At 38.2% G+C, this 57,671-nt stretch carries 45 protein-coding genes, 2 tRNA genes, 3 rRNA genes and 4 pseudogenes (1 of these 54 cut by a window edge); 18 read left to right on the top strand and 36 right to left on the bottom strand.

The window, feature by feature from the left end; all coding sequences use genetic code 11:
- Positions 1-102: 102 nt before the first annotated feature.
- The 14 genes and pseudogenes from ABLB98_RS02755 to ABLB98_RS02690 all read right to left on the bottom strand — a co-directional run bounded on the left by ABLB98_RS02755 (position 103) and on the right by ABLB98_RS02690 (position 14,544).
- Positions 103-734, bottom strand: a pseudogene (locus ABLB98_RS02755) (DUF4272 domain-containing protein).
- A gap of 172 nt (positions 735-906) precedes the next feature.
- On the bottom strand, positions 907-1,596 hold the full coding sequence (gene hisG, locus ABLB98_RS02750; protein ID WP_348883635.1) for an ATP phosphoribosyltransferase: 690 nt from the start codon (positions 1,594-1,596) through the stop codon (positions 907-909).
- A complete protein-coding gene (murA, locus tag ABLB98_RS02745; protein ID WP_348883636.1) occupies positions 1,593-2,852 on the bottom strand; it encodes a UDP-N-acetylglucosamine 1-carboxyvinyltransferase in 1,260 nt (419 codons plus the stop codon). Before murA ends, hisG begins: the two co-directional genes overlap by 4 nt.
- Positions 2,853-2,858: 6 nt before the next feature.
- Entirely contained in the window at positions 2,859-3,110 is a 252-nt protein-coding gene (ibaG, locus tag ABLB98_RS02740) for a BolA family iron metabolism protein IbaG (protein ID WP_004663844.1), read from the bottom strand.
- Between the two features lie 135 nt (positions 3,111-3,245).
- Positions 3,246-3,587 (bottom strand): ribosome-associated translation inhibitor RaiA, encoded by a 342-nt coding sequence (gene raiA, locus ABLB98_RS02735; protein WP_005158799.1) that lies wholly within the window; start codon positions 3,585-3,587, stop codon positions 3,246-3,248.
- Positions 3,588-3,753: 166 nt separating this feature from the next.
- Positions 3,754-5,202 (bottom strand): RNA polymerase factor sigma-54, encoded by a 1,449-nt coding sequence (locus ABLB98_RS02730; protein ID WP_348883637.1) that lies wholly within the window; start codon positions 5,200-5,202, stop codon positions 3,754-3,756.
- 694 nt (positions 5,203-5,896) lie between these two features.
- Positions 5,897-6,011: ribosomal RNA gene (rrf, locus tag ABLB98_RS02725) — 5S ribosomal RNA — on the bottom strand.
- Positions 6,012-6,206: 195 nt separating this feature from the next.
- Positions 6,207-9,098 (bottom strand): 23S ribosomal RNA (locus ABLB98_RS02720).
- Between the two features lie 413 nt (positions 9,099-9,511).
- A tRNA-Ala gene (locus ABLB98_RS02715) sits at positions 9,512-9,587 on the bottom strand.
- A 51-nt stretch (positions 9,588-9,638) separates the two neighbouring features.
- Positions 9,639-9,715: transfer RNA gene (locus ABLB98_RS02710), tRNA-Ile, on the bottom strand.
- 59 nt (positions 9,716-9,774) lie between these two features.
- Positions 9,775-11,311, bottom strand: a 16S ribosomal RNA gene (locus ABLB98_RS02705).
- The 16S, 23S and 5S rRNA genes sit together here with 2 tRNA genes alongside, the layout of an rRNA operon.
- A gap of 414 nt (positions 11,312-11,725) precedes the next feature.
- On the bottom strand, positions 11,726-12,787 hold the full coding sequence (locus ABLB98_RS02700; RefSeq protein ID WP_348883448.1) for a DUF6670 family protein: 1,062 nt from the start codon (positions 12,785-12,787) through the stop codon (positions 11,726-11,728).
- Positions 12,788-12,803: 16 nt separating this feature from the next.
- A complete protein-coding gene (gene pssA / locus ABLB98_RS02695) occupies positions 12,804-13,637 on the bottom strand; it encodes a CDP-diacylglycerol--serine O-phosphatidyltransferase (RefSeq protein WP_005162376.1) in 834 nt (277 codons plus the stop codon).
- 49 nt (positions 13,638-13,686) lie between these two features.
- Positions 13,687-14,544, bottom strand: a complete 858-nt coding sequence (locus ABLB98_RS02690; RefSeq protein ID WP_004658904.1) for a 23S rRNA (adenine(2030)-N(6))-methyltransferase RlmJ — start codon at positions 14,542-14,544, stop codon at positions 13,687-13,689.
- Between the two features lie 119 nt (positions 14,545-14,663).
- Here ABLB98_RS02690 and ABLB98_RS02685 point away from each other — a divergent pair, with 119 nt between their 5' ends.
- Positions 14,664-15,275, top strand: a complete 612-nt coding sequence (locus ABLB98_RS02685) for a 2OG-Fe(II) oxygenase (RefSeq protein ID WP_087548316.1) — start codon at positions 14,664-14,666, stop codon at positions 15,273-15,275.
- 64 nt (positions 15,276-15,339) lie between these two features.
- Entirely contained in the window at positions 15,340-15,867 is a 528-nt protein-coding gene (locus ABLB98_RS02680) for a hypothetical protein (RefSeq protein ID WP_087542767.1), read from the top strand.
- A gap of 25 nt (positions 15,868-15,892) precedes the next feature.
- On the opposite strand, the gene ABLB98_RS02675 is transcribed toward ABLB98_RS02680, so the two are convergent.
- The 4 genes from ABLB98_RS02675 to ABLB98_RS02660 all read right to left on the bottom strand — a co-directional run bounded on the left by ABLB98_RS02675 (position 15,893) and on the right by ABLB98_RS02660 (position 20,117).
- Positions 15,893-16,135 carry a DUF2789 family protein gene (locus tag ABLB98_RS02675; protein ID WP_348883449.1) on the bottom strand — a complete coding sequence of 81 codons (243 nt, stop codon included), beginning with the start codon at positions 16,133-16,135 and terminating at the stop codon, positions 15,893-15,895.
- A 158-nt stretch (positions 16,136-16,293) separates the two neighbouring features.
- A complete protein-coding gene (locus ABLB98_RS02670) occupies positions 16,294-17,280 on the bottom strand; it encodes a malate dehydrogenase (RefSeq protein ID WP_087548315.1) in 987 nt (328 codons plus the stop codon).
- A 167-nt stretch (positions 17,281-17,447) separates the two neighbouring features.
- Positions 17,448-18,116 (bottom strand): ribonuclease I, encoded by a 669-nt coding sequence (locus ABLB98_RS02665; RefSeq protein ID WP_348883450.1) that lies wholly within the window; start codon positions 18,114-18,116, stop codon positions 17,448-17,450.
- 45 nt (positions 18,117-18,161) lie between these two features.
- A complete protein-coding gene (locus tag ABLB98_RS02660; protein WP_348883460.1) occupies positions 18,162-20,117 on the bottom strand; it encodes a transglycosylase SLT domain-containing protein in 1,956 nt (651 codons plus the stop codon).
- Between the two features lie 251 nt (positions 20,118-20,368).
- On the opposite strand from ABLB98_RS02660, the gene miaB reads away from it, so the two are divergent.
- The 4 genes from miaB (at position 20,369) to ABLB98_RS02640 (ending at position 23,805) form a co-directional block, all read left to right on the top strand.
- Positions 20,369-21,820 (top strand): tRNA (N6-isopentenyl adenosine(37)-C2)-methylthiotransferase MiaB, encoded by a 1,452-nt coding sequence (gene miaB / locus ABLB98_RS02655; RefSeq protein WP_348883451.1) that lies wholly within the window; start codon positions 20,369-20,371, stop codon positions 21,818-21,820.
- Positions 21,821-21,859: 39 nt separating this feature from the next.
- Complete coding sequence (locus ABLB98_RS02650) at positions 21,860-22,936, top strand: PhoH family protein (protein ID WP_348883452.1); 1,077 nt, start codon at positions 21,860-21,862, stop codon at positions 22,934-22,936.
- Between the two features lie 73 nt (positions 22,937-23,009).
- On the top strand, positions 23,010-23,495 hold the full coding sequence (ybeY, locus tag ABLB98_RS02645; protein ID WP_348883453.1) for an rRNA maturation RNase YbeY: 486 nt from the start codon (positions 23,010-23,012) through the stop codon (positions 23,493-23,495).
- A 67-nt stretch (positions 23,496-23,562) separates the two neighbouring features.
- Entirely contained in the window at positions 23,563-23,805 is a 243-nt protein-coding gene (locus ABLB98_RS02640; RefSeq protein WP_348883454.1) for an antibiotic biosynthesis monooxygenase, read from the top strand.
- A 135-nt stretch (positions 23,806-23,940) separates the two neighbouring features.
- Here ABLB98_RS02640 and ABLB98_RS02635 read toward each other — a convergent pair whose 3' ends face one another.
- Positions 23,941-24,828, bottom strand: a complete 888-nt coding sequence (locus ABLB98_RS02635) for a TonB family protein (RefSeq protein WP_348883455.1) — start codon at positions 24,826-24,828, stop codon at positions 23,941-23,943.
- A gap of 243 nt (positions 24,829-25,071) precedes the next feature.
- Between ABLB98_RS02635 and ABLB98_RS02630 the strand changes: the two genes are divergently transcribed.
- The 3 genes from ABLB98_RS02630 (at position 25,072) to ABLB98_RS02620 (ending at position 27,316) form a co-directional block, all read left to right on the top strand.
- Positions 25,072-25,752: a hypothetical protein gene (locus ABLB98_RS02630; RefSeq protein WP_348883456.1), complete on the top strand. Its 681-nt coding sequence runs from the start codon at positions 25,072-25,074 to the stop codon at positions 25,750-25,752.
- 255 nt (positions 25,753-26,007) lie between these two features.
- Positions 26,008-26,652, top strand: coding sequence for a DUF3108 domain-containing protein (locus ABLB98_RS02625; protein WP_348883461.1), 645 nt, complete (start codon positions 26,008-26,010; stop codon positions 26,650-26,652).
- A gap of 88 nt (positions 26,653-26,740) precedes the next feature.
- A complete protein-coding gene (locus tag ABLB98_RS02620) occupies positions 26,741-27,316 on the top strand; it encodes a xanthine phosphoribosyltransferase (protein ID WP_004658926.1) in 576 nt (191 codons plus the stop codon).
- Positions 27,317-27,361: 45 nt separating this feature from the next.
- Here ABLB98_RS02620 and ABLB98_RS02615 read toward each other — a convergent pair whose 3' ends face one another.
- On the bottom strand, positions 27,362-28,186 hold the full coding sequence (locus ABLB98_RS02615; protein ID WP_348883457.1) for a YwqG family protein: 825 nt from the start codon (positions 28,184-28,186) through the stop codon (positions 27,362-27,364).
- Between the two features lie 172 nt (positions 28,187-28,358).
- Here ABLB98_RS02615 and thyA point away from each other — a divergent pair.
- The 5 genes and pseudogenes from thyA to ABLB98_RS02590 form a co-directional block, all read left to right on the top strand.
- Positions 28,359-28,919, top strand: a pseudogene (gene thyA / locus ABLB98_RS02610) (thymidylate synthase); the annotation flags it as partial.
- 140 nt (positions 28,920-29,059) lie between these two features.
- Positions 29,060-30,295: a tyrosine-type recombinase/integrase gene (locus ABLB98_RS02605; protein WP_004668611.1), complete on the top strand. Its 1,236-nt coding sequence runs from the start codon at positions 29,060-29,062 to the stop codon at positions 30,293-30,295.
- Positions 30,292-33,159 (top strand): site-specific integrase, encoded by a 2,868-nt coding sequence (locus ABLB98_RS02600; protein ID WP_178883237.1) that lies wholly within the window; start codon positions 30,292-30,294, stop codon positions 33,157-33,159. Before ABLB98_RS02605 ends, ABLB98_RS02600 begins: the two co-directional genes overlap by 4 nt.
- Positions 33,159-35,261, top strand: coding sequence for a site-specific integrase (locus tag ABLB98_RS02595; protein WP_178883238.1), 2,103 nt, complete (start codon positions 33,159-33,161; stop codon positions 35,259-35,261). Before ABLB98_RS02600 ends, ABLB98_RS02595 begins: the two co-directional genes overlap by 1 nt.
- Positions 35,258-35,758: a hypothetical protein gene (locus ABLB98_RS02590; RefSeq protein WP_069120387.1), complete on the top strand. Its 501-nt coding sequence runs from the start codon at positions 35,258-35,260 to the stop codon at positions 35,756-35,758. Before ABLB98_RS02595 ends, ABLB98_RS02590 begins: the two co-directional genes overlap by 4 nt.
- A 77-nt stretch (positions 35,759-35,835) precedes the next feature.
- Here the strand turns inward: ABLB98_RS02590 and ABLB98_RS02585 are convergent, their stop codons facing one another.
- From ABLB98_RS02585 to ABLB98_RS02570, 4 genes are all read right to left on the bottom strand, one after another.
- Positions 35,836-36,687 (bottom strand): thymidylate synthase, encoded by an 852-nt coding sequence (locus tag ABLB98_RS02585; protein WP_069120389.1) that lies wholly within the window; start codon positions 36,685-36,687, stop codon positions 35,836-35,838.
- A gap of 118 nt (positions 36,688-36,805) precedes the next feature.
- Positions 36,806-37,684 (bottom strand): 3'-5' exonuclease, encoded by an 879-nt coding sequence (locus tag ABLB98_RS02580; RefSeq protein ID WP_256413857.1) that lies wholly within the window; start codon positions 37,682-37,684, stop codon positions 36,806-36,808.
- Entirely contained in the window at positions 37,671-38,708 is a 1,038-nt protein-coding gene (locus tag ABLB98_RS02575; RefSeq protein ID WP_256731750.1) for an ATP-dependent helicase, read from the bottom strand. Before ABLB98_RS02575 ends, ABLB98_RS02580 begins: the two co-directional genes overlap by 14 nt.
- A complete protein-coding gene (locus tag ABLB98_RS02570; RefSeq protein WP_369028934.1) occupies positions 38,674-39,348 on the bottom strand; it encodes a TOPRIM nucleotidyl transferase/hydrolase domain-containing protein in 675 nt (224 codons plus the stop codon). The genes ABLB98_RS02575 and ABLB98_RS02570 overlap by 35 nt, the downstream gene beginning before the upstream one ends.
- Positions 39,349-39,601: 253 nt before the next feature.
- Between ABLB98_RS02570 and ABLB98_RS02565 the strand changes: the two genes are divergently transcribed.
- Positions 39,602-40,204: a sce7726 family protein gene (locus ABLB98_RS02565; protein WP_005088780.1), complete on the top strand. Its 603-nt coding sequence runs from the start codon at positions 39,602-39,604 to the stop codon at positions 40,202-40,204.
- Here ABLB98_RS02565 and ABLB98_RS02560 read toward each other — a convergent pair.
- From ABLB98_RS02560 to ABLB98_RS02540, 5 genes are all read right to left on the bottom strand, one after another.
- Positions 40,143-41,222 carry a beta family protein gene (locus ABLB98_RS02560; protein WP_005088778.1) on the bottom strand — a complete coding sequence of 360 codons (1,080 nt, stop codon included), beginning with the start codon at positions 41,220-41,222 and terminating at the stop codon, positions 40,143-40,145. The two genes, ABLB98_RS02565 and ABLB98_RS02560, sit on opposite strands and share 62 nt — an antisense overlap.
- A complete protein-coding gene (locus ABLB98_RS02555; RefSeq protein WP_005088776.1) occupies positions 41,209-42,453 on the bottom strand; it encodes an ImmA/IrrE family metallo-endopeptidase in 1,245 nt (414 codons plus the stop codon). Before ABLB98_RS02555 ends, ABLB98_RS02560 begins: the two co-directional genes overlap by 14 nt.
- A 2-nt stretch (positions 42,454-42,455) precedes the next feature.
- Positions 42,456-42,929, bottom strand: a complete 474-nt coding sequence (locus ABLB98_RS02550; RefSeq protein ID WP_005088774.1) for a hypothetical protein — start codon at positions 42,927-42,929, stop codon at positions 42,456-42,458.
- A gap of 96 nt (positions 42,930-43,025) precedes the next feature.
- Positions 43,026-44,621, bottom strand: coding sequence for a Tn7-like element transposition protein TnsE (locus ABLB98_RS02545; protein ID WP_178883239.1), 1,596 nt, complete (start codon positions 44,619-44,621; stop codon positions 43,026-43,028).
- On the bottom strand, positions 44,605-46,074 hold the full coding sequence (locus ABLB98_RS02540) for a TnsD family Tn7-like transposition protein (protein ID WP_151711499.1): 1,470 nt from the start codon (positions 46,072-46,074) through the stop codon (positions 44,605-44,607). Before ABLB98_RS02540 ends, ABLB98_RS02545 begins: the two co-directional genes overlap by 17 nt.
- Positions 46,075-46,151: 77 nt before the next feature.
- On the opposite strand from ABLB98_RS02540, the pseudogene ABLB98_RS02535 reads away from it, so the two are divergent.
- Positions 46,152-47,119: pseudogene (locus ABLB98_RS02535) on the top strand (IS30 family transposase).
- A gap of 218 nt (positions 47,120-47,337) precedes the next feature.
- Positions 47,338-48,084, top strand: coding sequence for an IS5-like element ISAba31 family transposase (locus ABLB98_RS02530; protein ID WP_087662167.1), 747 nt, complete (start codon positions 47,338-47,340; stop codon positions 48,082-48,084).
- 318 nt (positions 48,085-48,402) lie between these two features.
- Here ABLB98_RS02530 and ABLB98_RS02525 read toward each other — a convergent pair whose 3' ends face one another.
- Positions 48,403-50,121 (bottom strand): GMC oxidoreductase, encoded by a 1,719-nt coding sequence (locus ABLB98_RS02525; RefSeq protein ID WP_061403634.1) that lies wholly within the window; start codon positions 50,119-50,121, stop codon positions 48,403-48,405.
- A gap of 114 nt (positions 50,122-50,235) precedes the next feature.
- Complete coding sequence (locus ABLB98_RS02520; RefSeq protein WP_061403633.1) at positions 50,236-51,681, bottom strand: coniferyl aldehyde dehydrogenase; 1,446 nt, start codon at positions 51,679-51,681, stop codon at positions 50,236-50,238.
- A gap of 153 nt (positions 51,682-51,834) precedes the next feature.
- Between ABLB98_RS02520 and ABLB98_RS02515 the strand changes: the two genes are divergently transcribed.
- Positions 51,835-52,854 carry an AraC family transcriptional regulator gene (locus ABLB98_RS02515; RefSeq protein ID WP_045796736.1) on the top strand — a complete coding sequence of 340 codons (1,020 nt, stop codon included), beginning with the start codon at positions 51,835-51,837 and terminating at the stop codon, positions 52,852-52,854.
- A gap of 101 nt (positions 52,855-52,955) precedes the next feature.
- On the opposite strand, the gene ABLB98_RS02510 is transcribed toward ABLB98_RS02515, so the two are convergent.
- The 5 genes and pseudogenes from ABLB98_RS02510 to ABLB98_RS02490 all read right to left on the bottom strand — a co-directional run.
- Entirely contained in the window at positions 52,956-53,201 is a 246-nt protein-coding gene (locus tag ABLB98_RS02510; RefSeq protein ID WP_052690212.1) for a hypothetical protein, read from the bottom strand.
- Between the two features lie 19 nt (positions 53,202-53,220).
- Positions 53,221-53,967: an IS5-like element ISAba31 family transposase gene (locus ABLB98_RS02505; RefSeq protein WP_004645384.1), complete on the bottom strand. Its 747-nt coding sequence runs from the start codon at positions 53,965-53,967 to the stop codon at positions 53,221-53,223.
- A gap of 297 nt (positions 53,968-54,264) precedes the next feature.
- Positions 54,265-56,220 carry an alkyl/aryl-sulfatase gene (locus ABLB98_RS02500; RefSeq protein WP_000693745.1) on the bottom strand — a complete coding sequence of 652 codons (1,956 nt, stop codon included), beginning with the start codon at positions 56,218-56,220 and terminating at the stop codon, positions 54,265-54,267.
- 54 nt (positions 56,221-56,274) lie between these two features.
- Positions 56,275-57,440 (bottom strand): IS3-like element ISAba21 family transposase gene (locus ABLB98_RS02495; protein ID WP_085940850.1). Its coding sequence is split into 2 segments (ribosomal slippage): positions 56,275-57,182 and positions 57,182-57,440, totalling 1,167 coding nucleotides; the frame shifts between segments, so codons are not numbered across the junction.
- 68 nt (positions 57,441-57,508) lie between these two features.
- Positions 57,509-57,671, bottom strand: a pseudogene (locus ABLB98_RS02490) (type I restriction-modification system subunit M N-terminal domain-containing protein); its annotated part runs 254 nt beyond the window's last position; the annotation flags it as partial.

Raw genomic sequence — 57,671 nt, 5'->3', positions numbered from 1 at the left:
GCTAAGTTTACTCTTTTTCAACATGCTTGTGGGCAAGATAACATCAGCATTTCCACCTGCTTTAATAGAAAAAATCATTTTTAGGTTTAAATATTTTAGATTTTATGTATTTAAGTCTGGATTATCCCAATCTCCATCATGCTGTATTAGCCAATTCAAAGCACCATGACGTTCCACAACAACTGAAGCATTTAAATTTTCAGGCGCATCTTGTTGTTTTAAAAGAGCATCTACGCATGCCTAATCATAACGATAGGTCAAATCTGCCTGATCTAAAATTTCATCCAGATTTCTTAACTCAACTTGCTGCATAAATTCATCAAATGAGCGACAAGCAGAAACTACCTGAACTGCAAAATCACAATCTGCTATTTCATTTGGAGCATTGAGCTCTTTTACAATTCCGAGTGCCCAAAGTAAAACCTAGTAAGCCTTATATTTCCAAATCATATTCACGACATCTTGTTGAGAAACCTCTTAATTTAAAATATTTTGTTCTTTAAGGGTTAGCTCATCAAATACTTCAAATTTATTTAGCAAATCAACGATAAAGTCTTTAGTTTCTTGATCAAATTGCTGATTTTTTTTAAATCACATGCTACTTGGATAATCATCAAACACGCAATTGCTCGTTTGGCAATACTTTCAACTGAGCGGGCTATAACTTCATCAGCCGATTCAATATGCGGCAATCACTCGATGTAAGGAATAGATTGTGTTTGTAATTTTTAAATAGACTCTTGTTTACGTTACAAGGGCGTTTTCATTCTTATCTCTAATCAAAAAACGATAAACCCTTTTAGCTCACAGCCAAACCTGAAACTAAGACATTCTTTCCCTTAATTAGAAAATTAAGCGATAAAAAAACCGTTCAAAAGAACGGTTTTTGTGAATCATCATACAAAATCATACTGAACGTAATTTCACAGCTTCTTCAAGTTGCGTCAAAATTGGATTTAACACGGCTTGTTTACGTTTAAAGCTCGCTTTATTGACAATTAAACGAGAAGAAACTTTGCAAATTTCTTCTAATGGCTCTAAACCATTGGCACGTAAAGTATTACCTGTATCGACCACATCGACGATGTAATCACCCAACCCAACCAAAGGTGCAAGCTCCATCGATCCATAAAGTTTGATCACATCAACTTGTTCACCTAAACTTGCATAGTATTGACGAGTAAGATTCACGTATTTAGTTGCAATTTTTAAACGACCTTTCGGACGTTCCATGCCAACTTTACCAGCAGTCATCAATTTACAATTTGCAATTTTTAAATCAAGTAACTCATAAACATGTTGGGCGCCATGTTCCATCAGCACATCTTTACCCGCTACACCAAAATCTGCTGCACCGTTCTCAACATACGTCGGTACATCAGAAGCACGAAGAATCAAAATACGTACTTTTTTATGTGTGGTTGGGAAAATTAATTTACGTGATTTATCAGGATCTTCTAATAAATTAATACCCGCATTCTCAAGTAAAGGTAATGTCTCTTTTAGGATACGTCCTTTACTGAGTGCTAAGGTTAAACCATGATCAAAATTATCCATTACATCAAAATTTGGATCATCGTTTCTTAAGTCATTCATCCTTTTACTCGCTTAATCTGAGCACCTAAACTTTGTAACTTTTCTTCAACTTGTTCATAGCCACGATCGATATGATAGATACGATCAACCAAGGTTTCCCCTTCTGCGACTAATGCAGCGAGAACAAGAGAAAATGATGCACGTAAATCAGTCGCCATTACAGGAGCAGCTTGCAATTTCTCTACGCCAGTTACGACTGCATCATGCCCTTCCACTTGAATATTTGCGCCCATACGTGACAATTCAGGAACATGCATAAAACGATTTTCAAAAATTGTTTCTGAAATCGTTGCAAAACCACGACCAATCACATTGACCGCCATAAGCTGCGCTTGCATATCAGTTGGAAATTCGGGATGAGGTAAAGTTCTAAAGCTCACAGCTTTAGGACGTTTACCTTGCATATCTAGTTCAATCCAATTATCACCACGGGTCACTTCTGCACCCATTTCTTCAAACTTATCCAATACTGCTTCTAACAATGCTGGGTCCGTATGCGTGGTTTTAACTCGACCACCTGTAATTGCAGCAGCAGCTAAATATGAACCAGTTTCAATTCGATCAGCAACAACCGCATATTCACAGCCATGTAAACTTTCAACGCCAGTTACAACTAATGTATCTGTGTCCAGACCTTCAATCTTGGCACCCATTTTAATGAGCATTTGTGCAAGGTCAGTAATTTCAGGTTCACGAGCAGCATTACGAATTGTCGTCACACCATCAGCCAATACAGCAGCCATCAAGATATTTTCAGTGCCACCAACAGTGACCATATCAAAAATAACTTCGCCACCTTTTAAGCGACCATCAACAGAAGCATGAACATAACCATTTTCAACTTCAATCTGCGCACCTAAAGCTTCCAATGCTTTTAAATGCTGATCAACAGGACGTGAACCAATCGCACAACCACCAGGTAATGAAACTTTAGCATTTCCATAGCGAGCCAATAGTGGGCCGAGTACCAAAATTGATGCACGCATAGTTTTCACAAGTTCATAAGGTGCAAACTGATTATCTAATGTTGACGCATCCGCACGAACCGTATCCCCTTCATAGCTCATTGTAACGCCTAAGCCAGCAATCAGCTTCACTAAGGTGTTCACATCTTTTAAATGAGGTACATTCGTTAAAGTAATCGGAGAATCTGCAAGAATCATTGCAGCAAGTAAAGGCAGAGCCGCATTTTTAGCACCAGAAATACGTACTTCGCCCTCGAGCTTAACACCGCCCGTAATTAAAAATTTATCCATTAATATTTAAGCTCCGAAAAGGCTTGCTTTACGCCATTCGTCTTTTGTCATTGCGCGAATCGTAACTGCGTGCACTTCACCACTTGCGATATAAGAGTTTAATGGTGCATATACGGCTTGTTGACGAGTAATCGTACGTTTGCCATCAAACTGATCATCAACAATTCGAAGGTCGAATTTCCCAGCTTGGCCACTCACTGCTACTTCTGCTTCAGGGAAAGCTTCTTTTAAAATTTGCGTGAGCTGCTCACTATTCATTACTAGACCTCTTATACAACCATGGCGTCAAACCATACATTTTACTATAACTTTTTCAGATAATTCATTAAGCCTTTTCTTTTTTTATCGATAAAAAAAAGAGGCTAGTTGCAATAGCCTCTTTTGATAAAAAACTTAAGTTAAAATTGCCAGCTCATGTTGATAAGAACACTGTATTTTTCTATGTTTTGCAAGCTGTCTTTTTAGTTTTTCTGTTAATTTATTAATCGAAGTATACATATCATCTGCTGTCGCCTGTGCAAACAGTTCAATCCCCGGTAAGCGAATAATCGCCTCAGCAATATGATTAGAGCTCCCTTTATGAGAACGTCTATCAATTTGATGATCTTTAGCCAATTTGATTTGCATACTATTCACTTGATCTAGATGCTTAGTCATTTGACTAAATTTCATTTTTATATTTTCTTCAATAGCAGGCGTAATAGTTAAATGGTGTCCACGAATCGTTATTTGCATAATTCTATCCCTCACCTTTTCTAAGGATACAAAGAATCGCCTAAGCAAATTTAATGCATATTAAGATTCAACATTCATTAAATCATTTTAGCGATTCCTTTAGTGATTATTAAAAAGATTCATTATTCCGTAATAATGAATCCCTAGAATAGTCACACCTTGAAATTTAGATCAAGACTTTTCTTTCTGAAGATGATGGAATATGTAACGATTCACGATATTTTGCAACTGTACGTCGAGCTACTTCAATCCCCTCATCTTTCAACATTTCCGCAATTGCATTATCAGACAAAGGCTTACGCGGATTTTCATTCGAAACTAATTTTTTAATCATTGCCCGAATCGCAGTTGAAGATGCTTCACCACCTGTCGTTGTTCCAACATGGCTTGAAAAAAAGTATTTCAATTCAAATAAACCACGTGGTGTAAGCATATATTTATTAGTTGTTACACGTGAAACAGTGGATTCATGTAATTCAACTTCCTCTGCAACATCACGGAGAACTAAAGGCTTCATCGCCTCAGGTCCTTGTTCAAGAAAAGCTCGCTGATGTTCCACAATACAAGTTGAAACTTTGAGTAATGTTTTATGCCGTTCATCTATACTTTTAATAAAATTTTTCGCTTCAAGCATTTGATTACGTAAATAAACATTATCATCACTCTGATCAGCACGACGAATCATATTTGAATAAAAAGAATTAATCCTTAATTTAGGCATAACATCGGGATTAAGCTGCACTTGCCAATGCTGATCTTTCTTAGAAACCACAACATCAGGAACTTGATATTCAGATTCTTGTTGGCTAAATTCTAAACCTGGATATGGTTTTAATGTTTTTAATAAATCAACAGCACCTTTCAACTGCTCTTTAGACAAACCTGTTTGTTTCAATAATTTATTTAAATCATTTGCTATTAATAATTCATAATACTTCAGTAAACACTTTGCTTCAGCTAAGTATGATTTTTTTTGATCTATGCCTTCTAATTGGATCTTCAAACATTCTGCTAAATTTCGAGAACCCACTCCAATTGGATCTAAACGTTGAATATGTTTTAAAACAACAATAATTTCATCCTCTTCAACCTCATCAGCACTCTCCATTTCCTGTAATAAACGAGTAACTGTAAGCAAAATATCATCTAATTCAGCATCTAAAAACCCTTTATCATCTAAAGAATCAACGATGCAATAAGCAATTAATTTATCTACTGTAGAAAAATGTAATAAATTTACTTGCTCTAAGATATGTTCTTTTAAACTCAATTGAACTTGACGATTATCCTCTCGTTCCTCATATTCTGGCGACGCTAATGCAGTTGATTGATGTGTATAAATATCATCCCATTCGGTATCAACAGGCAAGTCATTTGGTAAATGATCTGCATTAAGTTCAGTTGTTAAATCTCCTGACTCACTAATCTCTGAAGTAGATAAACTTTCTGTTGTATTATTTTCTTCAATTTTTTCCAGTAACGGATTACTATCTAATTGAATTTGTATTTCTTGCTCCAATTCCAAGCTAGAAAGTTGTAGTAAACGAATTGCCTGTTGTAATTGAGGGGTTAACGATAAACTATTCGCAACTTTCAACCCTACAGATAATTTCATACTAAGACTTCCCTTTTTAAATAAGCAAAAAACATGCCCATAAAAATATTTATAACATAAAGCAATGTTTACGCCTATAAGCAAAGCTCTTTTCTACTGATTAATCTGCTCAAAAATAGCAAAGGTGCAAATATTTATTGTGATAGAGGGTTGTATCCCTCTCATTTAACAAACATGCAAACAGCATAGAGTTATTTTATGTTTTGCTGCTTAAGACATTCAAGCATTTCTTCAAGCACGTTCTGTCCAATCGTTCTTCGCACAAGCTCAATTAAATCCCCTGCTAGAAAACTAGACCAAGTCGTAAGCAGATAAAAGTGTATAAAAAATCATGCTAACCCATCTTTATTAATTATTCGACATACTACTAAGAGAATAACACAACTCTAATTTCTACATATGACACAATTTTCATCAGACTAAAATTTATTCTTAGATCAACTCCCAATTTCTTTGCCCCAGCAATAAAAACACCCCACTCTTTCGATAAGCAGATAAAAGTGTATAAAAAATCATGCTAACCCATCTTTATTAATTATTCGACATACTACTAAGAGAATAACACAACTCTAATTTCTACATATGACACAATTTTCATCAGACTAAAATTTATTCTTAGATCAACTCCCAATTTCTTTGCCCCAGCAATAAAAACACCCCCTCTGCGTATGCGGAGGGGGTGTTTAGAATTAAAAGCTGGCGATGACTTACTCTCACATGGCAAGTGCCACACTACCATCAGCGCTAAGAGGTTTCACTTCTGAGTTCGGGAAGGGATCAGGTGGTTCACTCTTGCTATTGTCGCCAGCAAACTGTTGTGGTGTTTTGGGGTCTTATTGATCATGTTGTGTTTTCACTTCATGTCTGCCTTACTTACGAACCAAAGAGTTATTAACGGATTAGATATTGAGTCTAACTTTGTGTTCAGCATTTTAACTAGTTTTCACACTAAATCAAGTTGTGTATTGAATTTATCTTGAATACAACAACTGTTTGGGTGTTGTATAGTCAAGCCTCACGAGCAATTAGTATTGGTCAGCTTCACACGTCACCGTGCTTCCACACCCAACCTATCAACGTCCTAGTCTCGAACGGCTCTTTAGAGGAATAAATTCCTAGGGAAATCTTATCTTGAGGTAGGCTTCCCGCTTAGATGCTTTCAGCGGTTATCCCTTCCGAACATAGCTACCCGGCGATGCGACTGGCGTCACAACCGGTACACCAGAGGTTCGTCCACTCTGGTCCTCTCGTACTAGGAGCAGATCCTCTCAAATTTCCAGCGCCCACGGTAGATAGGGACCGAACTGTCTCACGACGTTCTAAACCCAGCTCGCGTACCTCTTTAAATGGCGAACAGCCATACCCTTGGGACCTGCTTCAGCCCCAGGATGAGATGAGCCGACATCGAGGTGCCAAACACCGCCGTCGATATGAACTCTTGGGCGGTATCAGCCTGTTATCCCCAGAGTACCTTTTATCCGTTGAGCGATGGCCCTTCCATACAGAACCACCGGATCACTAAGACCTACTTTCGTACCTGCTCGACTTGTGGGTCTCGCAGTTAAGCGCGCTTTTGCCTTTATACTCTACGCGTGATTTCCGACCACGCTGAGCGCACCTTCGTACTCCTCCGTTACTCTTTAGGAGGAGACCGCCCCAGTCAAACTACCCACCAGACATGGTCCTCGCCCCGGATTACGGGGCAGAGTTAGAACCTCAACATTACCAGGGTGGTATTTCAAGGACGGCTCCATTGGAACTAGCGTTCCAACTTCAAAGCCTCCCACCTATCCTACACAAGTAAGGTCAAAGTTCAATGTCAAGCTGCAGTAAAGGTTCACGGGGTCTTTCCGTCTAGCCGCGGGTACACTGCATCTTCACAGCGATTTCGATTTCACTGAGCCTCTGCTGGAGACAGCGCCGCCATCATTATGCCATTCGTGCAGGTCGGAACTTACCCGACAAGGAATTTCGCTACCTTAGGACCGTTATAGTTACGGCCGCCGTTTACTGGGGCTTCGATCAAGAGCTTCGCTTACGCTAACCCCATCAATTAACCTTCCAGCACCGGGCAGGCATCACACCCTATACGTCCACTTTCGTGTTTGCAGAGTGCTATGTTTTTAATAAACAGTTGCAGCGGCCTGGTTTCTGCGGCTGCCAACCGCTCAGGGAGCAAGTCCCATCACCGTCAGCAGCGTACCTTCTCCCGAAGTTACGGTACCATTTTGCCTAGTTCCTTCAGCAGAGTTCTCTCAAGCGCTTTGGTCTACTCGACCTGACCACCTGTGTCGGTTTCGGGTACGATTCCTGTGTAACTGAAGCTTAGAGACTTTTCCTGGAAGCATGGTATCAGCCACTTCACTGTACAAGTACAGCTTGCTATCAGCTCTCAGCATAGAGTACCCCGGATTTGCCTAAGATACATGCCTACAACCTTCCACCTGGACAACCAACGCCAGGCTGACTTAACCTTCTCCGTCCTCTCATCGCATTACACAGAAGTATTGGAATATTAACCAATTTCCCATCGACTACGCCTCTCGGCCTCGCCTTAGGGGTCGACTCACCCAGCCCCGATTAACGTTGGACTGGAACCCTTGGTCTTTCAGCGAACGGGTTTTTCACCCGTTTTGTCGTTACTCACGTCAGCATTCGCACTTCTGATACCTCCAGCATGCTTCTCAACACACCTTCATCGGCTTACAGAACGCTCCCCTACCACGTATACATAGTATACATCCGCAGCTTCGGCACATAGTTTTAGCCCCGTTACATCTTCCGCGCAGGCCGACTCGACTAGTGAGCTATTACGCTTTCTTTAAAGGGTGGCTGCTTCTAAGCCAACCTCCTAGCTGTCTATGCCTTCCCACATCGTTTCCCACTTAACTATGATTTTGGGGCCTTAGCTGGCGGTCTGGATTGTTTTCCTCTTGACTACGGACGTTAGCACCCGCAGTCTGTCTCCCGGATAGTACTCATTGGTATTCGGAGTTTGCATCGGTTTGGTAAGTCGGGATGACCCCCTAGCCGAAACAGTGCTCTACCCCCAATGGTATTCGTCCGAGGCGCTACCTAAATAGCTTTCGGGGAGAACCAGCTATCACCAGGCTTGATTAGCCTTTCACCCCTATCCACAAGTCATCCCCTGGCTTTTCAACGACAGTGGGTTCGGTCCTCCAGTTAGTGTTACCCAACCTTCAACCTGCTCATGGATAGATCGCCTGGTTTCGGGTCTATACCCAGCAACTATACGCCCTATTAAGACTCGATTTCTCTACGGCTCCCCTATACGGTTAACCTCGCTACTGAATATAAGTCGCTGACCCATTATACAAAAGGTACGCAGTCACCGAACAAGTCGGCTCCCACTGCTTGTATGCATGCGGTTTCAGGATCTATTTCACTCCCCTCACAGGGGTTCTTTTCGCCTTTCCCTCACGGTACTGGTTCACTATCGGTCAGTCAGGAGTATTTAGCCTTGGAGGATGGTCCCCCCATATTCAGACAAGGTTTCACGTGCCTCGCCCTACTCGTCATCATTGTGTGTGCCCTTTCGTGTACGGGAATATCACCCTCTACGTTCGCACTTCCCAGAGCGTTCCACTAGAACACACACAACTTAATGGGCTGATCCCCGTTCGCTCGCCGCTACTAAGGGAATCTCAATTGATTTCTTTTCCTAAGGGTACTGAGATGTTTCACTTCCCCTCGTTCGCTTCATAAGCCTATGTATTCAGCTTATGATACCCGCCTTATAGCGGGTGGGTTCCCCCATTCAGAAATCTCCGGATCAAAGGATATTTGCCGCCTCCCCGGAGCTTATCGCAGGCTATTACGTCTTTCATCGCCTCTGACTGCCAAGGCATCCACCACATGCACTTAATTACTTGACTATACAACCCCAAACAGTCGCTAACCCTTACAAGTAAGGTTAGGACAGATTGCTATGCTCGTTTTTCAACTTACATCGCTCTCATCCAGTTTGTTGCTTCGTGAACTTAATCACCGTACAGCTTCAATCTAAATTCATATACCAAAACGCTTGATTCAGTGTTTTTGCTAGTTCTCAATATGTTTAAATCAATCAAATTACTTCGATCAACTTAAATTCTTGAGTGAACAATTTATTTCAGACTCAATTTTCTAATCTGTTAATGATTAACTACAGCCTCGTCAGCTTGCAGTAAACTGTGATAAATCACAGAGATTAATAAACCAAGATCAATTACTTAATCTTTTTATTCATTAAACTCTATAATCTATTTAGCTTTGAATTAATTTCGTTTTTACAAACTCTTTTAATTCATGGTGGAGACTAGGAGAGTCGAACTCCTGACCTCCTGCGTGCAAAGCAGGCGCTCTACCAACTAAGCTAAGTCCCCAGCTTATCACTTAATGAACGATATATCTTAATCTCTAGCTTTGTTGCAGATTGGTGGGTCTGACAAGACTTGAACTTGTGACCCCACGCTTATCAAGCGTGTGCTCTAACCAACTGAGCTACAGACCCTCAGATACATCTTCGAAGAACAACTTGTTGTGGATTCTTACCGATCGTCAATCTTTCGTTAAGGAGGTGATCCAGCCGCAGGTTCCCCTACGGCTACCTTGTTACGACTTCACCCCAGTCATCGGCCACACCGTGGTAAGCGTCCTCCTTGCGGTTAGACTACCTACTTCTGGTGCAACAAACTCCCATGGTGTGACGGGCGGTGTGTACAAGGCCCGGGAACGTATTCACCGCGGCATTCTGATCCGCGATTACTAGCGATTCCGACTTCATGGAGTCGAGTTGCAGACTCCAATCCGGACTACGATCGGCTTTTTGAGATTAGCATCCTATCGCTAGGTAGCAACCCTTTGTACCGACCATTGTAGCACGTGTGTAGCCCTGGCCGTAAGGGCCATGATGACTTGACGTCGTCCCCGCCTTCCTCCAGTTTGTCACTGGCAGTATCCTTAAAGTTCCCATCCGAAATGCTGGCAAGTAAGGAAAAGGGTTGCGCTCGTTGCGGGACTTAACCCAACATCTCACGACACGAGCTGACGACAGCCATGCAGCACCTGTATCAGAGTTCCCGAAGGCACCAATCCATCTCTGGAAAGTTCTCTGTATGTCAAGGCCAGGTAAGGTTCTTCGCGTTGCATCGAATTAAACCACATGCTCCACCGCTTGTGCGGGCCCCCGTCAATTCATTTGAGTTTTAGTCTTGCGACCGTACTCCCCAGGCGGTCTACTTATCGCGTTAGCTGCGCCACTAAAGCCTCAAAGGCCCCAACGGCTAGTAGACATCGTTTACGGCATGGACTACCAGGGTATCTAATCCTGTTTGCTCCCCATGCTTTCGTACCTCAGCGTCAGTATTAGGCCAGATGGCTGCCTTCGCCATCGGTATTCCTCCAGATCTCTACGCATTTCACCGCTACACCTGGAATTCTACCATCCTCTCCCATACTCTAGCTGACCAGTATCGAATGCAATTCCTAAGTTAAGCTCAGGGATTTCACATCCGACTTAATCAGCCGCCTACGCACGCTTTACGCCCAGTAAATCCGATTAACGCTCGCACCCTCTGTATTACCGCGGCTGCTGGCACAGAGTTAGCCGGTGCTTATTCTGCGAGTAACGTCCACTATCCCAGAGTATTAATCTAGGTAGCCTCCTCCTCGCTTAAAGTGCTTTACAACCAAAAGGCCTTCTTCACACACGCGGCATGGCTGGATCAGGCTTCCGCCCATTGTCCAATATTCCCCACTGCTGCCTCCCGTAGGAGTCTGGGCCGTGTCTCAGTCCCAGTGTGGCGGATCATCCTCTCAGACCCGCTACAGATCGTCGCCTTGGTAGGCCTTTACCCCACCAACTAGCTAATCCGACTTAGGCTCATCATTTAGCGCAAGGTCCGAAGATCCCCTGCTTTCTCCCGTAGGACGTATGCGGTATTAGCATTCCTTTCGGAATGTTGTCCCCCACTAAATGGCAGATTCCTAAGCATTACTCACCCGTCCGCCGCTAAGATAAGGTGCAAGCACCTCATCTCCGCTCGACTTGCATGTGTTAAGCCTGCCGCCAGCGTTCAATCTGAGCCATGATCAAACTCTTCAGTTTAAAATCATTTGTACTTTACTAAAAGTACTAAATCTGGCTCATCAATTTTCTGACTAAAAATTCGCTCAAATAAACTTCGAGTAATTTCTACCATTCAATCAATGAAATATTTTCGATCGATCAACCAGTAAAAATCCACACAAGTTGTTCTTCTATTCTCTTAATGATCTTCTCGATGATTCGTCATCATCAAGCTAGGTCGGCTATATTACTCTAATCTAAATTAAAGTCAACAGGTAATTTCGATATTCTTAAAACTCACCAACCAACCCAAGAACCTAACCAATCTAGCCAAATCCTTGTTTCTCAACAAGTTTTTTATCTGCATCACCACCGATGGATGTGCATTCTACAGCATTTCAGTTCGCTTGCAAGTGATTTATTGGAATTTATTTTAATATTCAAACTGATAGATTATTTTTTACACAAATAAGGCTGAAAATGTGGAATTTGGTCTAAGATTTGCTCAGTTTTATTTTTTTCTTGCCAGTGTAAAGGTCTGCAATCGATATATTCACAGTATCCCGTGCCCTCATAACTCCCATTGTCCCATAAGAGTTGATAGTGAAAGCTGCCCACATAACCTGCTGCCAAACCAAATTTATAATCACCTCGACTTTGTGCTGTTAGTTGAAAGACAACAACATCCTTTTCTGAATATTGCCAACTAAATTCTCGTGGTAAATACATATCTCGTCCATTTGGTGTTTGTACTTTTGGATAAACACGGCTGACATCAAAAATGACTTGATCATCATAAAGTCGAGATTGCTGTTCATTCGACTGAATTTCAATCCGAGAAAAAATAATACTATTCCACTGGTTTCTGAGTTCGGACAAAATAATTTGCAAATCTGCATTAATCTGAATGATTTGATAGGTAAAAAAATGAAAGGCTATAAAGGGCAAATACATGGCTCTAGCATGTTTTAAAATACCCTGTGCTTCAATTTGATACTTTTGTTTTTTATAGGTGATTTCCCCTTCACATTGGCAACGCACATACCAATAATCGCCAACTCCCCATTGTAAAGCTGAATGATTTTCTATTTCAGAGTCAATATTCACTTGGAGTTGACAACCGAGCTCATCATCATCACGCTTAAAATAATAATTTGGGAAATCAACTTGGATTTGATCTACATCTAAAAACTGATAACGGTCTTGCTCCAATTGACACTGCTCTTTGGCACTATAACTTTTGAGATGTCCAACAGTTGAGGCACTACTACTGACCAAAACGGTCGCAGTATCAATTGCCGTCGTAGTAATAGCACTGGCGTTATAACAAATCGGAATGCGAGGTTGACCGATTAGACTAATAAAATTTAAGTAATAAAAGGGCTCAGGTAAATTCGGCAGAATTAAAGCTTGATAAACAATTTTAAATAAGCCTTTTGGCGGATAGAATGTTAAAGCCTCTGACTTATTGAGGTTCAGCCGCTTTAATTGATTGTTATTCATCAATATTGGCATACTGAACCTCTCTTTTCTAAGTTATTATTTTTGCTTCATTCTTTTTTGCAAATAAAGTCGTTACAAAGCCTGAAAGTACATAAAGAATACATACAATCAAGATCCCTACTGGAATGTTGTACGTGATTGCTGCAAAAATCAAGACCACAGGCAACATCACAACAAAAGGTACACGTTTACGATCCATTTGTTTAAATGAATAGTATTTGATATTTGAAATCATAAGTAAACCAACACCAACCATCACAACAGAGTTGATTACTTGAATCACAATATCTTTTAAATCAAAAACAAATGGGAAATCACGACCGACCCACACCACTGAAATCACAGTAACAGCAGCTAATGGGCTCGCAATTCCAATAAAGTAACGCTTATCCACCACACCAATTTGCACATTAAAACGTGCTAAACGAAATGCAGCACACGCGGTATAAATAAAACAACAAGCTAAACCGATACGTCCAAGGTCATGTAAACTCCAGCTATACATCAGAATCGCTGGTGCAACACCAAAAGCTAATAAGTCAGAAAGTGAATCATACTGCTCACCAAATGCACTTTGCGCACCGATTGCGCGTGCAACTCGACCATCTAATCCATCAAGCAATGCAGCTAAAAAGATTGCGTAAATCGCCTGATTAAAGTTGCCATTCATACTCGCAATAATGGAGTAAAAACCAGAAAGCAACGCTGCTGTAGTAATAAGATTAGGCCATAAATAAATACCACGGCGTTTTACTTTTTGCCCTTCATGCGTTTGTTCTTCTTCTTCTACTTCAAAGGTGATGCCATCAAAAGAATGGTCTTCTTCATTTAAATCAGCATCAGGTTTAAGAGAATTTGTCATTATTTTCAATTCCTCGAGAATATTTTGACTTCTTTAGTGGCGAGATGGGTTATTCACCCACCAACCAACGCACAGCGGCATGACCACCATTTTCACTCATACGTAAATGCGGGAATAGCCATTGTAGGGCCTGATCTGCATCTTCTGAAAATTTCCAGGGTGGGTTGATCACTAGCAGACCACAGCCATTCAAGCCAACTGGTGTATCATCTGGCCATACACAGATTTCACAAATTAATTGGCGACGAATTCCTGTTTTGAACATTTTCTTTTCAAAACGTTCAATCATGGCGCGATCTTTGATTGGATACCAAACTGCAAACACACCTGTTGGCCATTTTTTATGTGCGGCTTGGAGAATTTCAACCAATTGTGGGAAGTCTTTACGCTCAATTTCGTAAGGTGGGTCAATCATGACCAATCCGCGTTTTTCTTTAGGTGGAATGACACCCATCAGACCTTCATAAAAATCACGCTCATGCAAACCCGCACGTTTATCGCGAATATTAAAATACAATTGTTGAAACACATCACGCTGCATTTCAAATATAGTTGCTTTATCAATATCACGCATGCCTTCAAGCGCAAACCAAGGTGAACCTGGATAAGCGCCTTTACCTGAACCTGCACGCATATCTTCAACAATTTTAAGATATTGTTTTATGCCTTCAGGTGCATTACGTTTAATCGAATCATCAAGCTTGACCAAACGGTGGATACCCGTTAAAAACTCACCTGATTTTTGTGCTTCAGACGTAGATAAATCATATTTACCTGCACCACCATGGGTATCGATATATCGATAAGGTTTATCTTTAGCATTTAAACGAGCGAGCAGTTGAAGCAAAAGTACATGCTTCATAACATCGGCAAAGTTACCCGCATGGAAATGGTGACGGTAATTCATGTTGACAATTATTCCTCAATTCAAAGGATAGTTTAACATGAAAGAAAAAAGTATTCTTTAGCGTTGATGTGATCATCTAAAATTGCACTGTAATCAACTTACTAATGAACTGGAGTTCTATGCAACAAACCTCTTTCACAAGTTCATGGAACTTAGATCAAATTTTAGATGATTTAAATGAATTTGGTTTTGCTCTAATTGATGATGTCTACTCGGCTGAATATGTGGAATCGCTAGTACAAGAATGCAGCACCCATCTTGCTGAATTCAGAGCAGCAGGAGTACAAAACGGCGTTGTCAGTCATATCCGTAGTGACCATATTCTATGGATTGATGGTCAGTTAGCGATTGCCCAACAGCATATCCAAGCTTTAGAAGAGTTCTCACAAGCGTTAAATCAGGCTTTTTATCTTGGGATTAAAGAAGTAGAAGCACATTTTGCCTGCTATAACGCAGGTGAATTTTATGCTTTACATCGTGATAATCCTCAACAAAAAAATGACCGCATGATTTCAACCGTTTTTTATCTACATAAAGATTGGCAGGAAGATTGGGGTGGTCAATTACGTTTGCAGGATAAAAATGGTCAATGGCATATTATCCAGCCCACGCCTAATCGTCTGGCGATTTTCCAGAGCGATTTATTACATGAGGTTCTACGCTCAAATCACCAGCGCTTGTCGATTACTGCATGGTTACGCAGTGGAGGCTCAATCTGGAATCAGGGCTAAGCCCTTTAAATTCAAGAAAACAGCCTTATATAGCTAAGCATAACTGATGATTATGGATCAATACATGTCGAATGAGACGAAACAAGTCATTGCACGAATTGGTGAAACTGACCAGCTCTTTTTAGAGAACAATAGTCCTGAACTTGCTTTAGAGCGTGCTGATCTGCGTTTACAGCTAGTCGTACTCAGCCATGTACGTCAGGAACAATTACACTTCTTACAGGAAGCAATCGTACTGCTTGAACAAGCACGTATTGAATATGATGAAATGCCATTAAGTTTGTATTTGAATTTGTCTTTATGTTTAGCCAAAGCGTATATGATTTACTTTGAGATAACCAAAGAGCAGCGTTTTGCTTTAATTACACAGCAAATTCTTAAACCTTTGGCATATACAGAACACTTAGAGATTTATTTCTTCTTGGCTTACGCTTCAGCTGCGAAGCAAGAACCAGCATTAACACGGCATTGGCTAACGAAATACGTATCTTGCTTAGAACATGATTTAGAGTTATTGCAGCTTCATCCTGCTTTTGGTGAAGTCCGCAAAGAAGAATGGTTTAGCACCCTATTACGCAATAAAGCTCACTGATGTGAGCTTTATTTTTACTGAATCATTATTTGGTACTGTCTACATGCAACTGTTGATTCAGTTCATCAATCACAATGGCCCATTCATCATCTTTGTCCCAATGACTTTTTAGAAAATCTCGCTGACCTACGCTCCAGAACTCAGCTTCATGTAATTTCTGGTCAGCACTGAGCTGATGGGTTTTTACAAAACTTTCAATTGAGGCATCATCTGCCTCCAGTCCAAGCTGCTCAAATAAAAGCTCAAGTGTTGGTTGTTGTTCAAACATTGTTATTCTCCCAAACAAGTTACTTCATAGAAATAATTTAACAGTAATACTGCTAACATACAGAAAGATGTCTATATTTTCTTGTTGTTTTTTGTGTGTACTTAGCATAAAAAAAGCACCTTATGAAAGGTGCTTTTTCAATCTATCAAACTGATAAATTAGTTCAACATGTCTGCAATTGCAGCACGTTCTTCTTCAAGTTCATTTAACGTGAAGTTGATACGCTCACGGCTGAACTCGTCGATTTCTAAACCTTGAACGATTTTGTATTCACCGTTTTCAGTTGTTACAGGGAAACCAAACATAACGCCTTCTGGAATACCATAAGAACCGTCAGAAGGAATACCCATCGTTACCCATTGACCATTTGTACCTAATGCCCAATCACGCATATGATCGATTGCAGCATTCGCAGCTGAAGCAGCTGAAGACAAACCACGTGCTTCGATAATCGCAGCACCACGTTTACCAACTGTAGGAAGGAATACATCTTTGTTCCAAGCCGCATCGTTGATTTTGTCTTTTAAGCTTTCGCCATTTGCTTTAGCAAAACGGTAGTCAGCATACATTGTTGGAGAGTGGTTACCCCAAACTGTCATATCTTCGATGTCAGAAACAGCAACACCCGCTTTTTGAGCAAGTTGAGTTAACGCACGGTTGTGGTCAAGACGTAACATTGCTGTAAAGTTTTTCGCTGGAAGATCTGGAGCAGATTTCATTGCGATGTATGCATTGGTATTTGCAGGGTTACCTACAACCAATACTTTAACGTCACGGCTAGCAACTTCGTTAAGTGCTTGACCTTGACCAATAAAGATTTCGCCATTTACTTTTAATAAGTCAGCACGTTCCATACCTGGACCACGTGGACGTGAACCAACTAATAAAGCATAGTCAGCATCTTTAAATGCAACTTTAGGATCATCAGTCCCGATCATGCCTGCCAATAAAGGGAAAGCACAGTCATCAAGTTCCATCATTACGCCTTTAAGCGCTTGTTGAGCTTTCTCAAAAGGAACTTCAAGCAATTGTAAAATTACAGGTTGATCTTTACCTAACATTTCACCGCTTGCGATACGGAATAATAAGCTATAACCAATTTGACCTGCAGCGCCTGTAACGGCAACACGAACGGGTTGCTTCATGTGATATTCTCCAATGAGATGCGTTTGCACAATTGAACGCTAAAGTGGTTCAATCGAATTATCATAAACGGCAAATATTGTACTCTAAAGCAAACACAGATGCATGTAAAAGAGAATGGATTTCAACAAAAGTCTGATAGAAAATACAAATTAAGTGAAGAAAAAGCTTAATAACTGCCTTTAATTGTAAATTCATTTGGACATCCCGTCACAATATGACTTGCACATTGTTTGTATGACCCATTTTTTTGATAACACACCCGAATCTCAGTCAAAATAGAATCAAATTTTGAAGACTGGCAGGTAAAGCGAATTCCCGCAGGAGGTAATGAGGGGTTTAATTTCATAAATTGTTGTCGAAGGTTTTCTTTTTGCACTTCAATGGTATTCGGACTCGTTAAATCAGCAGGTACTTTTAAGCGCTCAGCAAAATTAATAATCGTTCTAAAATATTGACTGGCATTCATCGACATACACCCTCCAACATTTTGCCAGAGTTGCACACGTGCATTTTCATCGGGCATTACACGCGCCACAACTTTAGCTTGCAAGGGGGATAATTTCGCAGAGGTTTTAGTGGAACAATCCCGATTTAAAGGAACTTCTGGCAATAAGCTTGCGATAGTAAGAGAATAGCCTTCTAAACATTTACGCTGTTTTTGTCTTGATGAATCAAAGGAACAAGCTGCCGGAGTCATTTGAACATGCATCACATAACCCGAAATATCAGGGTTCTCTGCAGCATGTAACGGCGCAGCAAGTGACATGACCAAGTAACAGATCAAGATCTGCAATGATCGAACTAACCGTCCCTTGAATAAATTCATAAATTTCATCAAATATAAAAACTTCATTGTTTCAAATTAAATGTCTTTGTTCCTTTAAGGTTCATTGCGCACAGGTATTGTCCCCATCCTTTTTTCTAAGGATTGCGCGCCTAGCCCTAACACAACACCATAATGCGTCGCATTGGTCATCACATGTTTGACGTAATCACGTGTTTCCAACAATGGAATCGTTTCTGTGTATTGATCAGCCGCCATGTTTTGAAAATCTGGCTGCCATCGTTTTGCACGATTTGGGCCAGCATTGTAACCTGCTGTTGCTAATACAGCATTGCCACTCAGTTGGCTTTGAATCATTGACAGATAGTATGTCCCATAACGAATATTGATATTCATTTCACTTAGAGCCGCTGGGTTATAAGTTTCACCCATTTGGCGTGCAACTAACTTTGCAGTATTCGGCATAATTTGCATTAAACCACCTGCACCCACATGTGAACGTGCGGATGTAACAAACCGACTTTCTTGGCGCATTAAACCATATGCCCAAGCTGGATCAATACCAGCATTGTAACTGTGACTCGTGACATTACTACGGTGTGGTGTTGTATAGCGATAAGTATCATTATGGCGCGAGGTTGTACGATCTGCGGCATAGATTGCTCGGTCATACCAACCAATATCATGCGCTTGCTTAGCGGCAGCTAAAAGTAAACCATCATCATGCTGCAAATACGCTTGGCGGACTGCCCAATTCCATTCGCGATTAATGTAATTTGCTGGTGCATCAATATTTTTTAACGCAAATGCACGTTTAAAGTGGATATTTTGGTTTAACCGTTGAATATCTTGTGAACTTGGTTGCTCGTTATAAGGCTGATGATTATAACGTTCGCCTAAACGATCTTTGGCTAGCAAATTATGGTAGTCATCCCCAGCTTGTGCCAGCTTACGATAAATCTGTTGAGCAGCTTGCTTTGAAGCAGCATCTGAGCGCTGTTCAGAAGCACGAGCAAGCCAGTACTGCCAACGATCTTCTTGTTTCTGCGTGATTGACATGGCATCAATTGCACGAATTAAACTTTCCCAAGCACCAAAACGAATCGCTTGACGTGCATAAATTTCGGCTTCTTCTGGACTAAACGGATAACCATAACTTTGATCATAGGCATTGAGGACTTCTCGGTTAAAGCCATTCTTCATTACCGTCGTTCCACCCACATAACCTACCGTACGATATAAATATTTTTGTACAGGTTGAGGAGTATCTTGTGCAATACGCTGAATATTTCCTAAAGCATTGGTGAAATCACTATCTGCGACACGTCCCAATGCAAAAATTAAATATGCATAATCAGCATCGCTGGCTTTAGGAGCATTCCATAAATATGCCAATGGATTGGCTTGGATCTGATTCAACTGAGCCAAGGACAAATCCAGACCTATAGTTTGGGCGGTCGCAATCGCTAAACCAGATTGACCTGCTCGCAGTTGTCCCCAAAGTCGTTGTTGACGATCTTGAGCAGTCATCAAAGGACTAGATAACATCAGTCGCCCTAAACCATTACACGATTCAGGCTGTGTACTTGTCGTTAACCAAATATCTTTATATTCAGCAAAAACTAGACTATCCCCCGTTTTGGCACGGACTTGTGCAACCGCACAACTCTCTTCTTGGTCAGGATTAGTGACATAGCTGAGTACAGGTTTTGCTTCATTAAAACTGGCTTGTTTTACTTTTTCTTCGACATAATCTGCTGCTAATTTTTCAGCCATCGCTGATTGAGGATAACGTTGCGCAAAAGCGATAATTGAAGAAGCAGGTTGTAGCCCTAGGTTGGTATTCAATTTCCAATACTCAGGGTAATAACCTAATACATCATTTTGCATTTCATATTGATATTGATCGAGCAATGCAATATTGCCAGAACTTGCAGCACGTAGAGCATCATTGAACTGTTCATCCAATGCATAGACAGAAGAGCACACAATCATGCCACCAACCGCCACAATACGGCGGAAGTTTTTCTTATTATTCAGTTTATTGATCATGGTTGTTGTAAAATCATGTTGCTTATTCATCTTCATCAATACATTTGCCCAATTTTCCCTGCCCTCATAGTGTAATAAGTCTAAGCTCCAACTATTGTTGTGTTATGTAACTTACTGATTCATATTCATTAAAACTCACGTATTTTTATTCATAAACTGTCCATTTTTGTCAGTTTTTTATTCTCTGCGTTCTTACAAAAATACTGCTATAATCCGCGGTTTGTTTAAATCCACCTTGTTTAGGAGCCTGCATGACGGTTCAAACATTCATTCCAAGTGCTGTAAAAGCTGCTTCAGAAAACACTGTTACCCAGCCAACGCACACCACTGATGTTTCAATTAAAAAATTATATATTGAAACGCAAGGGTGTCAGATGAATGAGTATGACAGTCATCGCATGGCAGACTTATTGGGTGATTCACATGGTTATGTACTCACCGACAATCCAAATGAGGCAGACATTCTGCTCATGAACACCTGCTCGATCCGCGAAAAAGCACAAGAGAAAGTATTCAGTGGCTTAGGTCGCTGGCGTAAACTCAAAGAACAGAATCCTGATCTGGTGATTGGTGTCGGTGGCTGTGTTGCCTCTCAGGAAGGTGACAACATTCAAAAACGCGCTCCTTATGTGGATATGGTGTTTGGTCCGCAAACCCTGCACCGCTTGCCACAGATGCTTGATCAGCATCAGGCACAGATAGAAAAGCCAAAGAAAGAAAAAATCAAGCTGGTTGATATTTCTTTCCCAGATATTGAAAAATTCGACTTTTTGCCTGAGCCACGTGTGGAAGGCTTTAAAGCATTCGTTTCCATCATGGAAGGTTGCTCTAAATACTGTTCATTCTGTGTGGTACCTTATACTCGTGGTGAAGAGGTTTCTCGTCCACTCGATGATGTATTGGCTGAAATCGCGGGCTTAGCTGAAAAAGGCGTGCGTGAGATCAGCTTGCTTGGTCAAAACGTAAATGGCTATCGTGGTGAAACGTTTGAAGGTGAAATTTGCACTTTCCCTGAATTACTGCGTTTAGTGGCCGAAATTCCAGGTATTGGACGTTTACGCTATACGACTTCTCATCCGCTTGAGTTTTCTGATGATTTAATTCAATGCTATCGTGATTTACCACAAATGGTGTCACATTTACATCTGCCAGTACAAAGTGGTTCAAACGATGTACTGCAAGCCATGAAGCGTAACCACACCATTGATGTCTACATTGATAAAATTGCCAAATTACGTAAAGTCCGTCCAGATATGCATTTATCTAGCGACTTCATTATTGGTTTCCCGGGTGAAACAGATGAACACTTTGCGGAAACATTACAGTTTATTAAAGATTTAGATTTTGATCATTCATATAGTTTTGTCTATTCAAAACGCCCTGGTACGCCTGCATCTGACCTGCCAGATGATACCCCAGAACAGGTGAAAAAAGACCGTTTGGCTCAAGTTCAGCAAGTGATCAAGCAATCAAGTATTGATAAGACCGATGCTATGCTGGGTAAAATTGAACGTGTCTTGATTGAAAAAGTATCTGACAAGGACCCGAATGTTTTAATTGGTACAGCGGACAATACCCGACTTGTGACCTTTATCGGTGACGCCGCGTGGATTGGGCGTTTCGCGGAGATTGAGATCACTGAAATTAAAACTTTAAATTTAGTTTATGGTGAACTCTTGAATCTTGAACCTGACGTGGCGTAATGTAAGGGTATTCCTACACGTGAGCTAAAAGGGTTTCTCTTGACTTCAGCGATTAAACGTACTGTAACGTTCCCTGAAATTTCCATGGAACATTTAAAACGAATGCTCGGTGCATACAACGGGCATTTAAAGCAAATCGAACAACGTTTAGATGTCAAAATTACTCACCGGGGCGATGCCTTTTATCTAGACGGTGATATAGAAACAGTTGAAAGAGCCGAAGCACTATTGCAACGGCTTTATCAAGAATCAGAAATTTCCCCACAAATTAGTGCCGATGTCCTGCATTTGATGATTCAAGGTTCACAGACCGACCGTGAACTGATGGATGATTCCGAACAAGAACATACAGGGCTGGATAGCGTCTGGTTACAGACCCGCAAAGGGCGAATCAATCCACGTGGTGCCAACCAGAAACGCTATGTACAGCGCATTTTACAAAGTGATATTTCCTTCGGTATCGGCCCAGCAGGGACAGGTAAAACTTATCTAGCAGTTGCTGCTGCAGTGGATATGTTAGAGCGTAATGAAATCCAACGAATCTTACTGGTTCGTCCTGCGGTTGAAGCTGGCGAGAAACTCGGTTTTCTACCGGGTGATTTGACCCAAAAAATCGATCCCTACTTACGCCCACTTTACGATGCTCTCTATGAAATGCTGGGTTTTGAAAAAGTGGCCAAACTGATTGAACGCCAAGTGATTGAGGTTGCTCCGCTTGCCTATATGCGTGGACGTACGCTGAACCACTCATTCGTCATTTTAGATGAAGCACAAAACACCACACCAGAACAGATGAAAATGTTCCTTACCCGTTTAGGGTTTGGTTCGCGTGCTGTGATTACAGGTGACGTGACACAGGTTGACTTACCTCGTGGGCAACAATCGGGCTTAGCACAAGCATTACGTGTACTGGAAAATGTCCATGAAATTCATATCACCCGTTTCCATTCTCGTGATGTGGTACGACACCAATTGGTACAAAAAATTGTTGAGGCTTACGAAGGTTGGGACAGTGAACAGCAACGCCTGTCTGCTGAAGCCCGTGCCGAACGCAAAGCCAAACAAGAAGCATTAATTGCAGAAAATGATTCTGCGGCAGATGCACAACACATTTAAAAATCCCCCTCACTCCCCCTTTTATTGCAATACTTTAATCGCATATCAGGGGGGACGATTTTAAGGATCTATTTTGAAAATCAATTTAAGTCTGCAACAAGACTTTCAAGCGAATGAATTACCACTAAAACGTGGTCAAATTAAAAAGCAGATTGAAACCACACTCCGTCATGTCGGTTTCGACGTAGACTGCGAAATCGGAATTGCCTGCGTCGACCTTACAGAAAGCCACGAGTTGAATCTACAATACCGCGAGAAAGACAAACCCACCAATGTACTGTCCTTTCCAAGTGATATTCCAGAGGAAATGCTGAGTTTACTGGATGCAGAACCTTTGGGTGACTTGGTGATTTGTATCCCTGTGGTTTTACAAGAAGCCGCAGAACAGCAAAAAACACCAACTGATCATTTCACGCATTTATTGGTTCATGGCGTTTTACATTTACTGGGCTACGATCATGAAACCAGTGAAGCTGAAGCAGAAGAAATGGAAGCTTTAGAAATTGAGATTTTAAAAAAACTAGGGATTGCCAATCCTTATCAAGCCGATGAAAGCTAATTTAAGACACTATGTATATCGTTATTTTAAAGCTACGATCAAACAACTTGATGCAACTTAATCTGAAATGGCTCAAAAGCTGAGGAATAAAGCCTTGAGCCAATTTAACTGCATCAGGTTTGAAGCATGTAATGAAAATGGTTTTGAAATTGCCTTGTCTTATTGGCATAGCATGGAAGATATTAAATGTTGGCAACAAGATGCAGAGCATCAAGTAGCCCAGCGTTTAGGCAAAGAAAAATGGTATCGGGATTTTACTGTGGAAATCTGCACAGTTGAACGTGCTTATTCAAATCAAAATAGCTTGTGAATAGATGTAAACTTATCCACATCTTCAACAAAAAAACGGCTGAATTCAGCCGTTTTTTTAATTCTTATTTTTAAAATTGATAACGCAAGGTTAATGTTGCGTTACGTGGTGCACCTTGAGTAATAGTACACCTTTTTAATGTACTTCAAATTCCGCATCGACAGGATCAAAGCGCCATGTTCGAATAATTCGCAATTCAGAAATGTCCTTTTTCATATCATTATCAAAGGGTCCAAAAGGTGCTCCACGGCGCACCGAAGCTTTTGCCGCATCATCCAGAATCGCATGTCCTGAGCCTTCAATGAGACGAATGGCACGGATACCCCCCTGTGCATTCAGGATCACCATTAAACGTACTTCACCCGATAAATGTTGTTGTTTCGCTTCATCTGGATAATAACGATTACCGTATAGTTCAACTTTCTGACGAAATTTATCAAGATAAGCTGCTGACGCATCTTGTTTTGCCTGAATCCCATCTACTGTTTTAATACGCTGTTTACGACTAAAATTTTGCTGACGTTGTAAATATTGTGCTTCCAAACTCGCAACCATCGCGGCTTTGGCTTGAAATTGACTCTGTAACTCATCTAAGGTTTTTTTACGTTCAGTTTGCTCTACTTGCTTCTGCCAGCTTAAAACCGTCATGAGCACTTTTTCTTCAAATTTTAATTCTCGTTTTTGCTGGACTTTCTCTAAACTTTCGAGCTCAGACTCTCCTGTTGTCGCATCTGCTTCCATCGGTGAGGGCATGTCACTCGACATAAGGTGTTGCTGACGGAACTCACCAGAACCCTTTTGGTCAGCTTGCGCCAAAAAGTCGGCATCTTTGACTTTTTCTTGACTTGTACGAACCGTAACTGCAATTTCTTTGGTTGAGGTATCGGTCGGTGATGGCATTCCAAATTTTATGGACAGGGTTACTCCATGCAAACATGCTGCAAAAACAATTGCCCCCAAAAATACAGGGTCTTTCCACCAGTGCAATAGCGAGCTGGTTTGAAAATTTAATTTCTTCAACATGCGTTTCAAGCGACAAAAATGTCTCATCCCCAACGGTAGTTACCGTATAAAAACCAAACTGATATTCAAAATTTAAAAAAAATGTGATCCACTTATAGCCACAGTGTTTCCATACCATCATTTTATGAAAATGTAGCAATTAATTTTGCTACACTGCAAGTTAGAAATTTATTTTTATTTTTTTAGTTATGATAAAGATGGTGGCATTGCATTAAAAACAATTCACTTTCTGGAACAACTTTTATGCAAACGCTCATTTCATCCGTTACTAAACGTCTACTTAAAGTTTACCAAAAAGCAGAAGAATTTATTGAAGAAGAAAGAGAGTTTTCGTTATCGCAAGTATTCGTCAATGCGACAATGGAGCGTTATGTCACAGAAAAAGTTGGAATTATTCAAGATCTACACGCCGATCTATATGATGGATGGCTACGTTTATATACCACTCTAGATGTGAAAGGCCTACACACAACCTTATCTGTCGACTTAAAATTGATTCAGATGGAAATGAATCAAGATGTACAGTTAATGGTGTTTGAACAAATTAGTAATACACAAGTGATTGAAGCATCATTTAAGAATATTTTCCAAAAATGGGGATTTTATATTGCGATTTGGTATTACCAAAAATTTCGTGATGAAGATCCTCTAGGAAAAATCTTAGAACATTTTGAAGTTGTTTCAGTCAAAGATGAATTGCTTTATTTAGATTTAAATCGCTGGTTTAAAAAGAAACCGAGTATTATTGAAACGCTGAGCAAAGTTCATGTAAACCGCGCCAGAGTCCGTCCAGCCGAACTGATTGTTTGGGGGAACGTTAATTTGGCTGCCATTTTGTATCCGCCAAATGAAGATGACTTTGATGAAGAGGGATTAGATGACACAGAAGTCACGCCAATTCAGCAAAAAGACACTAGAAAATAATCATATTGAATAGGGTGGTATGAATTTCAGATTTATGCCACTTACTCAAATACCATCATGATTTATACGAAAAATTAACAAGCATTGAGTAAAAAACCTGATTTTTTCTTCATAATCTACAGGCATAATAATCACAAATCTTAATGATAAATGAATGATTGCTCATTGATGATCATTCAAAGGATATATAGCGTGATGACAAATAAATTATTGAAAGTAGTGAGTATTACGTCGGCTGCCCTGTTCAGTGTCAGCATGTCTAGCCATGCTCTAGCAATGGCACCTTTCCAAGCAAGCTATCAATTTAGCTACAACAATAAAAACCTCGGTTCAGCGACACGTACACTTTCGCAACAAGGAAATAATTGGACCTATCAGTTTAGTGCAAAAGCAGGCGGAATTGCCTCAGCCTCGGAAACGAGTCAATTTAGCTTTGTGGATAATAAAATTACTTCACAAAAGTTTAGTCGCAGCAGCAAAATCTTAATTCACAACAACACCATGAGTATTAACTTTAATCCAAACACTAAAGTTGTGAATACGAAAAAAGATGACACCGCCCGCTCATTCCCATGGCAAGCAGGTGCGTTAGATGAGTTGAATGCTGAATTGCAAATCCGTGAGGATTTAAAAAGTAATTCACTTAGAACCAAATATTTAATTGCTGATGCAAAAGCTTTAGATGAACGCCGTTTTGTTAAGCAAGGCACAGAAACCATCAAAACCAATTATGGGACGTTCAGCACCATTAAAGTCGTTATGCAACACGATAAACCAGAACGTAATACCGTATTTTGGTTAGCACCAAAACTGGATTATTTACCTGTCAAAATGGCACATAATGATGGGAAATCTTCTTATGGCTTACTATTAACAGGCTATTCAGGTAAAACCAACTAACCATCTGGTCAATTTTAGCTTGCAATTTTTTAGATGCTTTTTAAAATATGCCTTTGCTTGAAAAAGCATCCGTTTAGAGGATTCTCCCGTGTACGCTTTAGAACAGAAAATCTTAAATGAAGGTATCGTTCTATCTGATCAGGTTTTGAAAGTTGATGCTTTCTTAAATCATCAAATTGACCCCGTGTTAATGCAACAGATTGGTAAAGAGTTTGCTGCTCGTTTTAAAGATGCAGGCATTACTAAAATTATTACGATCGAAGCTTCTGGAATTGCACCTGCAATCATGACTGGCTTGGAGCTGGGTGTTCCAGTAATTTTCGCGCGTAAATACCAATCTTTAACACTCAAAGATGATCTTTACCGTTCTAAAGTGTTCTCTTTCACCAAACAAACTGAAAGCACTATCGCGATCTCTAACAAGCATCTTAACGCAACAGATAAAGCGCTTGTGATTGACGACTTCTTGGCAAATGGTCAAGCGGCATTAGGTTTAATCGATTTGATTCACCAAGCAAATGCTGAAGTTGTGGGTGTGGGTATCGTAATTGAAAAGTCATTCCAACCAGGTCGTGATGTGTTACTTGAAAAAGGCTATCGTGTTGAATCTTTAGCGCGTGTTGAGTCTTTGACTGATGGCAAAGTTACCTTCATCAGTGAATAAGTTTTTAAAATAAAAAAGCGGATGGGTGATCATCCGCTTTTTTATTTAGTAACAATCCCAGTTATACAATACTTTAGAAAAATCTCGCCTCTTTAAGTCTTCAGGGTGAATAAAGAAATTCCCAACACCTGAATCTCCCCACATAATCTCATTCTCTGCATCTTCGCTATCCAACTGAAATAGTAGAATATAATCCTGAATATTTGCATTATATTGACGTGGATCAGTTTGGGTGAAAAATGGATAACCACCTAAACGGTGCCCACTTGCAGATAAAAGTTCATGATAAGGTTCAATGAAATCATTTTCAAAATCACCACCCTCAAATTGATCTTCAAAACCATAAAGGTCTTCAGTCCCTAAGATTTTCGGCGCAAAAGCGAAATCGCCCAAACTGATTGGTTGCGTGGTTAAGGTAAATTCAATCGAGTATTGTCCAGTAAAAGGTAAATAATCCTCTTCACCCAACTCAAACTCAGAAAAGTCCTGTTTTAATTGTGATGCATCCTCAATCACTTGATCAAAGTACAAAACCCTAAAACCAGATTGCTGCTGTTGGTCGCCGAAATTCATCCCATACAAATCATCTGCAGCAATATAGAACTGCAAAATCCCCTTGTCTGGGAAATTAGGTAAACTTGGAATTTCCACAAAATTAAACTGGGCCAATAAAGCAAGAGGATTGCCATTAGAATCTAAAGGATAAGCAGTATCCAAAGGTAAGTAAGGTTCTCCCCCAATCTTACTTTGCCATACAGTTAATCTATCATCAGGCGTGAGTTGCATACTGACTGTTGGCAAAATAGTAGCCGAGATTTTTTCTAAGAATGGCTGCAAACTGTTCGGCAAACTTTCTGGTTTAAAATTCATTGTATTCATTATCCATGTCGTTATTTATAGAATCTAATATAAAACAATCAGCTATATTAGAATAGAGCATAAGGATTAAACTGCGGCAATCAATGTCGCCAAATTGAAAAGATATTTATCACATAAATTCTGATAAAATCAGTGCGATAAAAATTTGCGATTAGGAATCACGATGCGCACTTACTTAGACCTCTTACAACATATCCTCGACAATGGCGGCGATAAAGGCGATCGTACAGGTACGGGTACACGTTCAGTATTTGGTCATCAGATGCGTTTTGATCTTTCTAAGGGCTTTCCACTGCTCACCACCAAGAAAGTACACTTCCGCTCGATTGTGATTGAACTACTATGGTTTCTAAAAGGCGATACCAACGTTCAATATCTCAAAGATAATAAAGTCAGCATTTGGGATGAATGGGCGACCGCAGAACAAACTGCACGTTTTGGTCGCCCTGAGGGTGAACTTGGTCCTGTTTACGGGCATCAATGGCGTAACTTTGGCGCAACTCAAAATGAAGATGGTAGCTATCAGCAAAATGGTTTTGATCAGATTCAATGGCTTGTGAATGAAATTAAAACTAATCCCAATTCACGCCGTTTGATCGTTTCAGGCTGGAATCCCAATGAGGCTGGGAAAGTGGCCTTGCCGCCCTGCCATACCCTGTTCCAGTTTTTTGTTCAGGACAATAAGCTGTCATGCCAGCTTTACCAGCGCAGTGCGGACGTTTTCTTTTTATTCCCCCAAATCAATAATTCACAGTACGAAGTTTTAGCTGCTTAGAACCTCTTACTTTTTTACGTTTATACTAACGTTTAAATTATGCACAGTATGTTATATAACTTAGTCTATGCAGTAATTTGGCGTACATTATGGATGTTAGAGTTTGTTCAAATATAAAACTAGACTTATCTAAGTCATGTTTAAATCATCATGCTCAGAACATAAAAATTGATAAAACAATAAATGTTAATGGAGTCGTTGTATTCGACGATAACGTTAAGGTTCTCCCTCTCATTTCTGAGTATTTATCCTATTACTCCAAGCATGAAAAAATTTCATATAAGTCCGCAAGTACTTACGGTAAAAATCTAACTTACTTCCTGCAATATATCCGTACCCGCCAAGATTATAATGATGATGAAAGTGATGATGTATTTATTACTGTTCCTTCATACGTAATACAAGAATATTTGACTTTTTTAAGTCGCGATCAAAATATTAGCTCATCTACTGTTAGAAATCGTGATGCCTCTATACGGGCTTTTATAGAGTTCTTATGCTCATCTACAGAAGGTCGTAAGCCACTTAGACAAGATAATCCTTACGAGAAAGGCTATCTATCAAAAGCACCAAAACGAACAGGTATAATTGCTTGTAATCTAGATGATCTTTTCATATTAATTGAATCAACTTCATCTGAACGAGAAAGAGTTTTACTTCAATTTTTGTACGACTCAGGCCTTCGTCGGTCAGAACTTCCACGTGTTACGCTCAAACACTTTAAGGATGCTGTAAATTTTAATTCTCAAAAATTTATATCTCGAGAATCAGACAAAGTAATCTGTCTAAATTACGTACCACTTGAAGTTCAAGGTAGTAAAGGTCGTGGAAATGAAATCAAACACCGTTGGACGTTAATCAGCTCAGCAACTATTGAGCGTATTCAAAAATATCATGCTTCCCCACTATATAAAAAATATGCAAGAAAATATGCTACGCCTACTGAGACTCCTGCATTTTTAAATGCTCAAGGGACTCCTTACACTCCATCTGCCATCAATAAATTACTAGAACGACTAAGCAAGCGTGCTATTAAGCAAGGTCGTCTTGATAGACAAATATCCCCACATAAGCTCAGACATGGTAATGCTTATGCAATTTTACAATCAAATGACTTGGGAAGTGACTATTTAGATCGACTTGTGATTTTACAAAAAAACTTAGGTCATAATCACCTAAATACCACTCAAATATATACCAGTATTCCTCAAGATATCTATAACTCCATGTGTGATGAAAAAGGTGATCTCTTAACTAGAGCTGAAAAGATGAAACGTTTAAGTGAAAAAACTCAGTTAAAGATCTGTATTAAGGATATAAAGTGAAAAATAATGGGAAAGCCACTGATCACCTAGTAAAAATATGGGTAGACAACCTATTACAGTCCCCAAATCATCTATTAAAGTTACCACTTAGTAATGATTTTAAGAGCCCTTGGGGGGTTAATGTTCTGTCTGATTTTTTATCAAAAGAGCTACCTATTACTCTGAGCGAGGCTCGACATAGAAAACACCTTACAATGCCATTAATAGAAAAGATGGCTGAAATGCAAATTATTGTAGAAGAAGCATCAAGCAGAGAGAATTTGATTCGCCAGAGAATACTCGATTGGTATAGTAATCTGAGCTTTGATGATAAAAAAAACCTCCCCCGCTTAGCTTTATATCCGAGTAATATTTGTTTTAAATCAATAGGTAGTGAACAACGTTCTTGGGCATCTTTATCAACTCAATATGAATGGATCGCAGAAGTAATTGATTACATTCATGAAGACCTTCATAACTTAGGAATTATCTCGGCAGACTTCAAAACAATTAAAAGTCGTAAGAGAGCAATTAAAGATGCTAAGTCCGTTATCAGCCAATGGGTATCAACCATATCTGATGATATAGACGCCATGTGGGATATACCAGTTACAAAAGCCAATACAGATTTGGGTTTTAACGTAGCAATCGAACATATTCAAACCGTTCTAGGCATTTCGGAGAGCTCAGCTAACAATTATAGAGAGTTAGCTTATCCATTAACTCAAAAAATGATTGAAAAAGGAATTTTAGTATATCCAAAAGGCAACTCAGGAGCTGGAGCCGTTGAAAGCAGGAGGAAACTGCTAAATTGGTACAGAAAGCTAAACTTGAAAGAAAAAAGCCAGTTACCAATTTTTGGTAACAAAATCTCACTTGGGAAAATGCATACAAAGCAATCTCCTATTACTCAAAGTGATTTACGTTTTGATATTGTCAAAGATGCTTGGGATTTCATTCACAAAGATCTCGAAAAACTTGGTTTATTAAATACGAATTATAAAAGTGTTTCTGAACGAAATCATGAAAGGAAGAAACTTCTAGATATACCTCGTGAAACTATGAAGGAGCGTTTCAACAGATTAGCTACTCTCAAACTCAATAGTGTACTCGACTTCATCGAACCTTCTGAGTTAGAGCCTTTTATTCAGATTGAACAACTTTTTGCCTCACAGATGAAAACCCTACCTTCTAATTCAGGACGAAGTAACTACACAAATGCATGCGGCCTATTTGTAGAATTTCTATCTGAATTATACGGATCTAGCCCTTTACGAATTATTGACACTTTTGATGAGTATCTATTATCCAAATATAGAAGTTATCTTGAGGACAAAATAATACAAAACAATATATCAAGCCATCATGCAAATACTATTTTAAGTTCAGTACGTATGACATTTAATAGACTGACTAAAGTAAAGAATTTAGAATACAGTTTTTTTGATGTACAGGGATTCGATGCCCATAGGCAAACGGACACAAAAAAACCCTTTAGTAAGAATGAACGAATTCAAATATTAGAGGCTATCGAAAAAGCGATTTCTGAAACTCAATTAAGTTTAGAACCCTATAAAAAAACAGGTATCGGAATAAATCCTCTGGATCAACATGGAAATAGAATAAAAGGTCTATCAAACCTAGATAATGCTCGTTGGCTGTTTGAAAATTTTTTGGATTGTAAACCTGTTCATCACAATACAGCTAAAACCCATATTGAAAAGGCATTTCTCAGTATTATTAAAGATTCGAAAAAAGGTCTGAATGAGGTCTATGAAGAATGGGGAGTCACACCGATGATCGGAATAGATTTATTAGTGCCTTATATTCTAAGACTCGCTCAAGTTACAGGTCTAAATACTGATTCCATACTATTCCTAGACATAAAGGATTTTGAAACTCGCCATCCAGCCACATCTAGACCATGCCTAAGATATTGGAAAGAGAGATCCGATGGGTATAAAGAGTATCACCTTGATCTTATCAAGGCGAAGATAACTTGGCTCACAGAAAGCCAATCTAGCTCTGTAAAAGAAATTTTCAAACAGGTAATTCAAATGACTAGTTGCATCCGTGAAAATATCGAGGATAGCATGATTAAGGATAGGCTCTTCATTTATCAATCAAATAGTACTAAAAAACACGGACAAATCAGTTCTTTACTTGGAACTAACGAAAAAAATGCGAGTCCATTAGGTCATAGTATTGCTAGATTTATTGATAAATATCAATTAAAAAATGACCATGGCCAACCTATAATCCTTACAATAAGTAGGTTTAGACCAAGTTTCGTAAGTGAAATGCTTGAAGCTGATGTACCTATAAATGAGATTCAATTGATGCTTGGTCACTCATCCTTGCATACAACTATTGGCTATATCGACTCTTTAGATTTTAATTCCATTAGCAGAAAGAGGCTTAATGAGAAATTGATGGAAATTCATCAATCAACTTTAAATAGTCGCTCCGAAGAAAAAATTAAAACAATAGAAATCAAAAATGAGGAAGAGTTGGGAGTAACATTTAAAACCAATCTGGCTGCATGCAGAAATATTTTTGATCCACCTGACTTTGTAAAAAAAATGGCTTCTTATACTCCTGGAACGCCCTGCTCGCAATATAACAAATGCTTAAGTTGTGACAACGTCATTATTACAGCAAATTATCTTCCTGAGCTATTTGCAATGAAGCGTGATTACCTAGCTATTTTAGAAAATTCACGAGTGATGGATACTCCTTACGGAAAAATTATCAAAGAAAACCTAGAACTCCTAAGTTATATTACAGATCCTGAAACTTCAGATTTTTCAAAGGAAGAACTAGAAATTGGAAAAAATAGATCCAACTATCTTGGATCTACAATAACAATTGATGGAGTAGTGTAATGGATAAGGAAGCGAAAATAAGTATATTGACGGGTTTTGTTAATCATCGCCGCTATATAATGAATGAGCTAAACACTGCTAAGAATTTAGATAGTGATCTTCATCCACAAGAATCTATAGAGTCCACTACATACATAAACGCTCTTATGGAAAGATCTGTCTCAAAAATATCTAAATTTTCCGATAATGTTTGGGATTTTAATTCTGATTATCCTAATGCAGCACAAAATGTAAAAGGCGCAAAACTGCGCATTAATTTTTTAAAATACAAAAATATTCCAAAGTTTGTACTAACAGAACTAAAAATCATCTTAGAACTTGCTTTACTTAACAATCTTATTTTCCGACCTAAACTTAACAGCAGGAAAAATAGTAAAAAAGGGACTCTAAAAGTTAATTCTTTGATTCCTATTTTTGAGAAAGGGTTAACATTTATTAATCAAATATTCATACAAATAAGTCAAGAGCTAGGTTATGAGTTTGTTCAAACACAGATTAAAACACTCTCCGAGGTAAATACCGAGCATTACCATGAAGCTGCCAAAAAATACGAATATGTAAAAGGTAGAGAATTAGATCAATTTTTTGAATACTTACGTAGCCCTAGTGCTGTTAAATATGTATTTGATAAGCCTCTAGCTTATGTTGAACTAAATAGTTTAAATTGGAGGAAACTTCCAAGTACTGAAAAAAAGAATAAGGAAAAAGTTTTACCCGATAATGTATTTGAAAATTTATCCAAAATAGCATCTTTAATCGTAGTGGACTTTTTGAATGCGACAGGTCAAAAATCAAAGATCTTGGATATCAATTCTTTAGAAGCTTTATACTCTAGTAAATATTCTTCTTGGGCAAATCAAGTACGAGTTAATCATGAAATTTTGAATGCCTATATTGCACTTCGATTGAGAAATAAAGGGTACTCATCAAGTTCCGTTTTAAGCATCATCGAGCCCTATGATTGGATGTTAAATAAAAATGGCCTAGCATGTGGATTAACATTGAGGAAAGCCCTAACTAGTCGCAACTACCAATTAGATAAACTCCGTGAATACTTCAATCTAGTCTCATATTCATGCGTGTACTTAGTGGCTCAATATACAGGTATGAGGCCATCTGAATTAGCAGAAGTAAAAGTACAAGATTGCTCATGTTTAGTAGAGGAGCATGAAGTCTGGCTAATTAAAAGTACTGTAAAAAAGCATCAACAAGAGATTAATACAGGTTTGTTTGATGACAAATGGGTAGCTATACCTATTGTTAGAGATGCAATATTAGCAGCATCATATATAGCAAAAATTAAATCATCACCTTATCTTATCTCAAATATGGACACAGTGAGCTCTAGTAATTCACCTATACCGATGGGCAGTACTGGCATTACCCATCAGATGAATAATTTTATTGTGAAAATTTTGGATGCTACTGTAGCTAATCAAATTAAATTTTATCCATATATGCTACGCCACACTCTGACCTATCAATTATTTAGAGCAGAAGTCGGTTTACCTTTAATATCTTTTCAATTAAAGCACTTCGTAGACAGTGTGAGTAAATTTACCTCACTTGGAGCAACTTCTTCAGTTACGTTAGGCTATGGAGAGATTGGTGAAATGCTCTCAAAGGATGGAAGCCGAACAGGTAATAAATCCTTGCGACGCTCTGCTGAATTAGAAGCTGTTAAAACTGTTCACAATCCAAATGGTACATATTATGGTGGTAGAGCTGTTGAGCATAAAACTAATCTGATAAAGTTGTTTCAAGGCTATATGGCTGAAGGCTACACCGAAGAAGAAGTGTATGAAGCAATGGCTGACCAAGGAATGGCTATTGTGTATGTTGGACAAGGCATTTGTTATGGTAATAGAAATGAAGAATACGATACGACTTTACCTTGCATCGGCAGCCTAAGATGTAATCCGGCTAGATGTTCACAAGCTATTGTCACCAGTAAACATGCTCCGAAATGGCGTGAAGTCTACATCTTAAATAAAGCAAATCTTAATAAACCAGAATATGCTCATAATAGGGAGCAAATTCAGGCAGCAATTGACGAAGCTGTAATGGTTTTAAATAGTCTTGGTGAAATGGTTGAACTATGAATAATCAAGCTTATGATCAAAAAAATAGTGAAGACTATGAAATGAATACGTTAAGTATTAACAAAGCACTATTAGAAATCGAGCAAGATCCAAAGCTCAAGGCCACTATTGCACAATTATCAAAAATGACAGGTATTCATCGAAATACAATTACAAACCGTGATTGGCCTATCCAGAAACTAAAAGAAATCAAAGACAAAAGAAAACTCAAGGATGAAGAAAGTAAAAACCATATGGTGGTTAATGAAATTTCGTTGGGTGAAAAACTAGTTCTAACACAAAATGAAGTTATCTATTGGTTTAATCAATACCAAGATATAAAGCTTTCTTTTGAAAATACAAATAATCAGTTAAAAAAACTAAAAGAATCGAATAATTACTATAGAGAGATGTATGAAAAACATAAAAAGCAAGTTGTTTTAGCTGAGTTAGAAATCAACCGCTTAAAAGAACTGTTAGACACTAAAGGTATTAACCCAGAACTACTTAAACATTAGTTTAAAAAGAGGACTCTGTTTGGATGATGACTTTAAGTTTTAATCAAACAGAGAACTCTTTTATGAATAAATATTACTTACACTGAAAATGGATAAGCAATAGGTTCGTGATACTGATACCCTTCTACCTCGAAATCGTCTAACGTTACCCACGTTTCAATATCTTCTAGCGTTTTAATCGCAGGGTTGATATAAAGTTTTGGTGCAGGATAAGGCTCACGTTTAAGCTGAACATCACGCATAAGCTTCAACTGATCTTCATAAATATGTGCATTCACAATTTTATGATAAGCCTTTCCAGCCTTATGTCCTGTAATTTGGGCCATGAGGGCTAATAACGTGAAGACTTGAATCTGGTTAAAATTTTGACCTAATGGAACATCACACGAACGTTGTGATGATGTTAAATAAAGTGTATCTCCGACCAAAGAGAAGGTGTGAGTATGCATACAAGGTCGTAAGCATCCCATTTCAAACTCACCTGGGTTATAGAAAGTCAGAATTTCACCACGATCATCAATACCGTTTCGCAAGTCATCGTAAATCTTACGAAGTTGGTCAAATTCTTTACCTTCTGAGTTACGCCAATGACGCCCTTGGACTCCGTATACTCGCCCCATATCGTCTTCACCTTTACGATAAGGGTTAGCTAACCATGCTCCATTTTCATTAGCATTTGCATTCCAAGTATTACAGCCTATAGCCCTAAACTGAGCAGCATTATCATACCCACGCAAGTAGCCTAGTAACTCTGCAATCGCAGCCTTCCAATAACTTTTTCGAGTCGTAACCAAGGGAAATTCATTTGCCCCTACGTTGTACTCTAAATCAGCATTAATAACGGTTAAACAACGCTTTCCAGTTCGTTCATTTTCAACCCATACGCCTTCATCAACTATGCGTTGACACAAATCTAGATATTGCTTCATTTAACTACCTTAATGTTACAGTTCAATGCTTTATGAACCGCAACAAAATCTACTATAAGTATGAAAATTTCATATTATAGATCGTTAATAGTTTATTGCACAGACTCAAGATCTTTGCTTAATAATCCTTTTCCATCTCTAACATAAATCTAGATTTTTTCTGCTTCTTAAAATCACCCCAAGGCATTTTTCTATATTTAGGATAAGAAACATATAACCATCTTTTTGCCCTAGTCACTGCAACGAAAGCACTATTTCTCTCATCTTCGAATTGCTCTTTTGAAAGTGCTCGATAATCTGGGAATACCCCTTCACACATGCCCATTAAGAAAACAATATCTTTCTCTAATCCCTTCATAGTATGAACTGTACTTAAGGTCAAACCTTTCTCTGAGTTATTTTCAGAAAGCTGTCCTAGCACCAATGCATTCCTAAAAGCCTTCAGAGAGTCGCCTATCCCTTTTCTTTTAAAGATTGTCCATGTGTGATTAAACTCATCTAGTTCTTGGATACTCAATCTAATATCTTCATATTTGGTATCTGAAATATTTGATTGTCTTCCAATCCAAATAGTGAATTTATCACGAAAGTATTTGATTAATTTAGGTATTTTAGGATTATCAACTTCCAAACTATAAACAGCAATTAATAATTCTGATAAGAGTTGTCGATTAGGATCACTTGAAATATTTATTTTATCCGCTAATTCCAATAACACATCATTATTCCAATTTAGAGGTTCCTCTAATTGGAGTAGTTGACATAATTTTTTACCATTAACCCAATCCTTTGGATTCAACTTAATTCGAATAGAAAAATCTAAGGTTTTAGCAAATTTAGTTGATGGTTCAAGTAATCTTTCCCCTTTTTTGAGAGAATAGACAATATTATTATCTCTAAGCACCTCCTCCAAACTACTAAATACAAAACGATTTCTCGCTATAACTACCATCTTATCAAGTGTAATTTCACCTTCAATTTCATCATGTATTCTCATTTGAAGTAAATTTTGTATCTGAGCTAAAATCCCCCTTAGCTTCCTCTATTTCGTCCTCATACTCATTAAAATGTACCTGCCCCTTCAGAGCATACTCACTTACAACCTGAGAATCCGATTTTAGCTTATTCACAACTTGAATAACTTCTCTAGTACTTCTATAGTTATCTTTTAAGTCATATTTTTTTGGTAAAAAATCCCTTACAAATTCATCACATAGATATCTATTAGATGACCCATTAAAACCATAAATCATCTGATTAGGGTCACCAACCATAAAAACACTTTTTAATGTATCGCCACAAAAAGCTTTGATAAATTCATACTGTATTTTGTTAAGATCTTGAGCCTCATCAACACAAATATGTTTATATTTAGCTCTGTAAATTTTGGCAATCCAATCATGTGTTATCAATATTCTATGTGCGTAAATTAAAATATCATCATAATCAATTCCGCCACTACGGATCATTGAATCTTGATAAGCTTCATATATTTTCCATACATTTTTATTTGGATACTCTTCAAGAATATCAAACTCTGTAAGTATCTCTCTTTTAATCTGAGCAAACACATCTAAATATTTCTGTAACTGCTTTTCTCTGTTTTTTAACTCTCTCGAATCTACCACATTAAGATATTCATCAACATCTATGCCATCTTCACGTAAAGATTGCATAAAAATTTCCATTTTATCCTGATCTCTTTCATAAACATGAAGGTCAGTAGGTAAACCAACAGTATGACCATATTTTTCAAGAATCCTTTGACCCATTGAATGAATAGTCGTAATCCATGTTCTTTCTTGAATATTTTCCTCGAAAGATAATCGCATCAACATTTCATCAGCAGCTTTATTAGTAAATGTTAGAGCTATCACTCCATTCTTTTTGGTATTCGCTAAGATATATTTTATACGCTCAGTTAAAACCCGAGTCTTTCCTGCACCAGCAGATGCTAAGACCTGAATAGGTACATCCAAAGGAGACTCAACTATCTGAAGTTGTATTTGTGAGAGATTCATATCCAATTCCAGTAGTTATTTGTTGAAAAAGATCTTTTAGTTTTTGTGGCAATTCATCAGCAGTTAAAGATAATAAACTTTCAGCAATAGCCTTTGCATACTGAGGTTTACTTGAGTCTAAAATTTCAAGAATCGCTCGCTTTCTACCTTCATCTCCACTGTAATCTCTAAGTAGAGATTCAAATATAGGCTGATTACATAATGTACATGGTGGTCTAGCTGACTTTTTAGGTTTTAATGGAGTACCATTTTTACGCTCTATCCAATTTTCTATAAAATTTTCACCATTCACCAGTTTAATAGAGTGTTCTATCAATGCTGTATAATTCTGTTCTAATAAATATCCTTCAAAGTCTGTATTATTTAAGATAGTAATATTATTACAGCTCATCAAGTCAACTGATCCGAATACTTTTTCATAATTAGTTTTTAATTCTTGTACTGTTTTAGATTCTCCATCAGAAAATATGAATACAGGTATGTCAAAATCTTTGGCTAATATAAGAAAGGGAAGATATTTAGCTCCTGAGCCATTCACTGCAACAAAATTTATGCCTAGCTCAAAAGTAGTTTTTCCACAATAAGTCTCAAATAACAAGGGTAAGACTTGATCTTCTGTCTCTCCCTCGGAAAGTACAATAGCCCTTGATATGGTCAGACAAAATAGTTGTTAACTAAAGAACAACCAAAATCAAAGTGTTAGATAATTTCTTTGCTATATAAATGACAAAATAGTTTTTAACTTAAAATAAAAAATTTAAAACTTCCTATTTTCATAATTACAAAATAGTTGTTAACTGTCTACGGAAATTGTTAGTCTTTCTATCGTCTAAGTTTTCTACATTGTATAATACATCTTTAAATATAGGTGAAGTTTAGATACTTTAAAGAAAATGAATGCAACAAATGATCAAGATATTCGTCATGCTTTACACAGTAGATTGCAAAAGCAATACTACGTTAAAGACGATCATTTAGTCGTTGATGAGCTATCTTTAGAGCATGGTCGAAATCGAGTAGACATAGCAGTGTTTGATAACTGTATTCATGGCTATGAAATTAAGAGTTCTAAAGATAATCTACTTAGATTACAAAATCAGTTATCACAATATTCAAAAAGCTTGCAAAAAGTCACCTTTGTTGTAGCAGAAAATCATTTTAAAGATGTAATGATTTCTACCCCTGAATGGTGTGGGCTTATTCTAGCCACTAAAGGTCCTAGAGGTGGCGTAAGTTTTCGTTCTATTAGGCGAGCTAAACTTAATCCAAATGTAGACTTCATTAGTCTAGCTCATATCTTATGGAAGTCAGAAGCTATTGACCTACTGTATCAATATGGTATTACAGAGAGACTTGAATATAAAACTAGAAAAGAATTGTATAAGCAATTGAATCAAGTTATGACTGTCCAACAATTAGCCTTGGAAATTAAAACTAAATTATTGAAGCGTGGTAACTGGAGAGTTGATGAACAACCTTTGTCATATGATGGTTGATTGCCACTTGCTTCCATGTTCCTAGGTTTCCAAAGTTTGCTTTACCATTAGCAGTATCATGAATTCGTTTATCCCCATCAGAGAAAGGAACTCCTTTGTAACCTGGTAGTCCAATAACATTTGCACAAAGAGAAACCATTTGGATCTCATTCCCTCTAAATGCTTTAGCTTTTAAGACGTGCCAATGCTGAGGCAGTGTATAAATTAATTTTGCTGATGGGTTGACCTTCCGCATATCCATAGGAGGGAGAAACTCTATATCATCAGTTGTGTAATCTCCAAAAGTTGGTAATTTATCTTTGAACTTCTTTATAAGATAAGGATATAGCATCCATTCATGGCGAGTAAACAACCCACCAGGCTGTTTAATCTCTCTTAGATTCAGTGAATGTGCTGCTATAACAAAAGAACGATAACTTTTGATGTTGTTTATCTTATTAACTTTCATAAAGATTAAGTTGGAAAACAAAGCATATGGCTCAAATTTATCAGGTGTTTTTAAATCAATAATCAAATCTATATTATTTATATTTAAATCAAACATCTCCAATACTTGATCAATTTCACCATTTATATTTGGCTTATCTAAATCTTCAAGAAAAAGTCTTAAAGCAAGGCCGCAATTTTGTGTACTAATAATTGATTTAATTTCTGTTAAATACCATTTAGACTTTTCGAAAGAAATAACGGGAATTAGTTTACATCCCATAGCAAGACTCTTGGTATATACATATTTTATAACATTTTCTCCATTGTCCATGATTCCTTGTTCAATACTGTCATGAAAGTCTAGAAGAGCAAGTCTAGAACCCCATTTGTCTTTGAGCCGTTTTGGCATCGGCTCAATATGTTCTTGAATGGTTTTCTTTAATCGCTTTTCTTCAAAATCATATTCGATTGGAGGCATTATTATATAAGGGGTGATAAGATCCTTAATCTCTTTTTTGAGTTTAAACAATGCTTGGTATTCACTTTGTCGCCACTTTAAGAAAGGAACATAATGGTTACTCAGAATCATATTCATCACCCCAGAATAATTTTCTTACTTGCTTTAATCCAACTTTTTCATTAAAAATTTGATAATTATTGTTTTCTCTTCTTAATCTACCAGCAATAATACTTGGGTGAATATTTAGATTTCGGGCATCTTCATTTAAGGCATCTTCATTGATATAGAACCTACACATGCACATATCCCATTGTTCTGAAGGAATTAGGTTGTTCAGTGCAAAGTTGTCAGCTTCAATCTCAACCTCATCTTTAGTTATACCTACGTCTTCATCAACTATAGAGGTGCGTTCCGCATTCAGATGAAGAAAAATATGACCTAATTCATGGAAAAGAACAAACCAAAAATTATCTAGGCGATCTTGTCTTAATGTGAGCCCTATTACAGGGATTGAAGTATTTGGCAAAAGCATTGCAGCACCATCAAGATATGTAGATGGTAAATGTGGCTCTACAATTAGTATAATTCCTTTTGATAAAAGAAATTCTTGAGCTTCTAAAGGTCCATTTGAATTAGTAGAAATTCTAACTAAATGATTTAGCCAAGATGAATCTTTATTAAATTTTGGCACCTTAATTTGCTTTGTTATCTCTTTTGCTTTACTGAGAACCTGAATCTGCCATGCAAGCAATGAGTATTCATTGGGGGAGTTTCCATTAAAGTGAAACTTTCTATGTAATGCTAATTCATATTGCTCGTTACCAAAAAGATCTGTAAATCGTGCTTTGATTGCACTTATTGGATCAATATTGCCTGATAATAACCATTTACGTTTTAACATTTCTTTAATTGGAAATTTATTCCAATCAATTGGAGACGTATGTACAGTTAAACTATTCGATATTTTTTCTTCTAAAAAGTCATTTATTCTTAATAAAGAAATAGAATCTAAATGTCTATAAAGGTAGTCTTCCTGTCTTTTTATTTCCTCAATACTAACATTTAAAAGTGCAGCTATATCTTCTTGAGAAATATCATTAGCTATTCTGATATAAACTAGATTTTCTGGGTATTTAAGTATTTCCTTTTTTACAGGAATTTTGTGTTTAAATTTTTGGCTAATTTCTAAGAACTCATCACGCTCTTCAACTAATTCATTTAAAAATACATTTAAAGAATCTAATTCTAATTTTGATATAAAGGGAGCGACAGAAGTATCTTTCTCTACTTCAATAATTGTAGCTTGTATCTGCTTAATTTTTTGCTCTGTTAGACTTAATTCAAAAGAGTTTAAAATCATTTTTACACTCCCTGATTCATTAAAGAAAATTCGGCTTGAAGATCTATTACAATAATCCCTTTTTCCTGATTTGTATGTTTTTCATTCTTAAAAAAGTCTTTAAACAATTTGCCTGATGCTCTTTCTGTACAGTTGGGGAAGAGCTCTCCTCCAAATCGTGCTTTTTGGGCAGTAGTCCCATTACTTAAATCTAGAAAAATTGGATCAACAATATTAAAGTCAACCTGTTCAATGCTCCAACAAGCATCAAAATCACCAGGCATATCTTTTTCAGTGACATAGCTTCCATCAAGGTATAAATACTTACATCCTGACCGAGCGAGTAAATTAGCTGCGTTTACAAGTCCATTAAATAGATTAAGTCTATGCGGATTAAAGGCTAAGGTTTGTTTAACCTCTTGTAATGTAGCAAGATGTTCACCAGGAGGTAAAATCCGCCATGGTGCCCCACATAGTGTTTGAAAACTAGGTAGCATAATTCTTGGTTTTGTTTATTGAATGAACAAATTATAGCAAAAGTTAAAATATTTTTCCTTATCATTTGGTCTGATAAACTGATAATTTTCCTTGATTTAAAATAGATCCTTTAACACATTCATAATTCTTACAGCCCAATTATTAACAGCTTCTGAAGAGTCATTTCCTTGTGATGAAAACCGTGGATGGACAATATGAGTATGGGCATTTGCACCAAATACATCATCAAACAAATCATTTGGCCATGACAGTGATTTTGCGACTAGATGAGTCTTAATTTTATCTAAATAAATCTTCCAATCATCGGTTGTCAGGTAGATTAACTTAGTTGATATACTTTTTACCCCATCTGATGTATCTAATTCAATGAGAAGAAAGTCATCACTTCTATAGCAAAGGTGAACAAACTTAATGGTTCGTAGTTTATCTTTACTGATTCTATGACACTCGGAACGCCCAACTTTCGTAAGCTCATGGGTAAGTGATTCATATAGCACACATTGATGTGTAGATTGAAGCACTTGTATCATCGAGTTGAAATCATGATAGCGTTGGGCATATTTCTGATCATAATTTGTGTAGTCCTTTTTCCCTCCTACATCTGCCGCAGGTAAATCGCCTGCACTATTTGCCTCGTCTGTACTCGCTAAATGACCAGAAGCCGATTCATCATTTTCAGCATCCGTGCTTTTCTGTCCTGTTATTTTGGTTTTCCCTTTCTTGTTGATGGTCAATGGTTTTTTGAAACTCACCCATGACTCATTACCATCCAAAATACGAACTCCGTGCTCTATGGACGCTGTCGTACCATCTTCAATTGTAGGGTCAAGCGTACTACTATATTCGGGTTTGTAGCCTTGTTCCGATTGTTGTCCTTCCGTCTTGATTTGAGTGAAAGATGGGTGATCAAAACTAATGTCAGTAGGAATATCAGTATCGATTTCTATGCCAACAATTTCTTCAACAAGAAAAGCATCTTGTGACCTATTATATCTTCCTCGAAAATGGAGTGTCCAACCGTCCATTGAGGGTGGATCAAATTGAAAAATCCATTTCTTCCATCCATCCTTATCAATCAGTTGAGTATTAAAATAACGACAAATGCTTTCAAATGACTGTTTGGCATTAGGATCAAGTAGTAACCAGGCTAATAGACATTGGGTTCCCTTTTGATTTACAAGTTTTAAAGGCATTGTATTTTCTAAAAAGACAATTACTGTTTCCTCATTATCTTGGCATATTGCAAATTCATTTTGAATGGTCGTTGTACTGAGGCTTGCCCGACAAAAATAAGAGTTAATGAGAAAAAGTGTTCTTGCAAGCTCAAACTGTGGTAGATGAATAGTGACCTGATTGGGTCCTTCTATAATGAAACTAGTTTGTATTCCCTCAAAATATGTAAGATTTGAATCCGTTGATAATTCATCAAAATCTTTTAAAAGAGAGGGGGTTAGAAAATTCTGATCAGACAAAGTAATCACTAGATTCGGTTTAGATAATTGTCTTTCGCTACAGTTTAGTTTTTTGCCACGAATTAACATGGCTGCATTGCTAAAGTTAGTAAATTTCTTTTCTTGTTTTGGTGAGCATTGTAGGTTAATACTCCAGATTTTTGATTTTGAACCTTTGAATAGGCCGCCAATATGTGTAACTGTTACATTATGATCAAAATGATTAATTTTTACCGTCATGAGTATTGAAAAATCCAGATAGTTTTAGAATTCTTGCTGCATCAGGGGTGATTCTTTCTTTGCTAAGTCCTGCCAAGCGGAAAACTCGCCATAAGTGCAACGGTTGAAAATCTGAAGATAAGATTTTAACAGCTACACAGACTCTGCGTAGCTGGTATTCAGTAATACTTTCAACATACTTTACCAAAAAGCATCTAACCAATGGGAGCTTAGAGAGGTTATGCTCTATGCTTGAATGTTGTGGTAATTGCATAAGATACCAGTTTCTAGAACGTCTAGGTGTAGGACTCAGATCATCTTTGAATTGGTGAGCAAGTCGCAATAGTACTTTTGCATATTCTCGATCACGATTATGCCAGTCTACACGAGTGTTAAGAGGCGAACGTACTACTTGATGTTTGGAATTATATTGTTGAAGCCATTTATAATCATGGCGATATAACCACGCATAGATGGCACCTCCATTGCTTATGGAGCGACTCACCTTAATACCATTCTTTCTAACAAGCTGCTGCCACTTTTTACGGTATTCTGCACACTTTACAATATCTAAGTCATTTTCAATAGTTGTTGTTTTTACTATGAAAACTGGCTGAATATGTTGAGCATGATGAAAAATATTTTCTAATTTCTCTCGTGAAAGAAAAGTTTGCCAAACAAGTAAATGTTCAAAGAAACTAAAGCTTTTTCGGTGCTTACGGAATATATTTTTTAACCAAGAATTTTCCTCATTTTGATGACAAAGTAGATTTTTAGCTTGAAGATATTCTTGACCCCAATATTGTAAGAACAGTTCTAAAATTTGATCGTGTTTTATATGTTGCCCACGTGCATACCCAGAGTCTTGTGCCAATCCATAATAGAAGTGAGTCCATTGGTCAAAAGATATTGATGGATATGAGAAAAGATTCAGTAATTGCTGTATTGGTGCTGATATGATGAGGTCTTGAGAAAAGACTGAGCCAACTGATTCTATTGAAAAATGTGATTCTATGAATGGCTGAAAATGATGTCTGGAATCTGATGGTTTTTCTTTATAAATAGATAAGGATGAACCATGTTCTATACATATCGGTAGATTGGGTATGAACCAGTCTCTTTTCCAAAAAGCTTCACCATATTTTATTAGCTGAATTTCAATACATTTTGGACAAGCCTGAAAGTTCTGAACGGCTTTAATTCTAGATGCAGCAACGCCTAACATTGTATGCAGAGCCCCATTAGTTTTTCCGTGCATTAGCTCAATGGCTTTATCACGTATATTCTTTGGAACGAATGGGGCGTAGAGGGAAAATAAAGTATGTTGCCTTATTAGGTTATCAGTTGAATATTGTTTTGTATTCCTTAGCAGATATGCAATATTTGTGATATGGCTAGGTAGATCCAGCGTGGCGATTACATATCGATTCCCAAATACTGGGCAGAGTAAAACTTGAAGTGCGACATAAACCACCTAATTAATTTAAAGGGTTTATGGAGTATATAAAATTGTCATACCATCATCTTAACTTTGAAGATCGTACTGCATTAATGCTTGAGTCAAGAAAAGAAGGCTTTTCAGCCAGAAAATTTGCTGAACTTATTAAAAGACATCCTAGTACGATCTATCGTGAGCTTAAAAGAAATAGCATCAATGACGTTTATCAAGCTCGATATGCTTCTGATAACACTTTTGCTAGACGTAGACGTGGTCACAGAAAACTCAAAATCGATTCAATCCTCTGGAAATTTATTGTTGAAGCGATCCGTTGTTTATGGTCTCCTCAGCAAATAGCAAAGCGTTTAAAGACATTTCCTGATTTGGATCAAACAATGAATGTAAGCCATACAACGATTTATTCAACGATACGAGCATTACCCAAGGGTGAGTTGAAAAAAGACTTATTATCCTGTCTACGTCATGAAAATAAAAAGCGAAAAGCTAACGGTGAACCTAAAAAAGATTCTATATTACAGGATATTAAAACTATTCATGAGCGCCCAGCCGAAGTTCAAGAAAGAAAAATACCGGGTCATTGGGAAGCTGATTTAATTAAAGGTAAAGACAATAAAAGTTCGATAGCAACACTTATTGAACGAAATACACGGCTCTGTATCTTGGCAACATTACCTGATGCAAAGGCAGAATCAGTGCGCAAGGCTTTAACTGAAGCTCTGAAATATTTACCTGCAGAACTGCGTAAAACGTTGACCTATGACCGTGGACGCGAGATGGCAGAACATAAAATACTTGAAGAAGATTTAGGCATAGATGTATATTTCTGTGACCCACATTCACCCTGGCAAAAAGGCACATGCGAAAATATGAATGGTTTAATTAGGCAATATTTACCTAAAGGATTGATTTAAATCAGGCAGATCAGCATTATTTAAATCAAGTTGCCATGTCACTGAATACTCGTCCTAGAAAAGCGTTAGATTGGCTTACACCATTAGAGAAATTTGCTCAGCTTGTTGATTATCATAAGACTTTTCAAACTGTCGCACCTCATGTTTGAATTCGCCCTAATATAAAAGCTTATTTTCAATAAAAAACACATCATAATACCCCCTTGCCTTTTAACCACAAAAATATTGAAGTTATTATTTAGAAGCAATTAATAGAAAAATAAACAAATCTTTTTTAAACAAGCTACTAGGGTGTGTTGACACTTTTAGCTTAAAAAAATAGCGAAGTAGTAAAATCAAATCGCCAAACCCAATTTTACTATTCGCTATGCCTCGTACCATGCTGACAGATCAACACTGGCAAAAGTTGAAAGTTATTCTGCGTAATTTATCCATTCACCACAACTCAAATTTACGCAATTTTATTGAAGCTATTCTCTATAGAATTAGAACAGGCTGTCCGTGGCGAGATATTCCTTCTTGTTTTGGTCATTCAAACTCTATTTTCAAACGTTTTAATCGTTGGTCAAGCAGCGGTAAGTTACTTAGATTATTCAAATTGCTAGCCTCATGCCCCGATATGGAGTGGATTTTTATTGATGGCTCTCATGTACGTGCTCATCAACATTCTGCCGGCATAGCGAATCAATCTATTTCTAAAAGTGTAGGAGGAAACTCCTCAAAAATACATTTGATTGTTGATGCACATGGCAATCCTATTGATTTCATAATTACCGATGGGACCACACATGATGTTAAAGTTGCACCTGATTTAATATCAACATTAGATTTAAAAGAGACAAAAGTGGTATGCGCAGATAAAGGCTATGATTCAGAACCACTGCGTGAACAGATCAGGAAAACAGGGACTAAAGCGAATATACCAAAGAAAACGAATAGCCAATCTAACAATGACCATATGGACTGGTATTTATATAAAATCAGGCATTTAGTTGAAAATATGTTTTGTAGATTAAAGCAATTTAGAGGAATAGCTACTCGATATGACAAGCTCAAAAGAAATTATCAAAGTTCTGTTGCTTTAGCCTGTATATTTTTATGGCTACCTTTATAGGGTTAATTATGAACAGTAAATGTCAACAGACCCTAGTCATATTTTATAACAAGAAAAAATAAACCATGGCTTTTGGGTTTATGAATAGACTCAATAATGCCCCCCAATTACTCATTGATCGGTAAAAAAGGTAAGACAGCTTTTCGCTCTCTTCTTAGCTTAGGAATTTCTGAATTATAGCCCATAAAATCAGCAACGCCCTCTAACGCTGTCATACAGCGTTAGAGGGATAATGATCTCAAGATTGTATTGCTTGGGCTGTCTAATTTGCCGTATTAGACACCATCACCATCACCAGCCCAAACCATATCCACTTTTTTAAGCATTGCTTAATGCACTGGCTAAATCACCAGTACCCTTCAAGTCAGACACCTGTCCCTCCAAAGGCTGACTAAATTCAATACGCTGAATCTTTGCTGCCCGCTCTGCGGAGAACACTGGGATTTGACTCATCGCAAATTCAGACAGTGCGGTAATGGTTAGTGAGGGATTCACACCTAAATTCCCAGGTACAATCGAACCATCTAATACGCGTAAATTTTGATAACCAAAGACTTGACCAGTGAAGTCCACAACGCCATTCGACTTGTCATTGCCCATCGCGACACCACTCATAATATGTGCTGTCGTTGGCGTTCCCAGTAGAATTTCAGTAAGTGCAGAACCAGGTTCTCCACCTAACTTTTGTGCAATCATTTTAGTGGCTTCTTCAGCCGCAGGGAATGAAACGGTGAGTGGCGTGTCCCCTTCTTTTTGCACAGCAGTGATACTATTTTTGAACAGTCGATACCACTTTCTACGCCATTCAAAATGAATGAATGCTTCAGACTTTTGCATCACCAATAAAATGATAGAGTCTTTGGCTTTACCCTTATAACGCAGTACTTTAAAGGTTTTTAAGGGATGTAACAGTGTATTGAACACAAACTTCATAAAGCGCATAAAGCCCTGACCAGTCACCATAGGCACGTATGGAATATAAATCCATGAAGCATCCGCACCTTCAGGGAAACGTGTGACCTCGATATTGGTATCTGCATCGACTGAAATAAAGGAGCTGATAGCCACACCATCATCCAGTTTTTTACCAGTATTGTTCACTGTGGTCAGGGTTTCCGAGTTCGTCCGAACTTCCTGTCCCAGCAATGAAGAAATATTGGGTAAAGTTTTATGCTGATCACGCATTTTTAACAACATCGGTACCGTACCCATTACACCCGCAGATAACACCACCCCACGACTGCGCAAACTATACTGACGAACATTCTTTCCTAAAGTTTCTTTGACTATTACTTCGTAACCTGCGCTACCATCTTCATTCAGTGGTGTAATTTTCACCACTTCAGAACTTGGACGAATTTCAACGCCATTACGCTCAGAAAAATACAGGTAATTTTTCATCAGGGTATTTTTGGCATTATTACGACAGCCCAACATACAAGCGCCACAATAAATACAGGAGTTACGATCTGGCCCCTCTCCATTGAAATACGGATCTTTCGCTAATTGTCCTTCTTGACCAGCTACTTGCGAAAAGAAGACCCCCGTATTCACCGTTTTAAATGAATTTGCATATCCAATTTCACTCGCAACTTCTTTTAACGTTTCGTCTGCAATATTGGTATAAGTATTATTCGCTGTACCCAACATACGTTGAGCGAGACCATAAAACGGCTTTAAGGTTTCTTTCCAGTCTTTACGAATCTTGGTCCATGCCTCAGACTCAAAAACAGCATCAGGTGGAATTAAATGTACATTGGCATAAATTTGTGAGCCCCCACCGACGCCCACCCCATGCAAAATGGTGGTTTTACTGGTGAAAGTAAATTGCATCGTACCTCTGAATCCCAGTTCAGGCCGCCACAAATAGTTTTTGGTGTCTAAATTTGTAGTTGGAAAATCCTTGTCTTCACGGCGTAATCCTTTCTCCAAAATCAGGACTTTATAGCCCTTTTCACTAAGGCGTAAAGCACTGACCGATCCACCAAAGCCTGAGCCAATCACGATTTGATCAAAATCAAAATCTTTATTATTCATCCTATTAACTCCTTTAAAAGTTTTATTTTTCTGTTTTTAAATACACTAATTCCTTCACTTCAAAATATCCATCTTGAAGTGAAAAGTGATGTTGAGGTTTTTAAATTTAAGCGCTTATGACTTCATCCGAATCAATAAATTCAACAGCCAATTGGCAAATTTTCCGTAAGGCGGCGCGAGAAACTTCAAGCTCGAAAAACCCGCCTGATAAAACACAGGACGCATTTTGGAAAAAGTCAAAAAGCCTTCATAGCCATGATAATGCCCCATCCCGCTGGCACCGACCCCACCAAATGGCAAGTCATGCTGCCCGACATGAAATAAGGCATCATTGACCGAAACCCCGCCCGACATAACTCGGCTGATATAAAATTCGACTGAGCTTTTATTATTGCTAAATGGATAAAAGGCCAATGGACGATCACGCTGCACAATATAGTCCACTACCTCTTCAGGCTTCTGGTAGGTTTTGACCATCAAGATCGGACCAAAGGTTTCACGCGTATCAATTTCCATCTCATCATTGCTGTTCAACACCAAAGTCAGTGGAAATTTTCGTGTCGCAGCATCTGGCTCTTGCTGATTTAAATTAATCAAACTTGCCCCTTTGGCTTCAGCATCTGCCAAGCTATGCACTAAGCGCTGAAATGCGCGCTCATCAATCACAGAAGTATAATCTTTGCTATGAATATCAGGCACATGTTCCTGAACCCACGCTGCCGCGGCTTGAATAAATGCTTGTAACTTCGACTCATGCACAAATAAATAATCGACATTGGTACAAATTTGTCCCGCATTAAACTGTTTCACAAACATAATGCGTTCTACAGCTTTATCGATGGGGTATTCAGGGTCAATCACCGCAGGAGATTTACCACCCAGCTCCAAAGTCACTGGCGTCAAGTTTGGTGCAGCAGCAGCCATGACTTTACGCCCTGTCGCACCAGAGCCAGTAAACATCAGGTGGTCAAACGGCAATTTTGAAAATGCGATGCCTACTTCACCCGTCTCATCGAAAATCTGTAATTTTTCCGCTTTAAAGTATTTGGGGCTTAACTCCATCAGCAATTCGGCCAAATGTCTTGAATTTTCAGACATTTTAACCATAGCGGTATTTCCCGCAGCAAACACGGCCGACAACTGTGAAAACATCAAATTGATGGGGAAATTCCACGGCACAATAATTCCAATCACGCCCAGTGGCTGAGGAATCACACGGTTCTTCGCACCAAAATACAGGCTATGATCGACATGTCGTTTTTGTACTTTCGTCCATTGCTTCAAATGTTTGATGCTGCCGTTAATGTCATCCGTGACAGTAATAATTTCTGCCAATAAGGTTTCATGGCGTGAACGATTTCCATAATCACGATTCAAGGCGTCAATAATTGCTTCACGGTGATTGTTAATCAATGCTTTTAAATTCAGTAAATGTTGCTTGCGTTGTTCAATCGTTTCAATGCCTTGCTGATGAAAGCTTTTGCGCTGTAATTGAAAACAATCGTGCAATGTCTGTTCTATCACTGTTTGCTCGATATGAGACTGAACCGTAAGTTGCATATGCTTTTCCTTTCACGGCTAAAAATGGTGATTCAATACTTCTTTTCTATGTTGGTTGAGATAATCTCTTATCCTACTTTAACAAATGACTTGAATTATGCTTGACTTTTTAGGACACTAAATTGATCTTTTAGGACAACACGGAATGTTGTAATGGGAAGTTATATTCGTGCAGCCAGCCTCGGCGGTTTTGAAGACTTAGTCCGTAGTTATGGCATAAACCCTATAGGAATCTTGAAAGAGATCGGGATTTTACCTGCTTTACTCCGCGATCCAGATTCATTTATTCATTATGATCATTATTTAAATTTATTGGAAAAAGCGGCCTTAGCCTGTCAGGATGACTGCTTCGGTTTAAAACTCGGCGCACTCCAAAATATTAGCACAATCGGTTTGATTGGCGTCTATATGTCCCGACAAACGAGCATACTTGAAGCCTTAAGCGTGGCGCAAAAGTATGTCTATTTACATGCTGAAGGCGTTGTCTTTCACGTCTCGCAACATAATGCTCTGTTCTGTAAGCTGAACTTTGTGCGTTTAAGTGAATACAACACCGATGTACCACAAAAATCACAACTGGCCATTTGCCTTGTCGCGAATATTTTAAAAGATTTGATTGGCCCACAGTGGCATGCAGAAAAAATTTGCTTCAAGCAAAAAGCACCACAAAAAGGAGCTCAAACTTTCCAAGCACATTTTTCCTGTCCAGTGGAATTTGAAACCGATGAGGATGCGCTTTATTTTCCCGCAAGCTTTTTAAGCTATAAACCCTATAATTTTAATGAAGATGCCATTAATCAACTAATCGTACAGCAGCTTGAAACACAAAGCAGCACCAAAACTGAAGACAATACCGCACTGATAGAGAGTTCAGTCCGCATGCTGATGGCGACAGGAGACTGCAGCATTGAAAATATCGCACTCTGTATGGGAATGCATCCGAAAAAGCTTCAGCGCGCTTTAAAAATGCAAGGAACAACCTATCGAGATATACTCGAAAATGTCCGAAAAAAAGAAGCGCTTCGTATGCTTGATGCAGGCAATGTGAATTTGACAGATATTGCTCTACAGTTGGGCTATGCAGAATTATCTATTTTCAGTCGCAACTTTAAAAGCTGGTTTGGCGTTCCTCCAACCGAGTTAAGAGACAAAAGTCGAAGCCATATTGTATGACTTCTGGTTTTGCTACTTCGTTAAATAAAAAGTACCCAACGAATTCAAGCATATAGTTTAAATCCATTGAATGTCACTCTAATCAATACAGACTCAATTGATTATTTCGGGAAAACAAAGGATGCGACCAAACGTGCCCCCCAACCTTTCGGGCTGCCGTCAGTATCATCAACCCAATATCGAGCACCACCGCCCACACTAATGGCCTGACCATTTAGGCGAATCACTTTGGTCACAGTCAAGTTGACAGGAACTGTGGCTTCTTCTGCATTCCAGTCATATGTCGTTTCAGTATTCAATGCCACCGTCGTACTATTTGGATAAGTGTAACTAGGGTCTGTTGACATTTACTGTTCATAATTAACCCTATAAAGGTAGCCATAAAAATATACAGGCTAAAGCAACAGAACTTTGATAATTTCTTTTGAGCTTGTCATATCGAGTAGCTATTCCTCTAAATTGCTTTAATCTACAAAACATATTTTCAACTAAATGCCTGATTTTATATAAATACCAGTCCATATGGTCATTGTTCGATTGGCTATTTGTTTTCTTTGGTATATTCGCTTTAGTCCCTGTTTTCCTGATCTGTTCACGCAGTGGTTCTGAATCATAGCCTTTATCTGCACATACCACTTTTGTCTCTTTTAAATCTAATGTTGATATTAAATCAGGTGCAACTTTAACATCATGTGTGGTTCCATCGGTAATCATGAAATCAATAGGATTGCCATGTGCATCAACAATCAAATGTATTTTTGAGGAGTTTCCTCCTACACTTTTAGAAATAGATTGATTCGCTATGCCGGCAGAATGTTGATGAGCACGTACATGAGAGCCATCAATAAAAATCCACTCCATATCGGGGCATGAGGCTAGTAATTTGAATAATCTAAGTAACTTACCGCTGCTTGACCAACGATTAAAACGTTTGAAAATAGAGTTTGAATGACCAAAACAACAAGGAATATCTCGCCACGGACAGCCTGTTCTAATTCTATAGAGAATAGCTTCAATAAAATTGCGTAAATTTGAGTTGTGGTGAATGGATAAATTACGCAGAATAACTTTCAACTTTTGCCAGTGTTGATCTGTCAGCATGGTACGAGGCATAGCGAATAGTAAAATTGGGTTCGGCGATTTGATTTTACTACTTCGCTATTTTTTTAAGCTAAAAGTGTCAACACACCCTAATAAAAATATCTCCATCGAAAATAAAGTATAAAAATTCAAAAACCATTTAATAAAGTATCAATAGAGTTAAAATACATATAGCTTACTTTTAATTTTAAAGAGGAATACAAGAAATAATTTCTTGTATTCCTGTTATAAGATTGGGAGAACCAAGTTGATAATTTCACCCATTTCTTTGGATCTATTAATTTAAGTTTCGACTTTACTTATTTGAGCTTAGCCATTTGGTCGAGTCACAATCGGGAAAATTGAATCTGGACGTTTAAACATTGCAAAGAATTTTCCAATTTTCAGTGGATTACCTTTGACTTTACTGTCTTTAGAAAGCAGGACTTTTACCCCTTCTATTTGACCTGTAATCATTTTTAGATATAAGGGCTTGGTTAAGGTTAATGTAGGGCAATCCAATGCCAAATCTTTACTTTCATCATAACGCTTAAACTGCATGACTGAGTTTTCAACCCATAATGAAAAATGCTCTTTGGTATCCGACAAAACCAGATTGATACACTGGTTTTCATTTTTTAAATTTTCCACATCTAAATTTGTCGCCATAGCTTCAAGAAATCTTTCAGTTGGTGTATGAATCAATAAATCACTCGGATCAGAAGTATTTTGTAGGGGTACATTATTTTGTAGCTCTTGAGCGCCCACCAAAAAGAAATTACGCCAAGTTGAAGCCTCAGCAGCATAGCCCAATTGACGATAAGTATTCGCCAATAAGTCTTTTGCTTGTTGGTTTTGAGGGTTATTCAACACAATATGTTTTAAAATCTCGGCAGCCCATCTATAGTCAGCTTGAGCGTAGGCATCCCGCGCATTTTTCAATGCATTGTTCTCCCCACCTGCTAACTCAATATATTTTTTTGCAACAGCTTTAGGGGGTAATGGATCTAAATTGGAAGGATGGGCATCGAACCATCCCATATAATATTGGTATACTGCTTTTACATTATGTTTTAGGGTTCCATAATAGCCATGAGCATATAGTTTTTGATCAAGTGCCGCTGGAAGCTTAATTTTTTCGGCAATTTCAGCGCCATTAAAACCAGAGTTCATATATCTCACCGTCTGATCATGCGTGAACTTATAAACATCTCGCTGGGTTTTAATAAAATCTTGAATATTGTCATTGCCCCAGACAGGCCAATGATGCTGTGCAATCAATACATCGGATGCTTTGGCATGCTGCATTGCTTGGTCTAGATAGCCCACCCATTTTAAGGCATCACGGACTTTAGCACCCCGAAGGGTATAAAGATTATGCATGGTATGAGATAGAATTTCTGCGCCGTTATAAAGTTTCAATGATGGGATAGAGAACGTTAATTCTGCTGGTGCTTCTGAACCCGGCACGTTATAAAACACAAAATCCAAGCCATCAACCGTCATTTTCTGTTCTGGTTGAGTGATCAGTTGTGTAGGCTCAAGGATGCCCATTTTTCCCACAGCAACAGCCTTACCTAAACCTGTATCCACCAATCCTTCCGCATTTTTAGGTAGAAAAGTTCCATACATATAAGTCGCACGACGTATCATGGCTGAACCTGCCATCACATTTTCACTGGTCGCTTCTTCCATAAAGCCTTTTGGCGCAATAATTGGAGTTTTTCTAGCGTTAATTTCTTCGCTAGAAAGAACGCCTAATGCACCACCAAAATGATCGATATGGCTATGGGTAAAGATAATGGCTGAAATTTTTTGCTCACCTAAATGCTGTCTAGCAAATTTAAGTGCTGCTTCAGCCGTTTCTTTAGAGGTTAATGTATCCACAATAATCCAGCCAGTATCACCCTGAATGATGGTCATATTTGCCAAATCAAAACCACGAATTTGCCAAACTCGATCTGTTACTTTAAATAGCCCAACATTGTTGTTTAATTTTGCTTGTCGCCATAGAGTGGGATTAACGGTATTTGGTGCTTGATCTTGTAAAAAACTAAATGCATCAAAATCCCAGATAACATTGCCTTTCTCACTTTTAATTTGACCTGTTGGCTTGGCAATAAAGCCCTTTTGAGCCTGATTAAACTCAGTCATATCCTCTAAGTTATACTTCGCCTTATATGTATTATTTGATTCAATGACCGCTTTTTCTACTACAGTATTTGCTGCAAAAACAGAAAATGGCAGAATAAGCATCAATGAAACTGTTAAAAACTTAATTTTCATCTTCTTTCCTTTTGATATGTGCTGAATTAGCAGGAGACTTTCACTTGGGATATGCTAGGCAGCTAACCGATAAAAGTTCTCTGCTATTTGATTTGGCGTTTTAAAATCCAAACTCTTTTGAATTCTTCGCTGATTATAAAATAACACAATGTATTTTGTAATATCTGCTTTAGCTTCATCTCTGGTTTTATAGTTGCAATGATGCACTAATTCATTCTTGAGTATGCCCCAGAAACTTTCAATCGGTGCATTATCGTAACAGTCCCCACGTTTGCTCATTGAACCTTGAAAATCACATTTTTCCAGTATCTTTCGATATTCATGGCTGCAATATTGGCTGCCTCTGTCCGAATGAACAATTAAGCCTTTCGTTGGTTTTTGATTACGAATCGCCATAGTCAGTGCATTGCAAACAAGTTGTGCGGTCATACGCTCATTTAAGCTATAGCCAACCACTTGTTTCGTGTACAGGTCTTTTACTGCTGCCAAGTATAACCAACCTTCAGCAGTCCAAATGTATGTAATATCGCTTGACCATGCAAGATTGGGCTTAGTCATTGAAAACTGTTGCTCTAGTAAATTTGCGTAGATCGCTCGATTATGATCACTCTTCGTAGTTCTTTTGAAACGCTTATGACGCTTACAATACAGCTGGTTGAGCTTTTTTATTTGACGTACAGCATACGTACTGATTTTGATACCTTGCGCTTGTAAATGCTTAGTTAATCGAATATAGCCATAGCTTTGTTTAGTTTCCTCATGAGCTATTTTGACCAAAATTGTCTGTTGATTTCGCTGAACCAATCTTTTATTCATGCCTCGTTTTAGCCAATCATAAAATCGTGACACTGAAACGTGAAGTAATCTAGCCATAAAGCTAATCGGGAATAAATGTCTTTGCTGTTTCATATAGGCGTACCTTACTGACTTTCTTTCGCAAAGTACGCTGCTGCCTTTTTTAGAAATTCACGTTCCATTTCAGCTGTTTTGAGCTGTTGTTTGAGCTTTTTATTTTCTTCGAGTAAGGCATTTAGATCAGGTGAATATTGTTTAGTGCCTGCTAAGGTGCCAGTCTTTGCTTTATTATTCCAATTTGAAAGAGTTTGCATTGAAATGCCAAGTTGTCTGGCTGTTTCCGATACATTGCCTTGATTGGCTTCAATCAATTTTATTGCTTCAACTTTAAATTCTGCGGTGTAAGTCTTCTGTTTCTTGCTCATGGTAAACTCCTGATGAGTGTCTATAGTTTACCAAGTTAAAACCTCCTGTTTTCTCAGCACACATCATTGTCATCCATTGGCACATCAGCAACCAAATCTACAACTTTGGTTAAAAGGGCAGGTGTAGGAATGGTAAAACGAGCATCCTTCATGTGATGGCTGTAGGTGGTTTCGTCTTCTGCACCTAAGTTTTTAATGAAAGGAAAGACTTCATTGGCAACGGTGTTATAT

The sequence above is a fragment of the Acinetobacter yuyunsongii genome, assembly GCF_041021915.1.
Classification (GTDB): domain Bacteria; phylum Pseudomonadota; class Gammaproteobacteria; order Pseudomonadales; family Moraxellaceae; genus Acinetobacter.
This window is presented reverse-complemented; position numbering and strand designations above follow the sequence as displayed.

What these genes read in the sequence shown, in the direction of transcription:
- ABLB98_RS02550 (WP_005088774.1), bottom strand. Translation starts at nt 42,929, where the DNA reads ATGCTACCTAGTTTTCAAACACTATGTGGGGCACCATGGCGGATTTTA.
- ABLB98_RS02595 (WP_178883238.1), top strand. Translation starts at nt 33,159, where the DNA reads ATGGATAAGGAAGCGAAAATAAGTATATTGACGGGTTTTGTTAATCAT.
- ABLB98_RS02630 (WP_348883456.1), top strand. Translation starts at nt 25,072, where the DNA reads ATGCAAACGCTCATTTCATCCGTTACTAAACGTCTACTTAAAGTTTAC.
- ABLB98_RS02590 (WP_069120387.1), top strand. Translation starts at nt 35,258, where the DNA reads ATGAATAATCAAGCTTATGATCAAAAAAATAGTGAAGACTATGAAATG.
- ABLB98_RS02575 (WP_256731750.1), bottom strand. Translation starts at nt 38,708, where the DNA reads ATGAATCTCTCACAAATACAACTTCAGATAGTTGAGTCTCCTTTGGAT.
- ABLB98_RS02500 (WP_000693745.1), bottom strand. Translation starts at nt 56,220, where the DNA reads ATGAAAATTAAGTTTTTAACAGTTTCATTGATGCTTATTCTGCCATTT.
- ABLB98_RS02660 (WP_348883460.1), bottom strand. Translation starts at nt 20,117, where the DNA reads ATGATCAATAAACTGAATAATAAGAAAAACTTCCGCCGTATTGTGGCG.
- ABLB98_RS02700 (WP_348883448.1), bottom strand. Translation starts at nt 12,787, where the DNA reads ATGCCAATATTGATGAATAACAATCAATTAAAGCGGCTGAACCTCAAT.
- ABLB98_RS02640 (WP_348883454.1), top strand. Translation starts at nt 23,563, where the DNA reads ATGGCTCAAAAGCTGAGGAATAAAGCCTTGAGCCAATTTAACTGCATC.
- ABLB98_RS02525 (WP_061403634.1), bottom strand. Translation starts at nt 50,121, where the DNA reads ATGAATAATAAAGATTTTGATTTTGATCAAATCGTGATTGGCTCAGGC.
- ABLB98_RS02605 (WP_004668611.1), top strand. Translation starts at nt 29,060, where the DNA reads ATGGATGTTAGAGTTTGTTCAAATATAAAACTAGACTTATCTAAGTCA.
- ABLB98_RS02615 (WP_348883457.1), bottom strand. Translation starts at nt 28,186, where the DNA reads ATGAATTTTAAACCAGAAAGTTTGCCGAACAGTTTGCAGCCATTCTTA.
- ABLB98_RS02565 (WP_005088780.1), top strand. Translation starts at nt 39,602, where the DNA reads ATGAATGCAACAAATGATCAAGATATTCGTCATGCTTTACACAGTAGA.
- ABLB98_RS02520 (WP_061403633.1), bottom strand. Translation starts at nt 51,681, where the DNA reads ATGCAACTTACGGTTCAGTCTCATATCGAGCAAACAGTGATAGAACAG.
- ABLB98_RS02690 (WP_004658904.1), bottom strand. Translation starts at nt 14,544, where the DNA reads ATGAATTACCGTCACCATTTCCATGCGGGTAACTTTGCCGATGTTATG.
- miaB (WP_348883451.1), top strand. Translation starts at nt 20,369, where the DNA reads ATGACGGTTCAAACATTCATTCCAAGTGCTGTAAAAGCTGCTTCAGAA.
- raiA (WP_005158799.1), bottom strand. Translation starts at nt 3,587, where the DNA reads ATGCAAATAACGATTCGTGGACACCATTTAACTATTACGCCTGCTATT.
- ABLB98_RS02545 (WP_178883239.1), bottom strand. Translation starts at nt 44,621, where the DNA reads ATGACGGTAAAAATTAATCATTTTGATCATAATGTAACAGTTACACAT.
- ABLB98_RS02685 (WP_087548316.1), top strand. Translation starts at nt 14,664, where the DNA reads ATGCAACAAACCTCTTTCACAAGTTCATGGAACTTAGATCAAATTTTA.
- ABLB98_RS02555 (WP_005088776.1), bottom strand. Translation starts at nt 42,453, where the DNA reads ATGATTTTAAACTCTTTTGAATTAAGTCTAACAGAGCAAAAAATTAAG.
- ABLB98_RS02530 (WP_087662167.1), top strand. Translation starts at nt 47,338, where the DNA reads ATGCCTCGTACCATGCTGACAGATCAACACTGGCAAAAGTTGAAAGTT.
- ABLB98_RS02505 (WP_004645384.1), bottom strand. Translation starts at nt 53,967, where the DNA reads ATGCCTCGTACCATGCTGACAGATCAACACTGGCAAAAGTTGAAAGTT.
- ABLB98_RS02625 (WP_348883461.1), top strand. Translation starts at nt 26,008, where the DNA reads ATGTCTAGCCATGCTCTAGCAATGGCACCTTTCCAAGCAAGCTATCAA.
- ABLB98_RS02515 (WP_045796736.1), top strand. Translation starts at nt 51,835, where the DNA reads ATGGGAAGTTATATTCGTGCAGCCAGCCTCGGCGGTTTTGAAGACTTA.
- ABLB98_RS02580 (WP_256413857.1), bottom strand. Translation starts at nt 37,684, where the DNA reads ATGAGAATACATGATGAAATTGAAGGTGAAATTACACTTGATAAGATG.
- ABLB98_RS02585 (WP_069120389.1), bottom strand. Translation starts at nt 36,687, where the DNA reads ATGAAGCAATATCTAGATTTGTGTCAACGCATAGTTGATGAAGGCGTA.
- ABLB98_RS02675 (WP_348883449.1), bottom strand. Translation starts at nt 16,135, where the DNA reads ATGTTTGAACAACAACCAACACTTGAGCTTTTATTTGAGCAGCTTGGA.
- ABLB98_RS02560 (WP_005088778.1), bottom strand. Translation starts at nt 41,222, where the DNA reads ATGATTCTGAGTAACCATTATGTTCCTTTCTTAAAGTGGCGACAAAGT.
- ABLB98_RS02670 (WP_087548315.1), bottom strand. Translation starts at nt 17,280, where the DNA reads ATGAAGCAACCCGTTCGTGTTGCCGTTACAGGCGCTGCAGGTCAAATT.
- ABLB98_RS02680 (WP_087542767.1), top strand. Translation starts at nt 15,340, where the DNA reads ATGTCGAATGAGACGAAACAAGTCATTGCACGAATTGGTGAAACTGAC.
- murA (WP_348883636.1), bottom strand. Translation starts at nt 2,852, where the DNA reads ATGGATAAATTTTTAATTACGGGCGGTGTTAAGCTCGAGGGCGAAGTA.
- ABLB98_RS02635 (WP_348883455.1), bottom strand. Translation starts at nt 24,828, where the DNA reads ATGTTGAAGAAATTAAATTTTCAAACCAGCTCGCTATTGCACTGGTGG.
- ABLB98_RS02510 (WP_052690212.1), bottom strand. Translation starts at nt 53,201, where the DNA reads ATGTCAACAGACCCTAGTTACACTTATCCAAATAGTACGACGGTGGCA.
- ABLB98_RS02665 (WP_348883450.1), bottom strand. Translation starts at nt 18,116, where the DNA reads ATGAAATTTATGAATTTATTCAAGGGACGGTTAGTTCGATCATTGCAG.
- hisG (WP_348883635.1), bottom strand. Translation starts at nt 1,596, where the DNA reads ATGAATGACTTAAGAAACGATGATCCAAATTTTGATGTAATGGATAAT.
- ABLB98_RS02730 (WP_348883637.1), bottom strand. Translation starts at nt 5,202, where the DNA reads ATGAAATTATCTGTAGGGTTGAAAGTTGCGAATAGTTTATCGTTAACC.
- pssA (WP_005162376.1), bottom strand. Translation starts at nt 13,637, where the DNA reads ATGACAAATTCTCTTAAACCTGATGCTGATTTAAATGAAGAAGACCAT.
- ibaG (WP_004663844.1), bottom strand. Translation starts at nt 3,110, where the DNA reads ATGAATAGTGAGCAGCTCACGCAAATTTTAAAAGAAGCTTTCCCTGAA.